Annotated in this window: 50 protein-coding genes and 2 pseudogenes (1 of these 52 running past the window's edge); 33 read left to right on the top strand and 19 right to left on the bottom strand. The window is 65.0% G+C overall.

All coding sequences use genetic code 11. The features are described from left to right. The 3 genes from nuoN to U0R18_RS19150 all read left to right on the top strand — a co-directional run. Positions 1 to 1,175, top strand: partial view of an NADH-quinone oxidoreductase subunit NuoN gene (gene nuoN / locus U0R18_RS19160; protein ID WP_526371380.1) — the 3' portion only. It extends 451 nt beyond the left edge of the window; 1,175 of the gene's 1,626 nt are visible here — the last part of the coding sequence; its start codon lies off the left edge, out of view; its stop codon occupies positions 1,173 to 1,175. Positions 1,176 to 1,349: 174 nt separating this feature from the next. Continuing rightward, positions 1,350 to 2,117, top strand: coding sequence for an enoyl-CoA hydratase (locus U0R18_RS19155; RefSeq protein WP_526371378.1), 768 nt, complete (start codon positions 1,350 to 1,352; stop codon positions 2,115 to 2,117). A gap of 28 nt (positions 2,118 to 2,145) precedes the next feature. Next, positions 2,146 to 2,949, top strand: coding sequence for an acyl-CoA thioesterase domain-containing protein (locus U0R18_RS19150; RefSeq protein WP_526371376.1), 804 nt, complete (start codon positions 2,146 to 2,148; stop codon positions 2,947 to 2,949). Here the strand turns inward: U0R18_RS19150 and U0R18_RS19145 are convergent. The 4 genes from U0R18_RS19145 to U0R18_RS19130 form a co-directional block, all read right to left on the bottom strand. Beyond that, positions 2,927 to 3,403 carry an MBOE_33420 family protein gene (locus U0R18_RS19145; RefSeq protein ID WP_526371374.1) on the bottom strand — a complete coding sequence of 159 codons (477 nt, stop codon included), beginning with the start codon at positions 3,401 to 3,403 and terminating at the stop codon, positions 2,927 to 2,929. The two genes, U0R18_RS19150 and U0R18_RS19145, sit on opposite strands and share 23 nt — an antisense overlap. 94 nt (positions 3,404 to 3,497) lie before the next feature. Further along, positions 3,498 to 4,652, bottom strand: coding sequence for a zinc-binding dehydrogenase (locus U0R18_RS19140; protein ID WP_526371372.1), 1,155 nt, complete (start codon positions 4,650 to 4,652; stop codon positions 3,498 to 3,500). Continuing rightward, entirely contained in the window at positions 4,649 to 5,524 is an 876-nt protein-coding gene (locus U0R18_RS19135; protein WP_526371370.1) for an SDR family NAD(P)-dependent oxidoreductase, read from the bottom strand. Before U0R18_RS19135 ends, U0R18_RS19140 begins: the two co-directional genes overlap by 4 nt. Then, entirely contained in the window at positions 5,521 to 6,129 is a 609-nt protein-coding gene (locus tag U0R18_RS19130; protein ID WP_526371368.1) for a TetR/AcrR family transcriptional regulator C-terminal ligand-binding domain-containing protein, read from the bottom strand. The genes U0R18_RS19135 and U0R18_RS19130 overlap by 4 nt, the downstream gene beginning before the upstream one ends. A 46-nt stretch (positions 6,130 to 6,175) precedes the next feature. Between U0R18_RS19130 and U0R18_RS19125 the strand changes: the two genes are divergently transcribed. Further along, positions 6,176 to 7,336 carry a phosphotransferase family protein gene (locus tag U0R18_RS19125; RefSeq protein ID WP_526371366.1) on the top strand — a complete coding sequence of 387 codons (1,161 nt, stop codon included), beginning with the start codon at positions 6,176 to 6,178 and terminating at the stop codon, positions 7,334 to 7,336. Continuing rightward, complete coding sequence (locus tag U0R18_RS19120) at positions 7,336 to 8,448, top strand: Rv3169 family protein (protein WP_526371364.1); 1,113 nt, start codon at positions 7,336 to 7,338, stop codon at positions 8,446 to 8,448. Before U0R18_RS19125 ends, U0R18_RS19120 begins: the two co-directional genes overlap by 1 nt. A 22-nt stretch (positions 8,449 to 8,470) precedes the next feature. On the opposite strand, the gene U0R18_RS19115 is transcribed toward U0R18_RS19120, so the two are convergent. Both U0R18_RS19115 and U0R18_RS19110 read right to left on the bottom strand, forming a co-directional pair. Further along, on the bottom strand, positions 8,471 to 8,773 hold the full coding sequence (locus U0R18_RS19115) for a hypothetical protein (protein WP_526371362.1): 303 nt from the start codon (positions 8,771 to 8,773) through the stop codon (positions 8,471 to 8,473). Next, the gene (locus U0R18_RS19110) at positions 8,770 to 10,014 is read right to left on the bottom strand and encodes a hypothetical protein (protein WP_526371360.1); all 1,245 of its coding nucleotides are present in this window, start codon (positions 10,012 to 10,014) and stop codon (positions 8,770 to 8,772) included. Before U0R18_RS19110 ends, U0R18_RS19115 begins: the two co-directional genes overlap by 4 nt. A 144-nt stretch (positions 10,015 to 10,158) precedes the next feature. Between U0R18_RS19110 and U0R18_RS19105 the strand changes: the two genes are divergently transcribed. Together U0R18_RS19105 and U0R18_RS19100 are read left to right on the top strand one after the other, a co-directional pair. Beyond that, on the top strand, positions 10,159 to 11,142 hold the full coding sequence (locus U0R18_RS19105; RefSeq protein ID WP_526371358.1) for an NADPH:quinone oxidoreductase family protein: 984 nt from the start codon (positions 10,159 to 10,161) through the stop codon (positions 11,140 to 11,142). Between the two features lie 41 nt (positions 11,143 to 11,183). Further along, positions 11,184 to 12,518 (top strand): flavin monoamine oxidase family protein, encoded by a 1,335-nt coding sequence (locus U0R18_RS19100; RefSeq protein WP_526371356.1) that lies wholly within the window; start codon positions 11,184 to 11,186, stop codon positions 12,516 to 12,518. Here U0R18_RS19100 and U0R18_RS19095 read toward each other — a convergent pair. Next, entirely contained in the window at positions 12,508 to 13,431 is a 924-nt protein-coding gene (locus tag U0R18_RS19095) for an alpha/beta fold hydrolase (RefSeq protein WP_526371354.1), read from the bottom strand. The two genes, U0R18_RS19100 and U0R18_RS19095, sit on opposite strands and share 11 nt — an antisense overlap. A 98-nt stretch (positions 13,432 to 13,529) precedes the next feature. Here U0R18_RS19095 and U0R18_RS19090 point away from each other — a divergent pair, with 98 nt between their 5' ends. Beyond that, entirely contained in the window at positions 13,530 to 13,919 is a 390-nt protein-coding gene (locus tag U0R18_RS19090) for a DUF2237 family protein (RefSeq protein ID WP_526371352.1), read from the top strand. Here U0R18_RS19090 and U0R18_RS19085 read toward each other — a convergent pair. Beyond that, complete coding sequence (locus tag U0R18_RS19085; RefSeq protein ID WP_526371350.1) at positions 13,912 to 14,454, bottom strand: YdcF family protein; 543 nt, start codon at positions 14,452 to 14,454, stop codon at positions 13,912 to 13,914. The genes U0R18_RS19090 and U0R18_RS19085 overlap by 8 nt on opposite strands. Before the next feature lie 228 nt (positions 14,455 to 14,682). Here U0R18_RS19085 and U0R18_RS19080 point away from each other — a divergent pair, with 228 nt between their 5' ends. After that, positions 14,683 to 14,829, top strand: a complete 147-nt coding sequence (locus tag U0R18_RS19080; RefSeq protein ID WP_526371348.1) for a hypothetical protein — start codon at positions 14,683 to 14,685, stop codon at positions 14,827 to 14,829. Between the two features lie 141 nt (positions 14,830 to 14,970). Here U0R18_RS19080 and ppdK read toward each other — a convergent pair whose 3' ends face one another. Continuing rightward, positions 14,971 to 17,664, bottom strand: coding sequence for a pyruvate, phosphate dikinase (ppdK, locus tag U0R18_RS19075; RefSeq protein ID WP_526371346.1), 2,694 nt, complete (start codon positions 17,662 to 17,664; stop codon positions 14,971 to 14,973). A gap of 164 nt (positions 17,665 to 17,828) precedes the next feature. Between ppdK and U0R18_RS19070 the strand changes: the two genes are divergently transcribed. Then, a complete protein-coding gene (locus tag U0R18_RS19070) occupies positions 17,829 to 19,691 on the top strand; it encodes a M23 family metallopeptidase domain-containing PLL-type lectin (protein ID WP_526371344.1) in 1,863 nt (620 codons plus the stop codon). Position 19,692: 1 nt separating this feature from the next. Here U0R18_RS19070 and U0R18_RS19065 read toward each other — a convergent pair whose 3' ends face one another. Both U0R18_RS19065 and U0R18_RS19060 read right to left on the bottom strand, forming a co-directional pair. After that, the gene (locus U0R18_RS19065; RefSeq protein ID WP_526371342.1) at positions 19,693 to 20,820 is read right to left on the bottom strand and encodes a hypothetical protein; all 1,128 of its coding nucleotides are present in this window, start codon (positions 20,818 to 20,820) and stop codon (positions 19,693 to 19,695) included. A gap of 23 nt (positions 20,821 to 20,843) precedes the next feature. Further along, complete coding sequence (locus U0R18_RS19060) at positions 20,844 to 22,763, bottom strand: flavin-containing monooxygenase (protein ID WP_526371340.1); 1,920 nt, start codon at positions 22,761 to 22,763, stop codon at positions 20,844 to 20,846. A gap of 74 nt (positions 22,764 to 22,837) precedes the next feature. Between U0R18_RS19060 and U0R18_RS19055 the strand changes: the two genes are divergently transcribed. From U0R18_RS19055 to U0R18_RS19045, 3 genes are all read left to right on the top strand, one after another. After that, entirely contained in the window at positions 22,838 to 23,446 is a 609-nt protein-coding gene (locus U0R18_RS19055) for a TetR/AcrR family transcriptional regulator (RefSeq protein WP_526371338.1), read from the top strand. A 4-nt stretch (positions 23,447 to 23,450) separates the two neighbouring features. Beyond that, positions 23,451 to 24,857, top strand: coding sequence for a TIGR00366 family protein (locus U0R18_RS19050; RefSeq protein WP_526371336.1), 1,407 nt, complete (start codon positions 23,451 to 23,453; stop codon positions 24,855 to 24,857). Between the two features lie 302 nt (positions 24,858 to 25,159). After that, positions 25,160 to 25,804, top strand: a complete 645-nt coding sequence (locus tag U0R18_RS19045; protein WP_526371334.1) for a winged helix-turn-helix transcriptional regulator — start codon at positions 25,160 to 25,162, stop codon at positions 25,802 to 25,804. 1 nt (position 25,805) lies between these two features. On the opposite strand, the gene U0R18_RS19040 is transcribed toward U0R18_RS19045, so the two are convergent. The 5 genes from U0R18_RS19040 to U0R18_RS19020 form a co-directional block, all read right to left on the bottom strand. Further along, entirely contained in the window at positions 25,806 to 26,738 is a 933-nt protein-coding gene (locus U0R18_RS19040; RefSeq protein WP_526371332.1) for an alpha/beta fold hydrolase, read from the bottom strand. 65 nt (positions 26,739 to 26,803) lie between these two features. Beyond that, complete coding sequence (locus U0R18_RS19035) at positions 26,804 to 28,222, bottom strand: MDR family MFS transporter (RefSeq protein ID WP_526371330.1); 1,419 nt, start codon at positions 28,220 to 28,222, stop codon at positions 26,804 to 26,806. 11 nt (positions 28,223 to 28,233) lie between these two features. Further along, positions 28,234 to 28,662: an RDD family protein gene (locus U0R18_RS19030; protein ID WP_526371328.1), complete on the bottom strand. Its 429-nt coding sequence runs from the start codon at positions 28,660 to 28,662 to the stop codon at positions 28,234 to 28,236. Positions 28,663 to 28,664: 2 nt separating this feature from the next. After that, positions 28,665 to 29,156, bottom strand: a complete 492-nt coding sequence (locus U0R18_RS19025; protein ID WP_526371567.1) for a hypothetical protein — start codon at positions 29,154 to 29,156, stop codon at positions 28,665 to 28,667. Between the two features lie 45 nt (positions 29,157 to 29,201). Then, positions 29,202 to 30,005, bottom strand: coding sequence for a crotonase/enoyl-CoA hydratase family protein (locus U0R18_RS19020; protein ID WP_526371326.1), 804 nt, complete (start codon positions 30,003 to 30,005; stop codon positions 29,202 to 29,204). Between the two features lie 73 nt (positions 30,006 to 30,078). On the opposite strand from U0R18_RS19020, the gene U0R18_RS19015 reads away from it, so the two are divergent. Continuing rightward, positions 30,079 to 31,065, top strand: a complete 987-nt coding sequence (locus U0R18_RS19015) for a tocopherol cyclase family protein (RefSeq protein WP_526371324.1) — start codon at positions 30,079 to 30,081, stop codon at positions 31,063 to 31,065. Positions 31,066 to 31,074: 9 nt separating this feature from the next. Here the strand turns inward: U0R18_RS19015 and U0R18_RS19010 are convergent, their stop codons facing one another. Further along, positions 31,075 to 31,938 (bottom strand): cutinase family protein, encoded by an 864-nt coding sequence (locus U0R18_RS19010; protein ID WP_526371322.1) that lies wholly within the window; start codon positions 31,936 to 31,938, stop codon positions 31,075 to 31,077. Between the two features lie 227 nt (positions 31,939 to 32,165). On the opposite strand from U0R18_RS19010, the gene U0R18_RS19005 reads away from it, so the two are divergent. After that, the gene (locus tag U0R18_RS19005) at positions 32,166 to 33,152 is read left to right on the top strand and encodes an NAD-dependent epimerase/dehydratase family protein (RefSeq protein ID WP_526371320.1); all 987 of its coding nucleotides are present in this window, start codon (positions 32,166 to 32,168) and stop codon (positions 33,150 to 33,152) included. Positions 33,153 to 33,237: 85 nt separating this feature from the next. Here the strand turns inward: U0R18_RS19005 and U0R18_RS19000 are convergent, their stop codons facing one another. Then, a complete protein-coding gene (locus tag U0R18_RS19000; RefSeq protein WP_526371318.1) occupies positions 33,238 to 34,218 on the bottom strand; it encodes an alpha/beta fold hydrolase in 981 nt (326 codons plus the stop codon). Between the two features lie 380 nt (positions 34,219 to 34,598). On the opposite strand from U0R18_RS19000, the gene U0R18_RS18995 reads away from it, so the two are divergent. The 8 genes and pseudogenes from U0R18_RS18995 (at position 34,599) to U0R18_RS18960 (ending at position 43,235) form a co-directional block, all read left to right on the top strand. Next, the gene (locus tag U0R18_RS18995; RefSeq protein WP_526371316.1) at positions 34,599 to 36,050 is read left to right on the top strand and encodes a DUF3375 family protein; all 1,452 of its coding nucleotides are present in this window, start codon (positions 34,599 to 34,601) and stop codon (positions 36,048 to 36,050) included. Beyond that, entirely contained in the window at positions 36,047 to 36,625 is a 579-nt protein-coding gene (locus U0R18_RS18990; RefSeq protein ID WP_526371314.1) for a DUF4194 domain-containing protein, read from the top strand. The genes U0R18_RS18995 and U0R18_RS18990 overlap by 4 nt, the downstream gene beginning before the upstream one ends. Next, the gene (locus U0R18_RS18985) at positions 36,618 to 40,004 is read left to right on the top strand and encodes an ATP-binding protein (protein WP_526371312.1); all 3,387 of its coding nucleotides are present in this window, start codon (positions 36,618 to 36,620) and stop codon (positions 40,002 to 40,004) included. Before U0R18_RS18990 ends, U0R18_RS18985 begins: the two co-directional genes overlap by 8 nt. Further along, positions 40,001 to 41,146 carry a Wadjet anti-phage system protein JetD domain-containing protein gene (locus tag U0R18_RS18980; RefSeq protein WP_526371310.1) on the top strand — a complete coding sequence of 382 codons (1,146 nt, stop codon included), beginning with the start codon at positions 40,001 to 40,003 and terminating at the stop codon, positions 41,144 to 41,146. The genes U0R18_RS18985 and U0R18_RS18980 overlap by 4 nt, the downstream gene beginning before the upstream one ends. Positions 41,147 to 41,500: 354 nt before the next feature. Beyond that, positions 41,501 to 42,037, top strand: a complete 537-nt coding sequence (locus U0R18_RS18975; RefSeq protein WP_526371308.1) for an excisionase family DNA-binding protein — start codon at positions 41,501 to 41,503, stop codon at positions 42,035 to 42,037. A gap of 13 nt (positions 42,038 to 42,050) precedes the next feature. Then, positions 42,051 to 42,623: a PIN domain-containing protein gene (locus tag U0R18_RS18970; protein WP_526371306.1), complete on the top strand. Its 573-nt coding sequence runs from the start codon at positions 42,051 to 42,053 to the stop codon at positions 42,621 to 42,623. 175 nt (positions 42,624 to 42,798) lie between these two features. Beyond that, positions 42,799 to 42,939: pseudogene (locus tag U0R18_RS18965) on the top strand (TOTE conflict system archaeo-eukaryotic primase domain-containing protein); the annotation flags it as partial. Between the two features lie 59 nt (positions 42,940 to 42,998). Continuing rightward, positions 42,999 to 43,235 (top strand): TOTE conflict system archaeo-eukaryotic primase domain-containing protein, encoded by a 237-nt coding sequence (locus U0R18_RS18960; protein ID WP_526371565.1) that lies wholly within the window; start codon positions 42,999 to 43,001, stop codon positions 43,233 to 43,235. On the opposite strand, the gene U0R18_RS18955 is transcribed toward U0R18_RS18960, so the two are convergent. Then, positions 43,189 to 44,826 (bottom strand): IS1634 family transposase, encoded by a 1,638-nt coding sequence (locus tag U0R18_RS18955; RefSeq protein WP_526371304.1) that lies wholly within the window; start codon positions 44,824 to 44,826, stop codon positions 43,189 to 43,191. The two genes, U0R18_RS18960 and U0R18_RS18955, sit on opposite strands and share 47 nt — an antisense overlap. A gap of 255 nt (positions 44,827 to 45,081) precedes the next feature. On the opposite strand from U0R18_RS18955, the gene U0R18_RS18950 reads away from it, so the two are divergent. The 10 genes and pseudogenes from U0R18_RS18950 to U0R18_RS18905 all read left to right on the top strand — a co-directional run bounded on the left by U0R18_RS18950 (position 45,082) and on the right by U0R18_RS18905 (position 57,241). Next, a protein-coding gene (locus U0R18_RS18950; protein WP_526371302.1) for an IS3 family transposase occupies positions 45,082 to 46,376 on the top strand; the annotation gives its coding sequence in 2 pieces (ribosomal slippage) (positions 45,082 to 45,355 and positions 45,355 to 46,376; 1,296 coding nt in all). 152 nt (positions 46,377 to 46,528) lie between these two features. Then, entirely contained in the window at positions 46,529 to 49,234 is a 2,706-nt protein-coding gene (locus U0R18_RS18945; RefSeq protein WP_526371300.1) for a tetratricopeptide repeat protein, read from the top strand. A gap of 210 nt (positions 49,235 to 49,444) precedes the next feature. After that, positions 49,445 to 50,524 (top strand): annotated as a pseudogene (locus U0R18_RS18940) (AAA family ATPase); the annotation flags it as partial. Positions 50,525 to 50,608: 84 nt separating this feature from the next. Further along, positions 50,609 to 52,057: a hypothetical protein gene (locus tag U0R18_RS18935; RefSeq protein ID WP_526371581.1), complete on the top strand. Its 1,449-nt coding sequence runs from the start codon at positions 50,609 to 50,611 to the stop codon at positions 52,055 to 52,057. After that, a complete protein-coding gene (locus U0R18_RS18930; RefSeq protein ID WP_526371298.1) occupies positions 52,054 to 52,854 on the top strand; it encodes an inositol monophosphatase family protein in 801 nt (266 codons plus the stop codon). The genes U0R18_RS18935 and U0R18_RS18930 overlap by 4 nt, the downstream gene beginning before the upstream one ends. A 71-nt stretch (positions 52,855 to 52,925) precedes the next feature. Continuing rightward, positions 52,926 to 54,941, top strand: coding sequence for a B12-binding domain-containing radical SAM protein (locus U0R18_RS18925; protein WP_526371296.1), 2,016 nt, complete (start codon positions 52,926 to 52,928; stop codon positions 54,939 to 54,941). Between the two features lie 170 nt (positions 54,942 to 55,111). Then, a complete protein-coding gene (locus U0R18_RS18920; RefSeq protein WP_526371294.1) occupies positions 55,112 to 55,543 on the top strand; it encodes an HIT family protein in 432 nt (143 codons plus the stop codon). Continuing rightward, positions 55,540 to 56,145, top strand: a complete 606-nt coding sequence (locus tag U0R18_RS18915; protein ID WP_526371292.1) for a hypothetical protein — start codon at positions 55,540 to 55,542, stop codon at positions 56,143 to 56,145. Before U0R18_RS18920 ends, U0R18_RS18915 begins: the two co-directional genes overlap by 4 nt. Positions 56,146 to 56,180: 35 nt before the next feature. Continuing rightward, positions 56,181 to 56,624 (top strand): TIR domain-containing protein, encoded by a 444-nt coding sequence (locus U0R18_RS18910; protein ID WP_526371290.1) that lies wholly within the window; start codon positions 56,181 to 56,183, stop codon positions 56,622 to 56,624. 92 nt (positions 56,625 to 56,716) lie between these two features. Then, on the top strand, positions 56,717 to 57,241 hold the full coding sequence (locus tag U0R18_RS18905) for a hypothetical protein (protein WP_526371288.1): 525 nt from the start codon (positions 56,717 to 56,719) through the stop codon (positions 57,239 to 57,241). Positions 57,242 to 57,671 lie beyond the last annotated feature (430 nt).

The following is a 57,671-nucleotide window of genomic DNA, read 5'->3' as shown; positions in this document are numbered from 1 at the left end:
AGAAGATCGCCACCCGCGCCGGCATGGTGCAGACCGAGGTGTTCCCGCTGACGATGTTCGCCATCGGCGGCATGTTGCTGTTCCCCGCCGCCGACGATCTGCTGACCATGTTCGTGGCCCTCGAGGTGCTGTCGCTGCCGCTGTACCTGCTGTGCGGACTGGCCCGCCGGCGCCGGTTGCTGTCCCAGGAAGCCGCGCTGAAATACTTTCTGCTGGGCACCTTTTCGTCCGCGTTCTTCCTCTATGGTGTTGCGCTGCTCTACGGGTACTCCGGCACCTTCTCGCTGAGCGGCATCGGGGATGCGGTGGCCGCGCGCTCCGATGACAACCGGCTGGCCCTGGTCGGGATCGGCCTGGTGGCCGTCGGCGTGCTGTTCAAGGTCGGTGCGGTGCCGTTCCATTCGTGGGTGCCCGACGTCTACCAGGGCGCGCCCACCCCGGTCACCGCGTTCATGGCCGCGGCCACCAAGATCGCGGCGTTCGGCGCGATGCTGCGCATCTTCTACGTCGCGGTCCCCGAACTGCGGGCCGACTGGCGGCCGATGATGTGGGTGATCGCGGTGGCGACCATGGTGGTGGGCACCATCACCGCGGTCACACAGACCGACGTCAAGCGGATGCTGGCGTATTCGGCTGTGGCGCATGCCGGTTTCATCCTGACCGGTGTCGTCGCGCTCAACGACAGCGGGCTGTCGGGCACGTTGTTCTATCTGGTCGCCTACGGGTTCTCCACGCTGGGCGCCTTCGCGGTCATCAGCGTCGTCCGCGACGCCGACGGCGAGGAGGCCACCACACTGGCGCACTGGGCCGGGCTGGGGCGCACCCATCCGGTGGTCTGCGCGGTGTTCTCGCTGTTCCTGCTGGCGTTCGCGGGGATCCCGCTGACCAGTGGCTTCGTGTCGAAGTTCGCGGTGTTCAAGGCCGCGGCCGAGGGCGGGGCGCCGATGTTGGTGGTCATCGGTGTGATCGCCAGCGCCATCGCCGCCTACTTCTACGTGCGGGTGATCGTGCTGATGTTCTTCACCGACCCGCCCACCGACGGGCCCGGGGTGATCACGCCGAGCTGGACGTCGAAGGCCACGGTGGCGCTGACGGCGGCCATCACGTTGCTACTGGGCGCGCTGCCCCAACCGTTGCTCGACCTGGTGAACAATTCCGCCCACTTCGCCCGGTAGCCCCCACTACGCCGAAACGTACGTTTCGGCGAGAAAGTGTGAGAGCGAGCCACCATTTCGTCGATCTCGGGCTGGCAGCGCGTCGTCGGCCTCGTGCCGAGATCGACGTTCTGGCGCCGCCCACTCGAACGTTTGCGCCGAAACGTACGTTTCGGCGTGGTGTAGCGTGCGCGCATGGCGACCGTGAATGTGATCGACCCCGTGCCCGGTGTCCGGGTGCTCACGATGAACCGGCCCGAAGCGCGAAATGCGTTGGGCCGCGAGCTGATCGAGACACTGTTCGCCGCGATGGTCGACGCCGACACCGACCCCGATGTCCGGGCGATCGTGCTGACCGGCGCCGATCCGGCGTTCTGTGCGGGCGTCGACCTGAAGGAGGCCCAGCAGCTGGGCACCACGTACTTCGCACGCTTCCAGACACACAACTGCATCACCAAGCCGGCCGAGATGGCCACGCCGATCCTGGCGGCCGTCAACGGGGCGACGTTCACCGGCGGCCTCGAGATGGCGCTGGCGTGCGACTTCATGATCGCCTCGGAGCGCGCCGTGTTCGCCGACACGCACGCCCGGGTCGGCATCCTGCCCGGTGGCGGAATGACGGTCCGGCTGCCGCAGCGCGTCGGCGCCGCGATGGCGCGCCGGCTGTCGATGACGGGCGAGGTGGTCGACGCCGCGCGGGCCGAACGGATCGGGCTGGTCACCGAGGTGGTGCTCCATGACGAGCTGCTGTCCCGCGCGATCCAACTCGCCGAGCAGATCGCGGAGGTCCCGGCGGCCACCATGGCCGGGCTCAAGCAGATGTACGTCCGCGGCACCGCCGGCGTCACCGATACCGCGCTGGCCGTCGAGCTCGAGATCGCCCGCGCGCACCGGCCGGACACCGACGCCCTGGCAGCTCGCAAGGCCGAGGTGACCGCCCGTAACAAGAGTCAGTTACAGTAAGTGTTTCCGTAACTCTCCGGGAGGTGCCGTGCCGACGCCGTTCTTCGTGCCCGACAAGGACACCTTCGTCCCCAATGAGATCGCCCAGGGCGGCTGGGGCCCCACGCTGGGCGGCCAGGTGGTCGGGGGCCTGCTGGCCCGCGCCGTCGAGGAGAAGGTCTCCGATGACGAGCTGGTGCCGGCCCGCCTGACCGTCGACATCCTGCGCCGCGTCGCCACCGCGCCGGTGCGCGTGCACGCCGACGTGGTGCGGGTGGGCCGGCGGATGCAGGCCCTCGACGCGGTCATGACCCAGGACGACGAGCTCGTCGCGCGCGCGTCCACGCTGTATCTACGGCGCAGCGAACAGCCCTTCACCGACGGCGGCCCGTGGACCACGTCGGTCTCGATGCCACCGATTCCCGAGGAGCCCGAGCAGTTCGACGAGTCGGTGCCGATGTTCATCACTCCCTATGGCCGCCCCGCCGAGGAGGAGGGGTACGGCTTCGTCTGGCAGTACGACGGGCCGCGGTACGCCTGGGTGCGCGAGATCCGCGACCTGGTGGACGGCGAGACCATCTCGCCGTTCGTCCGCGCCGCGATGGCCGTCGATGTCAGCGCGTCGATGACGAACTTCACCACCGGCGGCCTGGCCTTCATCAACGCCGACTACACGATGACGCTGTGCCGGCTGCCCGAGGGCGAGTACATCGGGCTGGCCGCGCTGAGTCACGCCAGTGCGGCCGGAATCGCCACGGGCACAGCGACTCTCTACGACGCGCGCGGACCCATCGGCGCCGGCGTCACGACGTCGGCGGCCAACCTCCACTTCAAGGGGTCGGGGTTAGCGTGAACGGCAACCAATAGGTGCCGGGCCCGTCGCCCGGGCAGGCGGCGCCGCTGACGGTGAACGTGCGCTCGCCGCTGAAGCTGCCGTCCCCGTTGGGCCGCAGGAAATCCGAGCGGAACGCCGTCACCGGGCTGGCGTCGTCGCAGTGGAACGGATAGTCGCCGGAGGATTCCCAGCGATCGCCGTTCCAGGTGTAGTCGAACAGTGCCGGCGCGTTCGGATTCTCCTGCAGCTCGGTCAGTCTCAGCCAGTGCGCGGTGCAACCCGTGACGTCGCACACCGTGGTGAAGCGGGCGGCCTGGGTGGACGGGTCGGAGGTGTCCGGACGCCCGTTGAAGGTCTGGCGGGAGTGATCCAGGAAGGTGTCGTAATTGCCGTACACGGGAACGGGTTCGGCGCGGTCGGCGTGGGCGAGCGGGGCCGCCATCAACGAGATCGGGACGGCAACGACCGCCATCATCCAATCTGTTCTGCGTCCACTGCGAAGAAGTCCGAGTGGAGATCGCAGGGGACGCTGAACAGATCCGGGGACGGTCATTCCTGGATGGTACTCAGATGTCGACGGCCGCACTGCGCGGATCGATGAGGATCTTGGCGTGGCGCTCCGGATCCCCCAGCGCGGTGAAGGCGGCGGCCACGCCGTCGAGGCCCACCGTCCCGGTCACCATCGGTGCGGCGTCGATCTTGCCGTCGGCCAGCAGGTGCAGGGTGTCCCGGAATTCCAGTGGGGTGTAACCGAACACGAACCGCAGGTCGATCTCCTTGATGCCGGCCAACGCCGGCCGGAACCGGTCGGGTTCCATGCAGACCCCGGCCACCACGACGCGTGAGGCCAGCGGCGCGTTGGCGGCGATATTCTCGATCATGCCCGGCACGCCGACGCATTCGAAGATCACCGGGCGCTTGGGTCCGGCGGCGCCGAGCTTGTCGGCCACCCGGTAGAGGTGGTTCCAGCCGGGCAGCTTGCGGATCTTCTCCATCGATCCGACGGCCAGTTCATAGAGGTCCTGCGCACCGGTGATGACGCCCTTGCCGAGGTGGTCGTACGGCGAGCCGTTCGACGGGTCGACCACCACCTGCGCGCCGCAACGGGCCGCCAGCGCGCGCCGGCCCGGCGAGAAGTCACTGGCCACGATCTTGTCCACGCCCATGGCCTTCAGGTGACAGATGATGGCCAAACCGACCGGCCCGCAACCGATCACGATCGCGGTGTCGCGGCGGCCGATCTCGCTGCGGCGCACCGCGTGCAGGGCCACCGCCATCGGTTCGGTCAGTGCGGCGGTGCCGACGTCCAGCCCGTTGGGCACGGCGAAGCTCAGGGATGCCTCCGCGATCACCCGTTCGGCATACGCGCCGGGTGCGTGCGGCGACAGCCCGGTCAGGTGGATCGATCCCCCGGCGCGCATCAGCGGGAAGGACACCACCGTGGTGCCCGGCCGGAATTCCTTTCCGGTCTTCGGCCCCGTTTCGATGACCTCGCCGCAGAATTCGTGACCGAGCACCACCGGGGTGTCGCTGCGCATCGAGTCGTTGTAGCCGATGCTCTTGGCCACCCCGTCGAGTTCGTCGGCGTGCAGGCGGGCGTGCAGGTCGGATCCGCAGATGCCGCACCGGGATACGGACAGCAGCAGCTGCCCGGCGGCCGGCCGCGGATCCGGCAGATCGACCACCGACAGCTCACCCTGTAGACAACTGACCGCCCTCATGCGCGTCCTCCCCGGAACTGGGTGTAGGTGCCGTCGAGCACCTGATGGTGCCCGATGGTGCGGCCGGTGACCGCGTTCGGATCAACCAGGGCCAGGCGCACCACGGCTTCGGCGAAGTCGGCTTCGGAGCCGACGTCGTCGAAATCGGTTCGGTAGTAGGACAATCCGGGCGTCATCATGGCCTGCGACGGGGACAGCGCGTTGACGGAGATGTTGCGGCGCTGCAAGTCGTAGGCCGCCGATTCGGTCAGGTGTTCCAGCGCGGCCTTGGATCCGCCGTAGCCGGGCAGGATGCCGCCGGCGAAGTCACTGAACGGTCCGGCGCCCGGGATCCGGGACGCGATCGAGCTGATATTGACGATCGCACCGCCGCCGGCGTCGAGCATGTCGGGCACGACGAGTTGCATCAGTTCGTAGGCCGCGAACACCGCGATCTCGAAGTGCCGCCGGAACGCGTGCACCGGGGTGCCGACGAACGGCGGCCAGTCCGCCTGCGGCACCTGGGCCTTGGCGGCCGTGCGCTCCGGCGCGGGCGCTCCGGGCACCGGCGGGCGCCCCGGCGCGGTGAAGGCCGCGTTGTTCACCAGCAGCGTGATCGGCCCCAGGGCCGCCCGGGCCTCATTCACCAGGCGGGCCACGTCGTCGCGGTCGGTCAGGTCGGCGCGGATGGCCGCGCCGTGGCCGCCGGCGGCTTCGATCTCGGCGACCGTCTCGCCGATGGTGCCGGGCAGTTTGTCGTTCCACACCTGCTCGGTGCGGGCGGCCACGGCAACCTTGGCGCCCTCGGCGGCCAGGGCCACGGCGATCGCGCGGCCGAGCCCGCGGCTGGCGCCCGTGACGATCGCGGTTCTGCCTGCCAGACGTCCCGTCATACCGCTCTTCTTACGCCATGCACGACGATGGCCGACGTCTGGTCCACCCAGTCGTCGTCGAGGTCCACGTCCGGCGCCAGCAGCAGGCGCAGCAGCGTGGCGCCGCCGATCAGTTCGACCAGGCGGTCCGGGTCGACGTCGTCGTGCACCTCGCCGCGATCGACGGCGTCGATCAGGCGGGTCCGCACCGCGCCGAACAGGTCGGCGAATCGGTTCATCACGCGCGTGTTCAGGGCGGCGTCGGCGGCCATGTCGGCGATCAGGCCGGGCAGGGCGGCCCGCACCACCGGCGAGGTGAACACGTCCCGGGCGGCGCCGATCATGGCGCGGACGTCGGCGGCGATGTCGCCGGCCGGCACGGTCAATGCCGTCGGTGCCACCGGGAACGCGGCCTCGTGCGCCAGCTCGGCCTTGCTGGACCAGCGCCGGTAGAGGGCGGTCTTGGTGGTGCCGGCCCGTTCGGCGATGGCGGCCATGGTCAGGCTGGCGTAGCCGATGTCGACGAGCAGCTCCGCGGTGGCGGTCAGGATGGCAGCATCGATCCGGGGATCGCGCGGCCTCCCCGCCGCCGGGCCCTTGTCAATCGATGCCGGCTCTGCTTTCATAACGCTACCCACCGTATCGTAATTGCCTCGCGAAGGAACCAGTTCAGTGCCGAACGAACCCGCGGTCGACCCCGTCGTTTCCGAAGTCGACCACCTCCAGCGCTCCAGTCGCGACACCAGCACGGTGCCCGCGCTGCTCTCCGAGTGGCTGTCCACCGTGCTGCCCGGCGGGACGAAGCCCGAGATCACCGTGGAGAGCGGGATCGACTCCAACGGAATGAGCTCGGAGACGATCATCCTGACCGGCCGCTGGCCGGAGTCGGGTGGTTCCGGCGGAGAGGTAGTGCAGAAGTGGGTGGCCCGAGTGGCGCCCACCGAGCAGGACGTCCCCGTCTTCGCGTCCTACCGGCTGGACCACCAGTTCGAGGTGATGCGCCTGGCCGGCGAACTCACCGACGTGCCGGTGCCGCCGGTGCGCTGGCTCGAGAACACCGGCGACGTGCTCGGTGCGCCGTTCTTCCTGATGGACTGCATCGACGGGGTGGTGCCCCCGGACGTCATGCCGTACACCTTCGGCAACAACTGGTTCGCCGACGCCACGCCCGAACAGCAGCGCGAACTACAGGACGCCACCGTCGAGGTCATCGCGAAACTGCATTCGATCCCCAACGCGGACAAGACATTCGACTTCCTGGCCGACGCCGACCCGCCTGGTGACACGGCATTGCGCCGGCACCTCGGCTGGCTGAAGGACTGGTACGAGTTCTGCGTGCCCGGTATCGGGCGTTCGGAATTGGTGGAACGGGCCCTGACCTGGCTCGAGGAGAACTTCCCCACCGACGTGGCCGCCACCGAATCCGTTCTGGTATGGGGTGATTCGCGGATCGGCAACGTCCTGTACCAGGACTTCCGGCCCGTCGCCGTCCTGGACTGGGAGATGGCCACCGTCGGCCCGCGCGAGTTCGACGTCGCTTGGATCATCTTCGCGCACAATGTCTTCCAGGAGTTGTGCGGACTGGCCGGGATGCCCGGCCTGCCGGACGTGCTGCGCGAGGACGACGTGCGCGCCACCTACACGAAGCACACCGGGGTCGAAGTCGGCGACCTGCGCTGGTTCTACATCTATTCCGGTGTCGTGTGGTGCTGCGTGTTCATGCGCACGGGCTTCCGGCGCGTGCACTTCGGCGAGATGGAGCAGCCCGACGATATCGAGACGCTGTTCTACCACAAGTCCCTGTTGGAGAAGCTTCTGGAAGGAAACCTGTAATGCTCGGCCCCATGGACGAATTCCCGGTCCACCAGATCCCGCAGCCCATCGCCTGGCCGGGCTCGAGCGACCGGAACTTCTACGATCGCTCGTACTTCAACGCCCACGACCGCAGCGGCGACATCTTCGTCATCTCCGGCATCGGCTACTACCCCAATCTCGGTGTGAAGGATGCGTTCCTGCTCGTCCGCCGCGGCGACGAGCAGACCGCGGTGCACCTGTCCGATGCGATCGACCAGGACCGGCTCAACCAGAACGTCGGCAACTACCGCATAAACGTCAGTGAGCCGCTGCACTCGCTGCGCATCCGGCTCGACAAGACCGAAGGCATCGCCGCGGACCTCACCTGGAACGGCCTGTTCGACGTCGTACAGGAACAGCGCCACATCCTGCGCACCGGCAATCGGATCACGCTCGACGCGCAGCGCTTTGCCCAATTGGGTTCCTGGAGTGGACATCTGGAGATGGACGGCGAGTTGATCACAGTCGACCCGAAGGTCTGGATCGGCAGCCGGGACCGGTCCTGGGGCATCCGCCCGATCGGCGAGGCCGAGCCCGCCGGGCGCCCGGCCGACCCGCCGTTCGAGGGCATGTGGTGGCTCTACGTGCCGATCGCCTTCAAGAAGTTCTCGATCGTCATCATCATCCAGGAGGAGCCCAACGGGTTCCGTTCGCTCAACGATTGCACCCGGATCTGGAAGGACGGCCGCGTCGAGCAGCTCGGCTGGCCGCGGGTGAAGATCCACTACACCTCGGGCACCCGGATCCCGACCGGCGCCACCATCGAGGCCACCGCCGGCGACGGCTCGGCGGTGCGCTTCGACGTGGAGTCCAAGCTGCCGTGCCCGATCCACGTCGGCGGCGGCTACGGCGGGGACAGCGACTGGATCCACGGCATGTGGAAGGGCGAGAAGTTCACCGAGCGGCTCACCTACGACATGACCGATCCGGCGATCATCGGCCGGGCCGGATTCGGGGTGATCGACCATGTCGGCCGGGCGGTGTGCCACGACGGTTCTGGTGAGCACGAGGGCTGGGGGCTGTTCGAGCACGGCGCGCTGGGCCGGCACGACCCATCGGGATTCAAGGACTGGCTCACCGTCGCCGACTGAATCGCGTTCTCGCTCAATATTTCTAGGAGTCGCCGGACTCGGTGTCCGAGTGGTTGTCCGTGTTGTGGTCGGGGGCATCGCCGGCGTTGTCCGCAGGCGCGCTCGTGTTCGCTGCATCGCCAGCGTCGGCCGCGGCGGTGGCGTCCGTCGTGTCGGTGGCATCCGTCGCATCGGTGGCGTCCGTCGCGTCCGTCGCGTCCGTCGCGTCCGTCGCGTCGGTGACGTCGGTTTCGTCCACCGTCGTGGCGTCCTCGGTCGAATCCTCTGACGCGTCGGTCGTCACGTCATCGGCCACGTCGTCCGTCGTCGCGTCGTCCGTCGTCACGGCACCGTCGTCACGTCATCCGTCGTGACATCGGCCGCGTCCGGCGTCGGGACCACCGACGACGTGACCGAAGCCCCGTCCGCGGCCTTCGCGTCGGCGACGTCGCTCTGAATTGGCGCAACCACGGCGTCGTCATCCGCGACCAGCGCGTGGGCGTCACCGCTGCGCGCCGTCACGGTCACTGCGTCGACGTTGGCAGCGACCGTGGACCCCGGCGTGAACAGGCCCACCAGATAGTCGATCTGCGCGCTGCCCCAGTCGATCCACGCCTGGATGGCCTCGCCGCCGCGGGTCCCGATCGATGCGAGGGTGTTGTTGAACGCGTTGACCGTTGCGGCGATCAGCCCGCCGCCGTCGATGGCGTCGGAAACGAACTGATTTCCCGCGTTGATCATGTCGTGGGCGAACCCGACGACGGCGTCGACCCCCTTGGCGATCAGCTCCCAGCTCTGATTCAGCTGGAAGTTGATCAGCGGGACGAAGGGCACCCACGAGATGGCGTCGAGGATATTGCTGGAGAAGCCGACCAGGCCGTCGACGCCGCCCTTGATCGGCTCCCAGATGTCCCAGATCCCGTTGGACACGTCGGCCAGGATGTCGGACGCGCCGACCACCAGGTCTCCGAAAATTCCCTCCTGGACATCGGCGACCGGCGGATCCGGCGGGTACAACCCCGGCGGAAGTGGGATCCAGTTATTGATCTCGTCGAGGCCCAGCGTCCACAGCGCCAGGCCGAAGTCCACGACCCAGTCAGCGATGTTCTTCAGCGCACTGCCCTGCCCGCGCAGCCAGTCCGTGGTGTTGAAAACGGCGCTGTTGACCAGGTTTTCGCCGAAGTTGTACAGCACCGTGATCTGATCGTCGACGATCCACCCGACCCACGGGATGAACCACGCGGCAACGGCGACCCAGTCGAACACATAGCGGACCCAGGGTTCGACCGCGCTGTAGATGGCGTCCACGGCGTCCGCGATGGCGATCAGCGGCGGCGAGGGCGCAATCGTCGGTGTGTCGACGACTTCCAGCAGCTGCTCCGGCGACAGGGCCGACAACACCGACGGCGGCGGCAACAGCCGCTGTGAGGCGGCCAGCAGGTCGACGGGCGTGTGCGTCACGGACGCCGAAAGCGAGTGAGCCGCCGAGCTGTGGGGTATCGGGGTAACCGTCGAGGTGAAGGTGATGGCACTGGCGCTGGCAAGGACGACGCCCGTGGTCAGCGCCGAACGGAGCGAGATCGGCATGTCAGACCCTCCTGTTGACACACAGCGGGCCGGAAGTGAATTCACAGCCCTCCCCGGCAGTCTCTCACGGCACCCCGGTCGATTTCGGTGCAATTTCCGTCGGTGAGCGACGGCTGACGCACCGAAATCGCTAGAGTGCCGGGAATGCGTGCGGTTCAGATCACCAGGCTCGACGGCCCGGAGGCCGTCACCGTCGACGACGTCGCCGAACCCAGCGGCGACGGCATCACCATCGACGTGCACGCGGCGGGCGTCGCGTTCCCCGACGCCCTGCTGTCCCGCGGCCTCTACCAGTACAAGCCGGACCTGCCGTTCTCCCCGGGCGGCGAGGTCGCCGGGGTGGTCCGCAGCGCTCCCGACGGAGCCCATGTGCGCCCCGGCGACCGGGTGCTGGGCCTGACGATGATCACCGGCGGCATGGCCGAGGTAGTGGTCCTGCCCCCCGACCGCGTCTTCCCGTTGCCGAACAACGTGTCGTTCGAAGCGGGTGCCGGAGTGCTGTTCAACGACCTGACGGTGCTGTTCGCCCTGCGCACCCGCGGCCGGCTGATGCCGGGCGAGACGGTGCTGGTGCACGGCGCCGCCGGCGGCATCGGCACCTCCACACTGCGAATGGCCGGCCCGCTGGGCGCCGCCCGCACCATCGCGGTGGTCTCCACCGAGGACAAGGTGGACATCGCCAAGGCCGCCGGCGCCGACGACGTGGTGCTGGCCGACGGCTTCAAGGACGCGGTGATGGAACTGACCGGCGGCCGCGGCGTGGACATCGTGCTGGACCCGGTGGGCGGCGACCGGGTGACCGATTCGCTGCGCAGCCTGGCCCCGGCCGGCCGGCTGCTGGTGGTCGGTTTCACCGGTGGGGACATTCCGACCATCAAGACGAATCGGCTGCTGCTCAACAACGTTGACGTCGTCGGGGTGGGCTGGGGCGCCTGGACCATGAAACATCCGGGTTATCTGGCCGAGCAGTGGGATGAGTTGTCGGCATTGCTGGAGGCCGGAACGGTGCCGCCCCCGCAGCCGCACGTGTTCCCGCTGGAGCGGGCCGCCGAGGCCATCGCGTCCCTGGAGAACCGCAGCGCCAAGGGCAAAGTGGTGCTGAAGGTCGTCGAGTCGACGAACCACTGAGGTACGAAGAGGTGAGGAGCGAGACGTATGGTCCAGGGCGGATGACCGCCGCCGACGTCGTCGTCGTGGGCGCCGGCTTCGCCGGGCTGGCGGCCGCGCGCGAGCTGACCGGGCGCGGGTACGACGTCGTCGTGCTCGAGGGACGCGATCGGGTGGGTGGACGGTCCTATACCGGCACGGCGGCGGGTCTGCCGCTGGACCTCGGCGGCACCTTCGTCGGCCCCACCCAGGACGCGGTGCTGGCGCTGGCCGCCGAACTCGGTTGTCCCACAACGCCGACGTTCCACCACGGCCGGAACCTGATCAACTGGCGCGGCAAGGTGCGCTCCTACTCCGGCACCATCCCGTCGCTGTCGCTGCCCAGCCTGCTCAACATCGGCCGGATCCGCTGGCAGTTCGCCCGGGTGGCCCGCGGCATCTCGGTCGCCGAGCCGTGGACCTCAACGCGCGCAACGGAATTGGATGCGATGACGCTGGAGGACTGGCTGCGCTCCAAGCGCGCGTCGTCGTCCACCCTGGATCTGATGGCGATCATGGCGCGGGTCACCTGGGGGGCCGAGCCCAGCCAGGTGTCGATGCTGCACGCGCTGCGTTACGTCAAGGCGGCCGGCGGGCTGGACCGGATGCTGGACGTCACCGGCGGCGCGCAACAGGACCGGTTCGCCGCGGGCACCCAGCAGATCGCCGTGAAGATGGCCGAGCAGCTGAAAGTTGTTCTGGGAGCGACGGTCAGCGCCATCGACCACGACGACACCGGAGTGCGGGTCACCAGCACGGCGGGCACCGTTGCGGCGCATGCGGTGATTGTCGCCATCCCGCCCCAGCACCGGGCCGGCATCACGTTCGGGCCCGGTCTGCCGGCCGAGCACCAGCAGCTGATCAAGCAGTGGCCGCAGGGCTCGCTCAGCAAGGCCTACGCCGTGTACGACACGCCGTTCTGGCGCGCGTCCGGCTGCTCCGGTGAGGCGCTGTCGGACACCGGGCCGGTGTTCATCACGTTCGACGTCAGCCCGGACGACGGCCGCGGTGTGCTGCTGGGGTTCGTCGACGCCCGCGAGTTCGACGGCCTGCCCGACGCCGAGCGCCGCCAGCGAGCCCTGGCCGGGTTCGCCGCCCTGTTCGGCGACGCCGCCCTGAACCCCGTCGACTATCTGGATTTCCGTTGGGGCACAGAGCCATTCGCACCGGGCGGTCCGACCGCCGCTGTGCCACCGGGATCCTGGACCGCCCTCGGCGCCTGGGTGCGGCGACCGGTCGGCCGAATCTTCTGGGCCGGTACCGAGACCGCCGACGAGTGGACCGGGTTCCTCGACGGCGCGGTGCGCTCGGGCCTGCGGGCCGCCGGTGAGGCGGCGGAACAACTCGTTACGAGCTGAGGCTGGCGCGATCCACGGCCGCCTGGGCGAGCCGCCGCAGCTGGGCGTTGACCTCGGCCGGGCGTTCCAGGATGGCGCAGTGCCCACCGGGCACCTCGACCAGATCCAGCAGATTCGGCACCATTGCGGCGATCCGGCGGGACGCGGCGATCGGCAAGAGCCGGTCGTGCGAGCTACCGATCACCACGGTCGGCGCCGTCAGGCCGTCCAGGCTCAGATGTCGGCGATCCAGCGCGTCCATCAGCATCTTGGCCGCCCCGCCCCGGCCGACGCGGGGCGTGTGGTGGAACAGGTCGTAGACGAAGTCCGCCACCTCCGGATCGGCGTCCCGGCCGACCGCCAGCGCGGCGACGAAGCGCTTGCTGGGGCCCGCGGCCGCCGACACCGTCGGGATTCCGCCGAACCGGCGCACGATGCGGCTGCCGACGGCGTTGCGTCCGATGCTCAGCGGGCCCGGCATGGTCAGGAACTTGACCTGGCGGATGATGTCTCCGGTGGTCGTGTTGATCATCGCGACCCCGTCGACGCGCTGATCGACCTTGTCACGGAAGCGGTCCGACCACGCCCCGATGGCGATGCCGCCCATTGAGTGCCCGGCGATCACCGCACGTTCCCCCGGGGCCACCGTGGCATCCAGCACGGCGTCGACGTCGGCGGCCAGTAGGTCGAGGGTGTACCGGCCGCGCGGCGGGACGCTGCTGCGGCCGTGACCCCGGTGGTCGAAGGCGATCACCCGGTACTCGCGGGACAGGTCGGCGATCTGTTCGCGCCACACCTGGAGGGCGCAGGTGATGCCGTGTGCCAGGACGATGGGATATCCGTCGGCCGGTCCGAACACCTCGGTGTGCAGCCGGGTTCCGTCGGCGCCGCGGACATTCACCACGCGGCCCTGCGGAAGCGGTGTGGGAACCATGATCAGCAACCTCCTCGGCGGCGGCCACGTCGCCGCCCAGTCGAGAATAGCGTCGATTGGCGGTATCCCAGCAACGCCCCGGAGGCGATACTGAAATCGTGACCGAACGCAACGTGCTGGGCGGACCGCTGCAACCGTGCGGAACCGAGCCGCTCACCGGCTTCTACCGCGACGGATGCTGCTCGACCGGGCCGGAGGACGCCGGCCGGCACACCATCTGCGCCGTCGTGACCGCGGAGTTCCTCGAACATCAGCGCTCGATCGGCAACGACCTGTCGACGCCGATGCCGATGTACCGGTTTCCCGGCCTGCAACCCGGCGACCGGTGGTGTGTGACGGCGGTCAACTGGCTGCGCGCACATGGCGACGGTCACGCGGCGCCCGTCGTGCTGGCTTGCACACACGAGCGGACCCTGGACGTGGTGCCGTTGGAGGTTCTGACCGGCTACGCGGTCGATGTGCCCGACGACCCGGGCGGGCTCAGCTGACGGCGACGAACGGGCTGATCGCGTCGCGGGCGAACTGCGCGAAGTTGACCTCCGGGCTGCCGTCGGGGTAGCTGACGGTCGCCAGGACGTTGGCGCCGGCGTCGGCGAAATTGCCGTCGGCGCGGTCCTGGTGGGTGGTTGAGGTCACCAGGATGATGCCCGACGTCCCGGCCTGCTGGGCCAGCGGCACCGCGAACCGCGCATTCTGCACGGTGCTGTTCGCCCTGTCCTCGACGAGGATCCGGTTGTCCGGAAAGCCAAGCAGCACAAGCATATTGCGCATCTGCCCGGCTTCGGTCCGACCGTTGCGAGGGTTGCCGCCGGTGACGATGACGGGCGATTGCGGGAAGAACTGCGCGACGGCCAGGCCGGTCAGCACCCGTCGGCGCAGGATCGTGCGCATGGTGCCGTTGTCGTTGAGGCCGTAGCCCAGGATGACGATGGCGGGCTTGGAGAAGTCCTTGGCCGCGGCAGGCGGTTCGGCGTGGGCACTCGGCGCGGCGGGGGTCAGGACGACGGCGGCGATCAGTGCCATGACCACTGACGAAACTCTCCCGCGACCCGACATGCCTGCTTATCGGCAGGCCGTGGGACCTCGTTACCACCGTGGCCGGTGTCGGCAAACTCACACGTCACGGCTTTGATTTACGTGCCGGTAACAATGCACCATCGAAGGTGGCCCGGCGCTGGGTGATCCCCGACGCGCCGGGCCGTCAAATTGAGAGAAGGGTCCCGAAATCCGGGACCGGAGGAGTTGAGAAGAATGTCCATCGCGCAGTTTCGCGAAGACCTGAAGCGCGCCCGCAATCGGCGGCGCCTCTACGCGCGGATCAACGCCATGCCCAGCGATTCGACGGTTCGCAACGAACTGTTGGCGATCGCCCGGCGCAGCGAGGAAGTAGCTCGCTGACGCGGCGATCCAGCCGTCCGGAGCCGGTACCCCTGGTGGGTGCCGGCTCTTTCGTGTCAACTCGGGGCCGCGAGCGTGCACCCATATGCAGAATCCGACCGCGCAAACACATATGGCTGCACCGTCACGCCGGTCGAAGCCTCAGCTGACCGCGGCGCGACCGGCTTCCAGCCGGGCGACCGGCAGCCGGAACGGTGAACAGGACACATAGTCCAGCCCGGTGTTGTGGAAGAAGTGGATGGATTCGGGATCACCGCCGTGCTCACCGCAGACACCCAGCTTCAGGCCGGGCTTGGCCCGGCGGCCCTCCTCGGCGCCGATCTGCACCAGCCGGCCCACCCCGTCGGCGTCGATGGTCTCGAACGGCGAGATGGTGAACACGCCCTTCTCCAGATAAGCGGCGAACAACGACGATTCGACGTCGTCGCGGGAGAAGCCCCACGTCGTCTGAGTCAGGTCGTTGGTGCCGAACGAGAAGAAGTCCGCGGCCTCGGCGATACGGTGCGCGGTGAGTGCCGCGCGCGGCAGCTCGATCATGGTGCCGATCGGAATCTGCAGCGTCACGCCCTTCTCGGCGGCGACCTCGGCCAGGATCCGCTCGGCCTCGTCGCGGACCAGATGCAGTTCCATCACCGAACCCACCAGGGGAACCATGATCTCGACCCGCGGATCCTTGCCCGCGAGGATCTGATCGCTGGCGGCCTCACCGATGGCGCGGACCTGCAGCGCGAACAGGCCGGGCGTCACCAGGCCGAGGCGCACTCCGCGCAGCCCCAGCATCGGATTCGACTCGTGCAGGTTCTCCACTGCGGCAAGCACTTTGCGGTTGGCGTCGAGCTCCGGGCCCGAATCGCCCCGGGCCTCGGCCACCGCCACCCGCACGGCCAGCTCGGTGCGGTCCGGCAGGAACTCGTGCAGCGGCGGATCCAGCAGCCGGATGTTCACCGGCAGCCCGTCCATCACCTCGAGCAGTTCGCTGAAGTCCTTGCGCTGCAATTCCAATAGCGCGTCGAGCGCGTCGTCGCGCACCTCGGGCGTGCCGGCCAGGATCACCCGCTCGATCAGCACCCGGCGATCACCGAGGAACATGTGCTCGGTACGGCACAGGCCGATTCCCTGTGCGCCGAACACCCGCGCCCGCGCCGCATCCTCGGCAGTGTCCGCGTTCGCGCGGATCAGCAGATGGCGGCGGGCATCGGCATGCGTCAACAGCCGGTTGACGGCGTCGACCAGGGCCGCCGTCTCCTCGTCGGCGCCGTCGAGCGCGGCCGACGGACCGGACTCGATGTAGGCCTGCACCGGGGAGGGCACGACGGGCATCGCACCCAGGAAGATCTCGCCGGTGGACCCGTCGATGCTGATCTCGTCGCCCTCGGAGATCACCACGGTGCCCACCCGGACGGTGCGGCCAACCGCGTCCACGTCCAGCGCTTCGGCCCCGCAGACGCAGGTGGTGCCCATTCCGCGGGCCACCACGGCGGCGTGGGACGTCTTGCCGCCGCGCGCGGTCAGGATTCCGGCGGCGGCGATCATGCCCTCGAGGTCATCGGGGTTGGTCTCCCTGCGCACCAGCACAACCTGTTCGCCGCGGTCGGCCCACGCCTTGGCGGTGGCCGAGTCGAACACCGCGCGTCCTACCGCCGCTCCCGGCGAGGCGGCCATGCCCTTGGTGAGGATCTCGCGGGGCGCGGACCGGTCGAACTGCGGGAACATCAGCAGCGCCAGCTGCGAGCCGGAGACCCGGGCCAGCGCCTCGTCCATGGTGATCATGCCCTCGTCGACCAGCTGGGCCGCGATCCGGAACGCCGCCGCGGCGGTCCGCTTGCCGACCCGGGTCTGCAGCATCCACAGCTTGCCGCGCTCGATGGTGAACTCGATGTCGCACAGATCGCGGTAGTGCGTCTCGAGTCGGCGCATGACTTTCATCAGCTGGTCGTGCGACTTGGGATCCAGCTCGCCCAGATCGTCGAGCGACAGGGTGTTGCGGATGCCGGCGACGACGTCCTCGCCCTGGGCGTTCGAGAGATAGTCGCCGTAGGCACCGGTCCGGCCGGTCGCGGGGTCGCGGGTGAATGCGACGCCGGTGCCGCTGGTTTCGCCGAGGTTCCCGAACACCATGGTGCAGACGTTCACCGCGGTGCCCAGATCCTGCGGGATGCGCTCGCGGCGCCGGTAGAGCCGGGCCCGCTCGGTGTTCCAGGAGTTGAACACCGCGTTGATCGACATGTCGAGCTGTTCGCGGGGATGCTGCGGGAACTCGTCGCCGGAGTGCTCGCGCACCGCGTCCTTGAAGGTGACGACCAGGGCCTTGAGGTCGTCGACGTCCAGGTCGACGTCACTGGACACGCCCTTGGTGGACTTCGCCTTGTCCAGGGCGTCGGAGAACACCTCGCCCGGCATCTCGAGGACGGTCTTGCCGAACATCTGGATCAGCCGGCGATAGGAGTCCCAGGCGAACCGCTCGTCGCCGGATTCCTCGGCCAGCCCTTTGACGCTGGCGTCGTTGAGCCCGATGTTGAGGACGGTCTCCATCATCCCCGGCATCGAGAACTTGGCCCCGGAGCGGACGCTGACCAGAAGCGGGTCGTGCCGGTCCCCCAGCCGGCGTCCGACGGTGTCCTCGAGGTGGCGCAGTGCCATGGTGACCTGCACGCGCAGCTCGCCGGGTTCGCTGCCGTGGGCCAGGTATTCGCGGCAGGCCGTGGTCGAGATGGTGAACCCGGGCGGCACCGGCAGGCCGAGCTTGGTCATCTCGGCCAGGTTGGCGCCCTTGCCACCCAGCAGATCCTTCTGATCCTTGTTGCCCTCGGTGAAGTCGAACACGTACTTGGTCATCGGTTCCCCTCTGGTCTGGGTGCCGACACTACGCCCGGCCACGTCGCCATCCGGTCGATCGGGAAGATGGGCCGATGCGTCGGGTAGCCGGATACCCGTGCGGCCGGTCGCCGGGGCTCCTAGCCTCGCATTCGACCGACATTCTTCGCGGAGGGGACCGCCAGATGGCCGCACCAGCACTGACCGTCAACGTAGCGCCGTTCGTTTCCGGCGCGGTGCGTTACCAGCCGCTAACGCCCACGGACAACGGGCAGAGCGAGCGGTACGCGCTGTGCCTGGACGTGCGAATCACCAACGACGGCACCACGCCCGTCACGCTGCGCACGCTGAAAGTCAGCTTCCCCATCGCGGTGGGGGTGCCGGGCAAGACCATCGAGCTGTGGACGCCGGCCACCGCGTCGATGCCCGCGCAGTCCGGGTTGACCGTCCCGGCGGGCCAGACGGGCGCTCCCAAGGACTTCACCCAGGCCGACACGTTGGTGCTGAATTCGACTCCGCCCGACCGCATCACGTTCTCGGTCACCGCCGACGGCTTCTCGGAGCCGGCCACGTTCAGCCGCCGGTTCGCCCGGGCGAAACAGAGCTTCCGCTGGTTCGGCCGGCCGCACGAACTGGCGCGCGGAGAGTACTGGCTCGGTGAGGGTGGCACGCACTGCTGTGGGCCGCAGTTGTTCGCCTACGACCTGGGCTGCATCGGCTACGACAGGGAGGCCGAATCGTGGAGCGAGCTCAAACCCGGTGCCCCCGAGGGACAGAACGAGTCCTACCGCATCTGGGGCAAGTCCGTCTGCGCCGCGGCGGACGGGGTGGTCCAGGAGAGGGTCGACGGGATCGTCACCAACACGGTGGGTAAGACGAACCCGAACGCCGACTCCAGCGGCAACCACTTCCTGATCCAGCACGGCGACGCGCTGGTCTTCTACTCCCACATGCAGAGCAATTCGCTGGCCGGCTTCCGGGTGGGCGATACCGTCCACCAGGGGGATTTCCTTGGCCGGGTGGGCAACTCGGGTAACTCGTTCGCCCCACACCTGCATGTGCACACCATCGACCAGAGCACCGGGCTGCTGCGGCCGTTCACCTTCCACAACACGGTGATGGCGAAGTCGCACCCGAAACTCCCGGGCCAGGCGCACTGGCAGGCCGCCGACGACCGGGCCATCCCGTTCCAGCGCTCGCTGATCTATCCGAGCCCGGTGCCGCCCGCCGACGGCGCCGAATGGTCGGCGTGGCGGTCACTGGGCGGTACGGCGACGTCGGCGCCGGCGGTGGCCAGCTGGACCGACGACCGGCTCGACCTGTTCGTCCGCGGGACCGATAATGCGTTGTACCACAAGTGGTTCGACGGTGACTCCTGGCACGGCTGGCAGGGGCTCGGCGGCACCCTGATCTCGGCCCCGGCGGCCGTGTCGTGGGACGACGACCGCATCGACGTGTTCGTGGTGGGTACCGACAACGGGCTCTACCACAAATGGTGGAACGGCAGCTCCTGGCACGACTGGGAGGGCCTGGGCGGGACGTTGAAATTCGCTCCGGCGGTCTGCTCGCGGCGGCCCCACCACCTCGACGTATTCGCTACGTGGTCGGACGGTTCACTGCGGCACCGGATCTGGACCGGCAGCAAGTGGACCCAGTGGGAGAACCTCGGCGGCGAACTCACCGACTCGCCGGCGGCGGTGTCGTGGGACGAGCACCGGATCGACGTCTTCGCCCGCGGCACCGACGGGATGCTCTACCAGAAGTGGTGGGACGGAGCGTCCTGGCAGGGCTGGACCGGCCACGGCGCCATCAGCCGATTCGCACCGGCGGTGAGCAGCCGCGAGCCCGACCACCTCGATGTGTACTGCGTGGCCGAGGACAACAGCCTGTGGCACCGCCTGTGGACCGGGTCCAAGTGGTCGAACTGGGAGACCCTGGGTGGTTTCCTGACCGAGGGACCCGCCGCGGTGTCCTGGGACGACGACCGCATCGACGTGTTCGGCCGCGGCACCGACAACGCGATCTATCACACGTTCTGGGAGGACTGAGTCAGTCGTCCTGGTCCGCCAGGACCGACTCCCGGTACCCGGGCTCGGCCGCGTCGATGGCGGCCAGCGCCTCGGCGGTCAGCTGATCGCGAATCCCGCTCTGCGCGTGGGCAAACGGAATGTAGGCGCGCAGCAGGTCGGGCACGGCGAGGGCCGCCTGCGTCGAGCCGTGATACTCGGTGAAGCCGAACGGCCAGTCGAGGTTCATGTGCAGACGTGCCTCGCTCCAGCGCATCGCATCGCCGTTGTTCTCGTCGATGCATGCGCTCAGCAGCGTGCGGTGATCGGGATCGGCGAACGGCTGGCCCATGAGTGAGGCGAAGAATTTGTCGAGCAGCGCCTGCGTCTCGGGCCAACTCGATTGCGCGGGTTCGTACTCCGCACCACCCTCGGGCATCAGACTGGCCAGCCAGAGCACCAGCGGGCGGCAGGCCGGCCAGGTGTCGGTGTCCTCGATGTGGAAGTGATCGTCGAAATCGATGCCATGCTCGATCCACGTCCGCGCATCGGCGAGGCTCATCTCGACGAACGTGGTGTCGGGGTCGTCGTTGCTCCGCGAGGCGAGATCGACGAGTTCGTCGACCGTGGTGGGCACGAAGAACGCATCGGTGATGAATGAGTAGTAATTGTGGTCGACGAACACCGCGCACGTCAGCGGCTGCCCGTCCGACAGCCGTGACCCGATGAGCAATTCGTCGCCGTCGCCGAGCACATGTGTCATCCGGACCACCCGCTCGATGGTCAGGTCCGACAGCCCGGTCAGCCAGGCCGGCAGGTCGTCGCCGCGGGCGGCCACCTCCCGGCGGCACTGGCCGCGCAGCGTGTCCTCGTAGATCAGAATTTCGGCCAGCACCGCGAGAAGCGCCGTGGTCTCCGGGATCGGCACTCCGATGAAGCTCTCGACGAGACCGTCGAGGGCCGGCCGCTCGTCATCGTCGCGGTCGTCGCGGTAGGCAACCTCGATCACCATCGCGGCCAGCCCGAGCAACTCCATGGGGTCTCCGCTGTCGATGGCGTCGCGCACCTCGCCGACCAGCGGCGTCTCCTCCGGCGACTCGTCGCGTTGCTTGCTGCGCCGCGCGTCGCGGCGGGCCTGCTTGGCCTTGCGGCGCTTGCGTGCGTCGGTCACGGTGGCGACCCTACCCCGGCGGATCAGCGCAGCAGGTGATCCTCGGCGACAACCTCGCGGGTGCGCCGCCAGTACTCGGTGTTGCCGAACGGGCACAACACATACACCCCGCCGTCGGCGGCCTTGTACCAGGAGTGCGCGATCGACGGATGCCCCCACATCAGCGTCGAGACCTCGTGCTGCAGTTCGTCGTTGTACCGCTCGTAGGCGGGGGTGGTCGGCTCGATCTCCCGGCAGCCGGTATTCGCCAGCGCCACCAGCGCTTCTCCGATGTAGCGCATCTGGCACTCCAGGGTGAAGATCACGCTGCCGGCGTGCGCCAGGCCCGTTCCGGGGCCCTGCATCATGAAGAAGTTGGGGAACCCGGGAACCGATACACCGTTGTAGGCCTTGGGCTTTCCATCCCACAGTTCGGATATCAACACGCCGCCCCGGCCGACGACCTCCATGGGGCAGAGCACCTCCGAGGCCCGGAATCCGGTGGCCAGCACGATGACGTCGACGTCGTATCGCCCTGCCGCCGTGATGATCCCGTGTTCATCGGCCGCGACGATGTGGTCGTTGACCAGTTCGACGTGATCGCGTTTGAGGCAGCGCAACCAGCTGCCGTTGTCCTGCAGCATCCGCTTGGCCATCGGTGGATACGTCGGGGTCACCTTGGCGGCCAGTTCGGGGTCGTCGCCGACCTGGTCCTGGATCCACTTGACGAAGATTTCGCGCCGCGCCGCGCTGGCGGCGTTGGCGGTGTGCGGAAAGTCCGGCCAATCCGGTTCGGCCCGAACCAGTTCCAGCAGCTTATCGCTAGACTGCCACATCAGCATGAACCGGTACCAGCGGGCGTACCCGGGTAGATGCCGCATCGCCCACTTCTCGCCGTTGGTCACGTCGTCGTGGTAGCGCGGATTGGGCGCCATCCACTGTGGGGTGCGCTGGAAGACGGTCAGGGCGGCGACGTCGTCGACGATAGCCGGCCCGATCTGGAAGCCACTGGCCCCGGCCCCGACGAGGGCGACCCGCTTGCCGCACAGATCCACCGAGTGATCCCACTGCGCGGCATGGAACACCGGCCCGGTGAACCGGTCCAGGCCCTCGATGTCGGGGATCAGGGGGCGGCTGAGCACGCCGACGCCCGAGATCACCGCCGCCGCCTCGCGGGTCTGCACCCCCTCGGGACCGTCGAGTGTGACGATCCAGCGGGCTGTGTCCTCGTCCCAGACGGCCCGGGTGACCTCGGTGTTCCACGTGACGTATTCACCGATTCCGCGTTCTGCCATGGTCTTTCGGAAGTACGCCTGCAGTTCGGGCTGGCGGGTGTAGTACTGGCTGAAGTCGTTGTTGCGCTCGAAGGAGTACGAGTAGAAATGGCTGGCGACGTCCACGCGGCAACCCGGGTAGGTGTTCTCGAACCAGGCACCGCCGACCCCGGCGTTCTTCTCCACGATCTCGAACGGGATACCGGCTTCCCGTAGCCGGATGCCGGCCAGCAGCCCCGAGGCGCCTAACCCGACGATCAGCACCGAAAAGCCCTCCGGCAGAGCGGCTCCGGCGGGTAGCTTGATGGCGCGCGGGTTCTCCCCCGCCAGGTCCATCTCCTCGGCGTACAGCGCTACCGTGTCGGCCGGCACGGGTTCGCAGGCGACCCAGTCCATCACCTCGCGGATCACGTCGGGCGGCAGTGCCGCCGGCGGCGGGCAGCCGGCGTCGCGCCACGCGCAGATCGCCTTGAGCGCGTCGCGGCGCAATTGGTCCTGTTCGTCGGCGTCGAGTGAGCCCTGGAACTCGTTCTGGACGAACTGCCGCGGGCGGATCGGGCCGCGGACGTACGCCGGGTCGCCGGTGATCTGCACGACCGAGGCCGTCAGCGCCGATACCGACAGCCGCGACAGTGCCGCCGCGATGAGGTCGTCATCGTCGACGATGGGCTCGGTGGCCAGCAGGTCCATGCGCACTCCATTCGGTTCGGCACTTTCTAGTGTCATACTTGGCACTCATGAGTGTCAAGAGCTAGGCTCACCGGGTGGCCGCCCCCAATCCCCTCGCGCAGGCCAAGCGCCAGGCCGTCATCGACCACATCCTCGCGGCCACCCGCACACTGGTGCTGCAGCACGGCCTCGACGCCACCATGGACCAGCTGGCCGAGGCCGGCGGGGTCAGCCGGCGCACCCTGTTCCGGCATTTCGAGACCCGGGAGAAGCTGCTGGCCGCCGCCTTCGAGGCTGGCATCACGGGTTATCGCAGCCAGCTGCCCGGCTACCCGTCCTTCGACGGTGACGTGCTCGCCTGGCTGCGCGCGACGTGCGAATCGGCGCACCGGATGAACTCGACCATCGGGCCGGGCTTCTTCGAATTGGCTTCGCGCACCGATCTACCCGCCGACCTCGAGGCGGCCGAGGCCCGTCGGCGCCAGGAGTTCCGGGGGGCGATGGCCGACATCACCGAGACCCTGTGGCACGCGCTGGACGGCGCGGGCGATCCACCGGAGTCGCTGCGGACGACGATCACCGCGCACCTGAGCCCGCACTTCACCGCCGCGCTGACCATCGATGCGGCCCAGGGTTGGGCGGCGGCCGCCGACCTGGCTCACCGGGCAATCACGGCCGAACTGCCACCCGGCATGGTGAGGTAGGCCCATGACGACCAGCGAGAAGCCCCGCGAGCGCCGCGGGGTCATGCAATCCCTGACCGGGCTGTCGGTCCGCTACGTCGAACGCCTGATGCCCGATCCGTACTTGTTCGCGGTGATCCTGACGCTGATCGTGGCCGCGCTGGTCGCGATGTTCGTCCAGGGCGCCGCGCCGGCCGGGATGCTGAAGGCCTGGTACGGCGGCGTGTGGGGCCAGCAGAACATCTTCACGTTCGCGTTCCAGATGGTGCTGATCCTGGTCACCGGTTACACGCTGGCCGAGGCGCCCGTCCTGAAGCGGGCCATTGTCGCCGTTGCCGGCAGGCCGAAGAACCAGGTGCAGGGTGCGTTGCTCTGCTTCGCCGTGAGTGCCGTTCTCTCCCTGCTGAACTGGGGACTCGGCCTGGTGGCCGGTGCCCTGGTGGCACGCCAAGTGGCCAGGCGGTTCAACGATGCGCACTTCGGCTACCTGATCGCGGCGGCGTTCATGGGTTTCATCGTCTGGACGCAGGGCCTGTCGTCGTCGATCGCGCTGGCCAACACCGACGAGAGCAGCCCCATCAACGTGATCCACAAGATCACCGGGATGACGGTTCCGTTGTCCCAGACCATCTTCCAGCCCTACAGCTGGCTCTCGGCGATCGTGGTGCTGGTGGTGCTGGCGCTGGCGATCTGGCGGATGGAGCCGGCCGACGCCCTGGCGCCCGATCCGGCGGTGTTCGAGGACGAGGACGTCGTTGCTCCAGAGGTGCAGGGCAGCAAGTCATTTGCCGAATGGCTGGAGAACCTGTGGATCCTCAACGTACTGGTGTTCGCCGCCGGCATGGCCTATTTCTGGATCAGCGGGTTCGCGCTGAACATCTCGTCGATGATCATGCTGTTCACCATCACGGCGGCCCTGCTGCACCGCACGCCGATCCGGTTCATCCGGGCGTTCACCGGCGCGGCGAAGGTGTCCGGCCCCCTGCTGCTGCAGTACCCGCTCTACGGCGGATTGGTCGGACTGCTGGGTTATGTGGCGGTCGAAGGGGGCAAGCCGCTGCAGACCTTGCTGGCACAGGCGGTGGTGAGCGGCGCGACGGAGTACACGCTGCCGTTCCTGACCTTCGTCGGCTCGCTGGTCATCAGCCTGTTCGTGCCGTCGGGCGGTGGGCACTGGGCGGTGCAGGGGCCGATCGCGGTCGACTCGGCGCTGGCCGTCGGTCAGCATTCACCGGCCTACCTCGGGCTGATCTCGATGGCGGTGGCCGTCGGCGAGGGCGTGGCGAACATGATCCAGCCGTTCTGGCTGCTGCCGCTGCTGGCGATCGCGAAACTCAATGTGCGCCAGGTGATGGGCTTCACGATCGTCGCGTTCTTCATCGGCTTCGTCGTCCTGGGGGCGATGACGCTGATCGCGCCGCACGTGATCTGACGGCCCGCAGCGTTCAACGAGCCGCGGTCTCAGAGCCGGTACATCTCCCGCGCCATCGTCGACCGCTCGACGACGGCGTTGCGCTGGTCCGGGTAGAACCGCCTGGTGCGGGCCGGGCGGGCGCCCTCCGCGGGGGCCTGCATGAACCACCCCCATACCCGTCGCCACCACTGGTTCTGCTCCCCAGTCGCGGGACGGCCAATCACTCCGGGATACGGGCCGAAAACGTGTGTACTCATAAACCTGAAGCTAGTACTTCCTATTTTTGAAGTAAAGACTACAGATTGTGTATGCTAGGTCACATGGTGAAGAGGTCCTACGACCAGTACTGTGGATTGGCGGCTGCGCTCGACCTGCTGGGTGAGCGCTGGACGGTCCTGATCATTCGAGATTTGCTGATGGGCCCCAAGCGGTTCACCGATCTGCAGGACCGCCTCTCCGGCATCGGCACCGGCCTGCTGAGCCAGCGGCTGCGCGAACTCGAGGACGCCGGCATCATCGAGAAAACCACCCTCCCTCCCCCGGCCGCGTCCACCGTCTATCAGCTCACCCCCGACGGCGACGCGTTGCGCCCGGCGCTACTGCACCTGGCCCGCTGGGGCATGCGGCGCCTCGGTGATCCGAAACCGGGCCAGCGCCTCGATGCCGAAACGCTCGCCCTGGGACTGTCGACGCGGTTCAACCGGAAGGCCGCCGCCGACGTCGAAGGGGTCTACACGCTCTTGCTCGACGGGCAGCCATTGGAGGTCCGAATCACCAACGGCCAAATCAAGATTCAGCCCGGCAACCCGGAGAAATCCCGCGCGGTCGTCAGCACCGACACGATGACCCTGCTGTCGCTCAACAGCGGCCGAACGTTGTTGGCCGACGCCATGGCCAGCAAGTCGATCACCGCCGAGGGTGACCGCGACACACTCAGGACGCTGGCGCGGGCATTCACGCTCTAGCTCAGAGGGTTTCGCGCACGTACTCGAGAACCTCATGGGTGGCGGCGAATCCGCCGAGATGGCTCTCCTCGGGCCGCAGGACGAGTTCGGCGTCGCGCAGGTGCGCGACCGCCGCGTGCGCATTGGACAGGGACACGATGTGGTCGGCATCGCCGTGCCACCACCGCACCGGGGCGGCGACATCCCCTAGCCGAAAACCCCAGTCGCGCCCGAACAGTCGCGCGTCGTCGACGATGCCCCGCAAGCCACCCTTCGCGGCCAGCACGAGGTCGTCGACGAACATGCCCTCCATCTCCGGATCGTGCAGGACCCGCCGGTCGCTCGCCGGCGAGATGCCGGCGTAGGCCCGACACGCGAAATGGGCGAACGGCAGCAGCGGTGTCACAGCACCCGAGAGCACGCCCGCCAACGGCTGACGCAGCGTCGCCAGGACCGGGCCGAATCGCCGGGCGAGGTCGACGACGCCGGAGGCGGTGGCGTCGGGTCCGACCGACGGGGTGACCCCACCGAGAACGGCGATGGTCGCGACGCGGTCCGCGAGCGGCGGCAGCGCCCCGCAGGCAAGCGCGTACGGGCCGCCGCCGGAGAGTCCGACGACAGCGAGCCGGTGTGCGCCGACCGCGTCGACGGCATGCGCCACGTCGGCGACCCAGTCGCCCACGGCGTGGTAGCGGTGCGCATCGGAGACCCCGACACCGGGGCGCTCCACGACAACCACCCGCAGGCCCAGCTTTTCGGCGGTGCGACGGCCGGTCAGCGGGAACTGCCGTCGGCCGCCCGGCGTGCCGTGGAACCACAGCACCACGTCGCCGGTGGGATCGCCGAACTCGGCAAAGCCCAGGTGACGGCCCCGCGGAAGGTGGAAGCGTCCCTCGGCACGGGGCTTCTCGGTGGGCGGCACCAGAAACGGGTGCCGCATCGGGTTGGGTGGCATTGTGCTGGGAATCGTAGGCCCGCGACGCCCCGCCCCGGGCGGCTTCCGGCGAGCTTCTGGTGCCTCTAGTGCGTCGGGTGACCGCCGGCAGGGGTCGGGCGCGAGCCGGTGAACAGCGCGCCGATCACGGTGACCACGCTGATCATCGCGGCGACCATGTAGGCCGCGTGCACGCCCGGTAGATCCGCCGCTCCGCCCGAGTGCGACGCCTTGGCCATCACCGTCACGAACAGTGCGGTGCCCGCGGCTCCCCCGACCTGTTGCAGCGTGGTCAGGATGGCACTGCCGTGCGAGTAGAGCCGGTCCGGCAGTACGCCCAGGGCATCGGTCATCAACGGGGTGAACATCATCGACAGGCCCACCATCATGATCGTCTGCAGCACAACGAGGTCGGCGATGGGTGAGGTTGCGGTCAGCCGGGTGAAACCCCACAGGGATGCGCACAGCAACACCGATCCCGGAACGACGAGGACGCGGGCGCCGCGCCGATCGTAGATTCGTCCCACCAGAGGGCCGGCCAATCCCATCAGCAGCCCACCCGGCAAGCTGGTGAGCCCCGCGGTCAGTGCGCTGCGGCCCAACACATCCTGCACGTACAGCGGGCCCATGATGATGGCGCCGAACAACCCCATGAAGCCGAGCACCACCAGCGCGAGCGAAATCGAGTAGCGCCGGTAGGTGAACGGCCGCAGGTCCAGAAACGCCCTGTCGTGTCGCTGCAAATGGATCTGCCGCGCCGCGAAGATCATCATTGCCACTGCGCCGACCACCATCGGCACCCACGCGGGCAGGCCCTGTCTTTTCGGTTCTCCGAGCAACGTCAGGCCGAATACCAAGCCGGCGAACGCAATCGCCGACAGGGGTACCGAGATGGGGTCGATCGGGTTCGGCTGCTCCTGCTCGTCCTCGACCCGCAGCCACCGCGCACCGGCCGCCAACGCGGCCAGTGCGATGGGCAACACGATGCCGAACATCCACCGCCAGTCCAGCGATCCCAGGATCAGCCCGGAAAGTGTGGGTCCGATGGCCGGGGCGACGGCGATGACGATCGTGATGGTGCCCATTGTCTGCCCGCGCCGATCGGGCGGGATCAACGACATCACCGTCGTCATCAACAACGGCATCATGATGGCGGTGCCGCCCGCCTGGATGATGCGGCCCGCCAACAGCACCGGGAATCCCGGGGCGAGCGCGGCCACCAGCGTGCCGGTGCAGAACAACGCCATCGACGCCAGGTAGCTGCCGCGAACCGAGAACCGTTGCAGCAGTGAGCCCGTCATCGGGATCACCACCGCCATGGTCAGCAGGAAGCCACTGGTGAGCCACTGCGCGGTGCGTGCGGTGACGTCCAGGTCGGTGATCAGGACCGGCAGCGCGACGCTCATGATCGTCTCGTTGAGGATCATCACGAAGGCCGAACACACCAACAGCGCGATGATCACGTTCGCGCTCTGCGTGGTTCGGGTGGTCGTCTGGGTGGTCACGGCTTCGCTTTCTAGCTCTCGAGCGCGCGGTCGTAGACGACGCGGGTACCCAGCAGAATGTCCTGCGCGGAGCGGCGCTGCCGGTCGATCGCCGCCCAGGCCAGCCCGATGGGAAAGACCACACACGCCAGCGCCCGCAGCACCGCGACAACGGATTTCAGCCGGCCCTCCCCGCGGTCGACCACCCGAATACCCATGATCACGGCGCCGACGGTGCGTCCCGACACCGCCCAGCAGCCCGCCAGATACACCGTCGCGGTCAGGAAGAACCCGATGGTGGAGAACACCACCGACGGTGCGGGAAAGCTGAACGCGCGTGGGGAGAATCCGAGCCTCACGAGGACCCACACGACGTAGATCGCGGCCAGTGCCACCGACACAACCAGGAGGTCGATCACGCCCGCGGAGCCACGACTGACGATTCCGGCGTTACGCGTCACCGCTAGCCCCGGTCGGGCGTGCGGCCCAGCATCCGGTCGACGAGCCCGGACACCATGTCGTCGGCGCGCTCACCCTGGGTGCGGACATCGGTCATCACCTCGGCGGTCACCGACGTCGTCGACTCCCGGATGATCTTCGGCAGATCGACCCCGTCGATGACCTGGTCGGCCAGCCCGATCAGGTCGATGCGCGCGATGATCGCGTCGATGTCGATGTCGCGGACGACGGCGTCGATGTCCACCCGCTCGCGGACCAGGGTGGTCAGGTCGAGTTGGGCCAGCACGTCGTCGACGATCTGCACGGCGACCGCGGCGATCAGGGCCCGCACAGGTGAAATCACGTCCTCGCCCCGGCGGGTCAGCGCCATCATTCCCTGGTCGATGCGGTCGCCGACCACCGGAATCCGAATGGCGGTCCGGTAGGCCGAGGCCGCGGTGTCGGCGACGATCTTGCCGGCGCCCGCGGCGGCCAGCAGCACCGGATTCTTCAGCAGAGTTGGCACCAGCGAATCGTAGGCCAGGTTCGGCGGGCGGAGCGATCAGGACGGGTCGACGAAAGCGGGCGGTTCGCCGGACATTCCGGCCACCACGGCGGCAATCTGATTGGGCTTACCGATCAGACCCTCCTGCAGTTCGGATTCGCGCTTCAGGGCGCCGGCGGCGTCGGCACTGACCCAGGTCTCGTCGTACAACCGCTTGGCGGCACGAACCGCATCCGGTGATTTCTGCACGATTTCCCCGGCCAGGGCCAGCGCGGCGGCCAGCGGGTCGTCGCTGGTGCGGGTCACCAGCCCGAGGTCCAAAGCGTCACTGCCCGAGACGATTCGGCCAGTGAACGTGAGCTCCTTGGCGACGTCGATGCGGACCAGCCGCGGCAGCGACTGCGTGATGCCCATGTCGGGAACCAGGCCCCACTTGACCTCCATGATGGACAGTTTCGCGTCGGGTGTGGCGATCCGGATGTCGGCGCCCAGCGCGATCTGCAGGCCGCCGCCGAAGCAGTTGCCGTGGATGGCGGCGATGACGGGCGCCGGCACCAGCGACCAGTCGAAGGCGACGCGTTGCGCGACGTTGGCCAGCCGGTCGGCGTCGCGCTGCAGCAGGGTTCCGGTTCCGCCCTGACCCGACATGAAGCTGGCGATGTCCAGGCCAGAGCAGAAACTCTTGCCGTCCCCGTGCAGGATGACGGCACGCACCTTGGGGTTGTCGGCGAGCTGGTCGGCGGCGTTGATCAGCCCGTCGAACATGCCTTGGTCGAGGGCATTGTGTTTGTCGGCCCGCACCATGGTCACCGTCGCGATGCCGTTGTCGCTGATCTGTACGCGGACCTTGTCTTCGCCCATGAGGGGAACCTACCCGGCCTCGGCGACCCGATTACGCCTGCCCCGAACGGGTATCAGGGGAATCATGCTTGCCATGGACTCCCTGAATCGGGCGCGCGACGAGCTGGTTGCGCTCTACCGGCGCACCGGCGCCGACGTGCCGTTCGGCGATCCGTTGCCGTCGCACGGAACCGAGATGGAAGGGTGGTTCTGGCGGCTGACCGATCCCGCCACCGGGCGCGTGGTGGTGGCGCTGTGCAGCTGTAACCAGCATGCCGGCGGCGACTGGTCCACGGTGGCCATCGCAGTGGAGCCCGGCGGAGTGGTGCGGTCGGCCGCTTTCGACACCGCTGTGGCGGACCGGCGCCAGTTCGCGATCCACGCCGAGGACGGCTCCGGCTTTCTCGACGCCGACCGGTCGCGGCTGCAGCTGACGATCGATGACTGCGCCGTCGATCTGCGCGTCGACAACACCGAGCCGTGGCCCAAAGTGTTCGGCGGTGGCGGGATGTTCTCCTCGGTGCCCTTCCTCAACCAGTACTGGCATCCCTATTGTCTGGGCGGTCGGGTGTCCGGATCGGTGCAGGGCGCCGGGGTGGACTGGCAGTTCGACGATGCGCGGCTGTACTGCGAACGCAATTGGGGCGCCGGATTTCCGCAACGGTGGTGGTGGGGCGAGGCCCATGACTTCGACCAGGGCGATGCGTGCGTGGCGTTCTCCGGGGGACTCCTGGAACTCGGGCCGATTCACCGCGAGGTGACCGGCGTGATCGTTCGCCTCGGGTCGCGGGTGCTGCGGATCACGCCGCCTGCCCCGGTGTCATCTCGTTTTGACCGGGACGACTGGCACTGGCAGATCAGTGCGCGCACAGCGCGATTCGTCGTCGAACTGGACGGAAGCGGAGCCGGCCGGGCACCACACGTCCTCCCGGTGCCGGTACCGGCCGAGCGCCGCAACATCGACACCGACTACGAGTTCCTGGCGGGAACGTTGCGCTGCACGGTGCGCGAATGGGGACGCGTCATCTTCGACGGCACCTCGCATCTGGCCGCGTTGGAGGTCGGTGACCGGCCGCAGTGAATTGTCTTCCTAAATGAGCGCGCCGCTCGGGGCCGGAGCTGGTCCAGGGAGCGTTGGACCGTAATCCGGGCTGTCCCAGCCATATCCAGGCTGCTGCGGGCCCGGCAATTGGCCATATCCAGTCTGCGGCCCATAGGACGGCAACTCGGCACCATACCGAGGCGTCGCAGGGGTCATCCCCGACCACAGCTTCGCCGCAACGAATGCCGCCGCCTGGTCGGTGTACACCGGGACGTAGCCCTCGGTGTGCCCGCTCCAGTCGTTGCCCGAGCCTGCGTGACAAATCGGATCGCTGGGATTGCACAGGTCGAGCGCTCTGGCGCTGAGCGGTGATTTCTGGGTCGGCGGCGCGCCTCCGGTGCGGTCTGCGACATTGCCGAAAGTTACAACTGCCGCAACGTTGTTCATGTACTGGGCCGGTAGTGGATCGCCCCAGTTGACACCGTTGAAACCAGCCACGATGTTGACGACGCTGGCACCTTGCGAGTAGCCGCCCAGCACGATCTTGGTGTCGGGGCACGAGCCCGCCATCGATTTGATGTGGGCGATCGCGTCCTTGGCGCCGTCGCCGCTGTGCCGTTGCGTAATGGTGGCCTTGTAGTTCACGGCGTACGCCCGGATGGTCATACCTGCGGTCTGCTGCCGGAGCGAGTCGACCAGGGCGTCACCAACGCGGCCCATGCCGGCCGGTTCGTCGGTGCCGCGAGCGAACACCACCTCGGCGTCCGGGCAGTCGTCGGCCGCCGCCGACGGGGCCAGGACAGGGGTCAGCGGGATCGCGGCGACGACCAACGCCCATGCGCCCAACCTGGCCAAACGGCTCAGAGGCCACCTGGCCGTGGCTACTTGGCTAACTCTGCGCGGGACAAGCATTCCAGCAGTGTACACAGATGCGGTAATTGACACATCCGTCACGACATGCTCATATGCTGTTGAGGGCCGCCCTGGGGGCAGCTTTTCGCAGTTCCTTCGGGCATCTGCTGGCAAATTTCGGACACAACCCGGATGCTTGCCGCGTTCACGGTAACGGGGCGCGCGGGCGAGCCCCGCGGTACTAGCGTCGTAGTAGCGGACCGTCCGCTCATCGAGGAGGTTTCGACATGCGGGTTCTGGTCACTGGCGGCACCGGGTTCGTCGGCGGGTGGAGCGCGAAAGCCATTGCCGATGCCGGACATTCGGTCCGATTCCTGGTGCGCAACCCGGCCCGGCTGGAGACCAGCGTCGCACAACTCGGCGTCGACACCTCCGACTACGCCGTCGGCGACATCACCGACCGCGATTCGACCATGCGGGCGCTCGAAGGCTGCGATGCCGTCGTGCACAGCGCCGCCCTGGTCGCCACCGACCCCAGCAAGACCGCGCAGATGCTGGCCACGAACATGGACGGTGCCCGCAACGTGCTCGGCGGGGCCGCCGAACTCGGGCTGGACCCCATCGTGCACGTCTCGAGCTTCACCGCACTGTTTCACCCCGGGCTGCAGACGCTGACCGCAGACCTGCCGGTGGTCGGCGGGACCGACGGCTATGGACAGTCCAAGGCGCAGGTCGAGATCTATGCCCGCGGGATGCAGGACGGCGGAGCGCCGGTGAACATCACCTATCCGGGCATGGTGCTCGGACCGCCGGTCGGCGACCAGTTCGGCGAGGCCGGCGAGGGCGTGGCCGCCGCGCTGCAACTCGGCGGCATCCCGGGCCGCAGCGCCGCGTGGCTGATCGTCGACGTTCGCGACCTGGCCGCCCTGCACGCCGCGCTGCTCGAACCCGGACGCGGGCCGCGCCGATACATGGCCGGCGGGCATCGGGTTCCCGTGGGCGAGTTGGCAAGTCTGCTCGGCGAAGTGGGTGACAAGCGGATAGTGACGGTGCCCGTGCCCGACACCGTCCTGCGGGTGGCCGGGCAGGTGCTCGATCGGCTCGGCCCGATCTTGCCGTTCCAGACCCCGTTCACCGAAGCGGGCATGCAGTACTACACCCAGATGCCGTCCTCCGACGATTCACCCAGCGAGGATGAACTCGGTATCACCTACCGCGATCCGCGGAACACGCTGGCCGACACCGTTGCCGGGTTCCGGGCGCTGAAAGGCTGAACGCGCACTGGAGGTCACGGGCCACGCTGAGGTCCTGGCCGCGTGCTGAAGCGCCGGCGAAGCGTGTCGCGTGCTCGACCGGTGCCTACGTGGCGCTGGGTTGCGCCGTGATGCTCGTGTCGGCCGCTTGGTGATCGCTGATGAACTCCAGCCCGGCACGAATAGCAGGGCGGTGGCGCAGTATTCGGTAATGCGCCAGTCGGCCGAGCCCCCGCGTGGTCTCCAATCGCGCGCCCTGCCATGCTGCGGACAACCGTTTGCTGGCGGCATAGGGGCTGTCCGGGTCGTCGGGGTCGTGGATCAGGAGCAAGGGCGGGTAGTTGGCTCGACGACCGACCCGCGTCATGTTCGTCTCTTGCAGCGGCATGGCGATTCGCTTCTCCAAACGACGGTGCAGGCCCGCGCGGATCCGGCGGCCGAACCCGTGTCGGGCGGCGAACAGGTCAAGATAGAGGGGGAAATCGCCCATGGGCGCCAAGAAGACCAAGCGCCCCACCTGTGCGCCGTCCGCTGCGGCCAATGCAGTCGCGTTCGCTCCGAGTGAGTGAGCCACCACCGCGTGGGCGGCCCCATGGGTCTCGATCATGGCTGCTATCGCGTTGGCGCACTCGATGGCGGTGGTACGCCCGGGCGCGAGCGCACCCGGATCAGATTCGTTGTGGCTGGGCAGGTCGAACGCGACGACCCGATACCCCGCCTCTACCAGTGGTTTGACGAACACTGCCAAGTGCGGGCGCTGGCCACCCCAGCCGTGTACCAGGTATATCGGCGGCCCCTCGCCCCATTCCTCACCCGCGACTCGGTGCCCGTCCCAATACGCTTCTATCTGCCTTCCCGAGGACACGCCCGGTGGCATTCGCAGACTCGACTCGAGAACCGGTGGGGTACACCACAACTCGACTGCCCACCGCGACCCCAGAGCAGGTGCGACCAGCTCGAGCAGCCGAAACAGTCGGCGCACCCGGGGAGCGACCGGAGGGAGGACGCCAGAGCCCGCAACGTCGAGCGGGGGAACCTGGCCAGCCTCTGATCGCGCCGATGCCGGCCCAGTTGCTCCGTGGGTCATGAACCACGATCGTACTGTCGGCCAGAGAGAGCCGGTCGCCACCTGTGGCAGACTCTGGACTCGTCCAACGGTTCGAACACTCCGGCGGATGCGCGTCATTGCCTGAAACGGGTCGGCTCCGTCGCGGCGCGGTGGTACCGGCGACACCTCGATGGCGACGGGATCACTGGCGTTTCGAACGTTCCCAAAGCGTCGCCAACCCCTCAAACACAGGTCCAGACCGCTCCCCCTGCCCACGACGTCGCACCCGTTGCACCCAGTCTCATGCGTTCCGCTGAGTTCCATACACAATCGCGTACACGAAATCCCGAGCCAGTCCTGATGCCGCTGCCACACGAGCACTCCTGAATCTGTCGGCCGTGTTCTCTAGGCTCTCCGTCATGGAGTATGCGGCGATCGACATGCTGCGGGAGCGCCATCCCGCCTGGCGGCTGCTCCGCGCCAGCAACGCCGTGCTGATCCTCTCGTTTCTCGGCGAGTTCTTTGTCGAGGGCAATCGCGGCGCGAGCCCGGTGAGCGAGGTGGCGGACGCGCTGGATGACCGTCTGTACGCACTCAATGCGCAGAACACCGCCGACGAGGCGCCCGCGCGCTATCCCAAGAATCCCCGGTCCTATCTGGAGGACTGGGCCGCCACCGACGCCGGTTTCCTGCGCCGGTTCTACCCTGCTGGCGACGACGAAATCCACTACGAGGTGACACCGGCATTCGAGAAGGCCTACACATGGGTCGCGAGCCTGCAAGGCAGATCGTTCGTGGGAACCGAGTCCAGGCTGCACACGGTGGTCGAGCTGCTACGGCAGATAGTGCACGGCACCGAAGCCCAGCCCGAGATCCGCCTCGCCGAGCTGCATCGCCGCCGCGACGAACTGAATGCCGAGATAGCCGCCGTCGAAGCCGGCAACGTCACAGTGCTGGACGAAACCGCAGTGCGTGATCGCTACCAGCAGCTCTCGTCCACTGCGCGCGAACTGTTATCGGACTTCCGCGAGGTCGAAGAGAACTTCCGGCACCTGGACCGCGCAGCCCGGGAGAAGATCGCTGCTTGGGAAGGATCCAAAGGCGACCTGCTCACCGAATTGGTCGGCAGCCGTTCCGAAATCACCGGGTCGGACCAAGGCCGCAGCTTCCAGTCGTTCTACGACTTCTTGCTCTCTGAATCGCGCCAAGCCGAACTCACGGAGTTGCTCGCCAAGGTGTCCGACCTGGCCGCGATCGAAGCCGACGACCGCATTCGCGGTATTCACCACGACTGGTCTGACGCAGCCGATCGAGCACAGCGCACCGTCCGTCAGATATCCGAACAATTGCGCCGTTTCCTCGATGATCAGGTCTGGCTGGAGAACCGTCGCGTCCTGGAATTGGTACGGGCGGTAGAGAGCGCCGCACTCGAGCTTCGCGACAACCCTCCGCTGTTTGGCCTCGACGTGGACGAACCTGGTATTGACATCGCACTTCCCTTCGAGCGGCCGCTGTATCAGGCGCCGGCGGAGGTCGCAGTGGACAGCCACGTCACACGGGCCGATGAGGAGGTCGATGCCGGCCTGCTATTCGCCCAGACGTTCATCGACCAGGCCAGGCTGGTCGAAACCATCCGATCAGTGCTACCGGAACATTCCTCGGCTCTGCTGTCAGATGTCATCGCGGTGCATCCCGTCGAGCAGGGAGCCGCCGAGATCGTCGGCTATCTGGCACTCAACGACGAGGACGTGACCGTCGACATCGACCACACCGGCGGAACGGAGGTAACGGTGCTGGAATACGCCGACCCGGAGCATCCGGTCATCACCAAACGAGCCCGGCTTCCCAAAGTGACGGTGCGGCGGCGATGAGCGACGACCACGCGACCGCCAGCGCGATAATCCGGCTGATGCAGGGGGTCGTCTACCGGGACTCTGACGAGGACACCTGGCTCGCGTTGGATCGGCTCGGCGCCGGTGTCAGAGACCATTTCGGCGCCATCGGCGTCGACGTGGTGATCGACGAGGCCGAGGGTTATGCCTATCTGCGGTCACGACCTGACGAGGAAGGCGAGGAAGCGCTCCCCCGCCTGGTGCGCCGCAGAGCACTCACCTACAACGTGAGCCTGCTCCTGGTGTTGCTGCGTAAGCGCCTCGTCGAGTTCGAAACAGCAGCCGGCGAGGGCCGGCTAGTGCTCACCACCGACCAGATCGTGGAAATGCTGCGGCTCTTCCATGCCGAATCCAGCAACGATGCCCGCGTCGTGGATCAGGCGGAGACCACCATCAAGAAGGCCGCGGAACTTGGGTTCCTACGCTCATTGCGCGGGCAGCGCGACCAATGGGAGGTGCGACGAATCCTGAAGGCGTACATCGACGCCCAGACCCTGTCGGATTTCGCGGGCAAGCTTCGCGAATACACCGCAACGGCGGCCGCAGATGAGTGACACCGTCCTACCCGAAGCCTCCCGGCGGGCGGGCTATCGGCTTCAGTACACCGAGGTCTACAACTGGGGAACGTTCGACCAAGACGTGTGGCGATTCACCCCCAATAACGACACGGCGCTACTCACCGGCGACATCGGTTCCGGGAAGTCGACGATCGTTGACGCGCTCACCACATTGTTGGTCCCATCCCACAAGGCCGCCTACAACAAGGCGGCCGGCGCCGATGCCAGGGAACGCACCCTGCGCTCGTACGTGGAGGGCCACTACAAGTCCGAGCGGAACGAGGCTACCGGGAAGTCTCGCGCCAAGGGCCTCCGTGAGAACCGGCGCACATACTCGGTGATCCTCGGCGTCTTCACGAACCACGGCTACGACGAGACCGTCAGCTTGGCCCAGGTGTTCCAGCAGCGCGAGAGCACCGGACAGCCTTACCGATTCTTCGTCACCGCGACCAAGGAACTGTCGATAGCGACAGACTTCGCAGATTTCGGCTCCGACCTGCGCGAGCTCCGCAAGAGACTGCGGTCGGCCGGCGCGGACGTCTTCGACGAATTCCCCAAGTACGCAACGTCATTGCGACGCCTCCTCGGCATCCGATCCGAGCAGGCGCTCGAACTCTTCCACCAGACCGTCTCTATGAAGTCCGTCGGTAATCTCAACGACTTCGTGCGTGACCATATGCTCGAGCCGAGCGATTCGACCGACCGGGTTCGCGACATCATCGGCCACTTCGACGATCTGACCAAGGCGCACGACGCCGTCAAGCGGGCGCGCGAGCAACTCGATGCGCTCGAACCCATCGTGCAGACAGCAGCGAAATACGATGCGGCGCTTGAGGAACGCGAGTCCCTGGAGCGCGAGCGTGCGGCCGTCCGGTTGTTCATCGCCGAGTTGCGTTCCGAGTTGTTGGGTGCCGAGCTCGCACGGTTGGAGGCGGAGGGATCGGCGCTGTGGACGCAGCAGGATGCGGCCGAAACACAGCAGCAGACACTCAACCGTCAACGGGACTCGCTGATCGAGGAGCGGGCCAAAGCCGGCGGAGATCGCATCGGCGAACTGGAGAGACTCGCCCAGGAGGCGCGAGCGCAGGCCGAGACCCGGCGACGTACCAAAGTTCTGTTCGAGGACGCCGTCCGGGATGCCGGACTGGACCCGGTCGCCGGCGTCGACCAATTCGCCGCCCTGTCCGATTTGGTAGCCGCCGAGCGCCCGAGGTTGGCAGCCGAGAAGCGGGACCTTGACGCCCAGACGGCCGAGGCCATCGGCGGCGAGAAGGACCTCGGACGCAAATGCGATGGCGTCACCGATGAACTCACCAGCTTGGCACAACGCACCAGCAACCTGCCCGTCGAGCAGGTCGATGTACGGGCTAGTTTGTGCGCAGAACTGGGGCTGACGCCGGAGGAACTTCCGTACGCGGGCGAACTCCTCGATGTGTCAGACGAACACTCCGAGTGGCGCGGATCGGCCGAACGGGTCCTGCGCGGGTTCGCTCTTTCGCTGCTGGTGCCGACGCAACACTACGACGCCGTCGCGGGATGGGTGAACAGTCGTCGGCTCACCTTCCATGGCCGTGGGGGCAAGCTCACCGGCGCCAAGCTGGTGTACGAACGGGTTCCCCGGCAGCAGGTTCGGCTGCAGTCGTCGGGCGCTGACGGAATGCAGCTCGCCGACTGCATCGACGTCAAGGACAGCTTGTTCAGCGAGTACCTGCGCAACGAACTCACCAAGCGGGCCGACTTCCGTTGCACGGCCACACTCGAGGAGTTTCGCAGCGAACGGCGGGCCGTGACCCGGGAGGGTCAAGTGCGATCCCACGAGCGCCACGAGAAGGACGACCGGCATCGCGTCGACGATCCCCGCCGCTGGGTACTCGGGTGGGCGAACGAACGCAAGATCGACGCGCTGCGAACCGAACTCGCGGAGCTTCACGCCCAGCGGGCGGAAGCCGTAGCCGAGGTGGAGCGGCTCAGCTCGCAACGTGAGGAGCTTCAGGACCGCCTCGATGCGCTCATCCGGGTCGAAGGCTTTCGCTCGTGGACCGATATCGACGTTGACGAAGCCGAAGCGCGAGCGAACGGCCATGACGCCGAGCGGCTTCGACTGCAGGCCGGTTCGTCGCGCTTGGAGGAGATCACCCGCGCGCTGGAGAGCAACGACAAGGAGATGGCCCTTGTAGCGGAGTTGATCAAGAAGCTCACGGGCGAGTTGGCAACCTCTGCGGCGGCAGCCAGGCAGGCGACACGGGAGAAGGAGCGCGATGACGCTTTTGTGGCAGCGCAGACTGATTCAGCGCTCGAAGACGTTCGGGCGTCCTACCCGGCACTGACTGTCCGCCTCGGAGACCACCGACCGACGCAAGCTGTCAAATGCGTAGAGACGGAGATGTGGTTGTCCGCCGACCTGCACAAGCGGATCGAAAAGCTGGGTGGCCAGCTCAACGGATACGGCCTGAATCTAAGCCAACATATGGTCGAGGTTTTGGCCCGGTGGCCCGAACTACGTGCCGACATGGACTCCAATGTTGATGCCCGCCACGAGTTTTTGGCGTTCCGTGAACGTGTGGCGACCGACGATCTGCCGCGTTTCGAGATTGAATTCAAAGAACAGCTCAACAAGAATGCCATCCAGGAGTTGGCTGGGTTCAACAACTGGCTCAACCGACAGGCATCCGTCATCGACGAGCGCATCGGCCGCATCAACACAGCACTGGGGGCCGTTCCCTACAATCCCGGTCATTTCATCCGCCTGGAGAAGGAACCCACCCCCAATCAGGATGTCGCGCAGTTCCGTTCGGAGTTGCGTAATCTGACCAACGATAGTCTCGCCATGGACGGCGACCAGTACTCCGAACAGCGGTTCCTGGACGTCAAGCGGATCATCGAACGGTTCCGCGGCCGTGAAGGCTACGCCGAATCGGACAAGAACTGGACCCGGCGGGTGACCGACGTGCGCAACTGGTTCGTCTTCTCGGCCTCCGAGCGCGACGCCGAAACAGACGTCGAATGTGAGCATTACAGCGATTCCGACGGAAAGTCCGGAGGCCAGAAGGAAAAGCTTGCCTACACGATCCTGGCGGCGTCCCTGGCCTACCAGTTCGGCTTGGAATGGGGCGCCGAGCAGTCCAAGGACTTCCGGTTCGCAGTCATCGACGAGGCTTTCGGGCGCGGATCGGACGTATCGACACGGTACGCGCTGGATCTCTTCGCGACCCTCGGCCTGCAGCTTCTCATCGTCACACCGTTGCAGAAGGTGCACGTCATCGAGCCGTACGTGAAATCGATTGGATTCGTGGACAATCCGACCGGAACATTCTCGCGTCTGCAGACCATGACGATCGAGGAGTACCGGACCCGACGGCATGTGCCCCAGACGTGACCTCGCGCTGGACGACGCCGGAGGACATCGCTGCCAAAGTGCGTCGGCGCTGGGACAACGGCTCACTGCTGCGTGCGCGCGCTGCCGGCGAACCGTTCGACCCGATCGAAGTATCACTGCGCGGACCCAAACCATCGGAGATCGGTGACGATCTCGCCGCCGCAGGCAACTGGGTGGCAATGTTGGACATTGGCCGCTGGGACGACCATCGGTACACCCTGGAATGGCAGACCGTCGGAGGACGAAGTATCGGTCGCAACCAATTGCCCAACCGGGCGGTGGTTTCCTCGTTCGAACAAGCCTTGGCTCTGCTGAACGAAACGACCGCGGCTGGCCGGTTTGACGAAATGCTCCTTCTCGCACAGCAACATCCACGGGTTCGCCAATGGATTCTCGCCAACCCGCACCGCGCATTGGCATTGGCCGTCGAGATGCCGCGACTGATCGCGGCGTTCGTCTGGCTCGATGAGCACCGTGGATCTGGCAGGTACCTGCGCGAAATCAGCGCCCAGGGCGTCGACACCAAATTCGCCGAACGGCACCGTTCCGACCTGGCCGCCATGCTTGGTGTCCCCACGACTGCAGCGGGGTTCCTTGCCGGACTTGGCCTTCGGTCCAAACCAGGGTTACTGCGACTACGTCCCGCCGCATCGCTGGGTCTGCCGACGCCACTGACGGAGCTGGGGGTGCGTCCCGAAGAGTTGGCGAAGCTTTCCGTCAAACCGCGGATCGCGATCATCGTCGAGAACGAAATCTCTTATCTATCTGTCGACGTCCCTGCTGACGGGATCGTGTTCTGGGGCAAGGGATTCGATGTCGATCAGGTTGGCCGGCTGGGATGGCTGGCCGACGCCGAGATCCTGTACTGGGGAGACATCGACACCCACGGGTTCGCGATCCTCGACCGGCTGCGCGCGTGGCTGCCGCAGACGCGTTCGGTGCTGATGGACCGCGACACGCTGCTCGCCCACCGCGACCGGTGGGTCACCGAAGACCGCCCGGCGAAATCCGCGCTGCCTCGGCTCACTTCCGACGAGCAGGCACTCTATTCAGAGTTGGTGGAGGACGGCCATGACGTACGAGTGCGCCTGGAACAGGAGCGGATCGACTGGCAGTGGGTCGAGAGCAGGTTATCGCTCTGACTCCCTGTACGGGGCCGGCCTCCAAGGCTGGCGTCACCGCCTGGCTACCACGCTGCTTGCGTGCTAACAGCCTGGGCCGATGAGAGCGGGTCGCGCCCCGAGCTGGATCCGGGCGCCTAGGGATGCGAGCCACCAAGGTGTCGGCCAAGCTGGAAGGCCGGGTGGTGCCCGTCGGCCACCGCCGCTCCGCCGCCGTTAAGGCCTACCTCGCCAACCAGCGGCCGCAGCGCTGATTGCCCGAATAGAAGGCGACGAATCTACGGGGTCTGATCGTGGAGGTACCGCACGTCTTCCGCATCGGATAGTATTCGAACGTTCCGAAAGCTATTTCGGATAGTGTGGATAGGATCTGACATGAATGCCGAGGCTGTCGAGGCAGTCACCTTCATCCCTGAGGACCCCGATCAATTGGCGACGGTCGTCGGGTTCCTGGCCAGCCATGAACGCGTCCGGGGGAAGGTGGCATCACCCAGTTACGCACTCGTGGGGGTCGATGAGCACGACCGCATCGAGCTGCCGCGTTCAGTCCACCAAGCCTTGACCAAGGTGGTCGCGGCGTTGCATGCCGGCAAGGCGGTCACCATCGCCCCGCAGACGATGAAGTTGACGACCCAGCAGGCCGCCGATCTGCTAGGGGTCAGCCGCCCCACGGTGGTCCGCCTGATCACCGACGGTACGTTGCCTGCCGAGCGGATCGGGAATCGTCATCGACTGCTGCTCGATAACGTTCTCGCCTATCGCGAGCATCGGCGCAATCACCAGTACGAAGCGCTAGCGGCCACAACGGTCGACATCGACGCTGGCGACGATCCCGATGTCGTTCGCCAGCGGTTGCGTGGAGCGCGCCGAGTCGTCGCGGAGCGGCGCCGCGCTCAGGCCGGCGCGCGCTGACACAAATTCGAGAATGTTTGCCGCGCTGTTGGACACCTCGGTGCTGTGGCCCAGCCTGCAGCGGGACTTCCTTCCTTCGTTGGCGATCGAGGGCTTGTATCGTCCGCTATGGTCAACGGCGATTCTCTACGAATTGTGTTACCACGAAGCGCAAAAACTCGTCCGTCGTGGCAACGACCTAGTGATGGCAGAGCAGAACGCCCACCGTCTCATCGATCAGATGAGTTTGGCGTTCGACGATGCCGTCGTGGCGAACTGGGAAAGCCTGGAAGGCACGTTCGGACTGCCCGACGTCGACGACGAACATGTGGTCGCGGCGGCACTCGTTGGAGGGGCGGACGTGATCGTGACGAGCAATGCGCGAGACTTTCCACCGCAACAGATCCCCACGTCGCTCAGCGTGATATCGCCCACACAATTCGCTGCCGACACAGTCTCGGTGTCTCCCGACGTCGCCCATCAGGCAGTGATTGCCATGTCCTCCAGATTCGTTCGGCCGCCGGCCACGGTGGACGAGATATTGGACCAACTCGTTGCGCGTTACGCCATGGCAGAAGCCGTCGAACTCATCCGCGGCGCCAGATAACGGATCTCGAGGAGTACTGATCGTTAGCGGTATCGAGAAGTTCCCGGGCGAGTTGCATACGCTGCGTGCCGACAATGCGCGTCTGCGTCGGCTCCTCCGATTGAGCGAGGAGCAGGCCCGGGCGGCGACCAGTGATCAGGCGGCTCTGACTGGGGCGCCGGCCTCGCCGGTGACCATGGGCTCGACCTCAGCCGATAAGGTGCGGTTCTTCTTCGATCTATTCCGTTGTCGCACCGATGTTTACGCGGTTCGCTGGGCGAACCGGCGAGACGGCCGATCGGGCTGGATGCCGGCAATGAAAGGCTACTGGCGCAAGGGGATGAATCGGGCCGACGCCCCCTACCTGCCACTGACGCATGAGGTCATCGATGCCCCCTGCGTGGCGAGGCGCACATCGGCCTCTACCCACTCGGCGACGACGACACCTCCTGGTGGGTCGCAGCGGACTTCGACAAGGAAGCCGCAATGCTCGATGCGCTCGAGAAAATTCGGTACACGAATCCGTACACAAAGCCCAAAAAAACGGCCCCCGGACCGAAGTCCGACCCGAGTTGGGTCATTTGCCTTAGTGCCTTGAGTTTTCGGTTTTCAGCGCATCAAGATAGGTCTTGACCTCGGCGTTCAGGGCGGGTGGGTAGGTGGCGATGACGCCGTTGAGGTCGATGGTGGCCGAGCGCAGTGGTTTGAGGGTGCGCAGGAACCGTCGTAGTGACAGCCCGGTTCGGCTCTGGACTTCGCGGCTGAGGGCCAGTGCGGTGAACACGATCGTCAGATGCGCTTCGATGGCGTCGCGGGTGCGGGCGAACATGGGTCTGGCGGCGAGGTCGGATTTGGACATCCGGAAGGACGCTTCGACGTGCCAGAGGTCGTGGTAGCTGGCGATGATTTCGGTTGCGGGCATGAGGGTGGCGTCGATGTTGGTGACGTAGCCCTTGAGCCCGACCAGGCGCCGCGCCCGCTGCAACGAGGCCTCGTCGAGTTCTCGGGCGCCGTCGCGGACGGTCACGAATCGTGGTGTGCGGGCGGCCTTGTCCCCGGCGACGACCGCGCGAGCCTTGTTCTCCTGCAGGTTGAGTGTCTTGGTGTCGCGCACCGCGCGTTTGGTCGAGTACGCCCACACCGCCCGCCACGACTTGGGATAGGTGGTGGGATCCCAGACGGGTTCGGCTCTGAGCTTCGGGTCGCTGCTCTTGGCGGCGGTGCCGCGTTGATCGCGGGGGGTGATGGTGTCGATGATCTGGCCGTCGGTGAAAAGCTCACCGTGCCAATGGAAATGGGACGCCAGATCATTGGGCGCCTTGGTGACCCGCGAGCCGACGATGAACCGCAACCCGGCCTCGTCGAGCTCGCGTAGGTTGCCGCTGGCGAGCATCCCGGCATCAGCGACGACGACCATGTCAGTGATCTCATGACGGGCTTGGAACGCTTTCACGATCGGCACGATCGTCAGGGTTTCGGCCTTGTTGCCTTCGAAACAGCCGATCTCCAACGGGAACCCGTGGCGGTCGACCAGCAGTCCGACCACGATCTGCGGATCGACGCGGCGTTCCTTCGAATAGCCGACACGGCGCAGGTCGTCTTCTTTGTCGGCCTCGAAATACAAGGTGGTGACGTCGTAGAGCACCAGGCTGACATCACCGGCGGTGCGGGCGTGGGCGAAACAGGCCGCAGCGATCTGCTCGCGGTAGCCGCCGGCACGGGCGCGGCGCAGGGTGCGTTTCCGGGTCGACAGCGACGCCGAGGTGCGGCCCAGCTCGGCCAGGACCCGGTCGACGTCGAGCAGGCTGGTCGGCTCGACCACGCGGGCGATCACCAGGTCGCGGAAGACCTCGTCGCCGACCGCGTCGTCGAACCCCAGGTCGGCATACACCCCGGCCAGGGCCTCGTAGAGCAGACCGCTGCTGCTCTTGAGCACTTGCGGACGCACCACCAGCTGCCGCGGCATCGGTTCGTCGGTGAACAATGCATGGTCTGGTGGTGGAACCATATGGGCCCGAACGGCTTTCGGGGTGATGCCCAGGTCCAGCTCGCCTTGGCTGTCATCGGCCAACAGCCGCTGAGCCGCCTCGAGGAGCAGACCCAGTTCGGCGTCATCACGCGCGGAACCCACGTGACGGACGATCCGTCGGCGGCCGTCGACGGATTCAGCGATCTGCACCGCCGTCGCGCCCGAGGCGGTGCGCACCCGCCGAATCCAGACCATCCAGGCAGCCTACTGACCCAAATTAGTGCCTAGCAGGCGCACTAAACCGAAACATCACCGCAGGTCAACGCCCTGCGACTATCGGAAACTGACCAAAGTGACCCAACTCAGGAGGAAGCCGCAATGCTCGATGCGCTCGAGAAAATTCGGTACACGAATCCGTACACAAAGCCCAAAAAAACGGCCCCCGGACCGAAGTCCGAGTGAACCATCCCGCGTTTGATGCGCACCTCCTTCCTTGGGAAGGTGCATGTCATGCCGAGCAAGTACGACCCGGAGACCCGAGCGAAGGCGGTCCGTCTGGTGCGCGAGCACCGGGAGGACTATCCGAGCGAGTGGGCGGCGATTACCGCGGTGTCCAAAAGGTTGGGGATGAACGCCGAGACGCTGCGTAATTGGATTCGCCAGCAACAGGTCGATGACGGTGATCGAGACGGGGTCTCTTCGGAGGCGGCTGCGGAGATCCGGGCGTTGAAACGGCGTAACGCCGAGCTGGAGCAGACTATCGAAATCCTTAAGGCGGCAACGTCTTTCTTCGTGCGGGAGAGCGACCCGCGCAACCGCCGCTGACCGCTACGGTCTGCGAGTTCATCGCCGCCCACCGGGACCGTTTCGGGGTCGCTCCGATCTGCCGCGTGCTGTCCGAGCACGCCGTGCCGATCGCCCCGCGGACATTTCATGCCTGGGCGGTGCGGGCGCCCTCGAGACGGGCCCTGTGGGACGCCACGATCACCGAGATCCTAGCCGGCTACTACGAGCCTGATGAGCACGGACGCCGCAGGCCCGAGTCGCTGTACGGGTCGCTGAAGATGTGGGCCCATCTGCAGCGTGAGGGCATCCCGGTGGCCAAGTCCACCGTGGAACGACTGATGCGCAAGAACGGCTGGCAAGGCGTGCGCCGCCAGAAGAGGGTCCGCACCACGATCCCCGACCCGGAGGCGGTGCGACCGCCGGACCTGGTGGACCGCCAGTTCGGGGTGGCTGCCCCCAACGTGCTGCTGGTGGCCGACTTCACCTACGTGAAGTTGGTGACCGGGATCTTCGTCTACGTGGCGTTCGTCATCGACGCCTACGCCGGGTCGATCGTGGGCTGGGAGGCCTCGGCCTCCAAGCACACCCGCTTCGTCGAATCCGCGATCCGCCAGGCCGCCGCGCTCCGCCGGCGCCAAGGCCATCCGATCGAGGACGGCATCCACCACAGCGACGCAGGAAGTCAGTACACGAGTGTGAGATTCGGTGAGACACTGAGTCTTTCAGGATTGCGTCCATCGGTCGGCAGTGTCGGAGATGCCTACGATAACGCGTTGGCCGAGACCACCATCGGGCTGTACAAGAACGAATGCATCCGGGCGGACTCCCCGTTCCGCCGTGGGCCGCTGCACACGCTGGGCGACGTCGAGTACATCACCGCCGACTACGTCGCCTGGTTCAACCAGCAGCGGCTCATGCACCGACTCGGACGCATTCCACCCGCCGAAGCCGAGGCCCGCTACTATTCCCAACTCGTGACCGGTAGACCGGCCGGATCACAGAAACCTGAGGGTGCATGAAACCCGGGACGGTTCAATGATCACCTTCGTGCCTCCATACCGTTAATCAATGTTGTCCTACAGCTCTCAGCTCTCAGCGTTGGTCGTTGCCGTCGACGTTTCTGGTTCCGGTTGACGCGTCCGGCCGTAGGTGCGTGCCAGGCATTCGCTGAGTGCCCGCTTCGGTTTTGTGTTTATGTGCCGTGCGCGCGGTACAGCAAGCAAACGAAGAAAAGATCGGTAAGTTCTCCGCTGTGCCGCGAAGCAACGCATCTAGGAACAAGGTAAGCGCCCCCAAGGCAGGCGAACTCTTCACCGATCGCACTTCTCAAAGCTCCGCTTTCGCCGCCGCTCTCGCGGCCCACCGCGCGTACATGGACTCAGATGAAGACAGCCCCTCCGCAAGGAACCTCATGGTCTTCTACGGGGTCGGCGGGATCGGCAAAACAACATTGTCGGAACGACTTGAGCAGTGGGTCGGCGGAAAGCTGTCCACCACCGACCTTTGGGGACCCCCGCCTGCTACCGGCGTCGCTGCGACCTGCCGTATTGATCTACACCGCTCACAGGGGCGGGTTGACATGGTATCCAATCTGGTCTCCATCCGACGAGCCTTCGGGCGAGTTGAGGTCGGCGGCAAACGGGTAAAGCGTTGGCCGGCATTCGACCTGGCATTCACCGCTTACTGGTCTGCAATTCACCCTGGGGAAGACTTGCCCGGTGGAGGAACGCAAGATTCGGCGTTCGCAGACAGCGTCACCGACACGATAAGTGAAGTGCTTTCCGAACTTGGTGTCCCAGGTTCAGGCATAGCGACCAAATCCATCCGCACCGTCGTGCGCCGATTCCGTGAGTGGCATTCCAAACAAACAGCATTCGACAAGTACGACGGATTCGAAGACCTTCTTACTCGTTGTGCAGAGGTACCGACCCCCGATGATCCCCACCCCGAGTTATTGGCCGAGGTTGCGAGTTTACTCAACGACGATCTGTGCACCTGGGAAGGGCCTGCGCCACTGATTGTCACGTTCGTTGACACGTTCGAACGCCTCACCTCAGACTCCCGACGAACAGACGAATCCACGCTTAACCAGCTCGTATGGCGTCTTCCCAACGTGCTGTTCATAGCGACAGGGCGCAATCTCATCGATTGGTACGACGACAGCAGAACAAACCTTCATGTAGTCGGTCGGGCTCTGTGGCCCGGACTGGTCCCAGGTGCCAATCAGGAGCCTCGCCAACATCTGGTGGGCGTACTTGCACCCGAGGATCGGATCAGTATCATCCGACTCGGCCGCGAGTTATACGGAATCCCGATAACAGACGACGTTGTCGAGCGCCTCGCAACAGCGTCGGGCGGACTGCCTCAGTATCTCGATCTTGCATTGGCCCTTTCGCTCACGCGGATGCGGAATGATGGCCCTCCAATAACTGTAGAGGATGTCACCGGATCGCTCAGCGAACTAGTGTTGCGAGTACTTGAGGATGTACCTGAGGACGAGCAACGCGCACTACGCGCCGCGGCACTGTTCCCATTCTTCGATGCCGAGTTGGTAGCTACCGCAGCAAAAGTCGATCACGGTTGCGCACTCCGCGCAATGGATCGCCCCATGATTGACCGCCGTGGGACCACCAGCCTTCCGTATACGATGCACGATGCGATACGGGAAGCAATTCGTCGATCGCCACACAATATTAAGAATGGGTGGTCCGATAAAGACTGGCGCCACGCGGGTGAACGCGCTCTCGACGCCGTCCACGCTCGCCATCAGCACGCAAAGGAGGCCAAGGACACGACCGAGATACTGCAAACGCTTGCTTTGGCCATCGTCTTGGTCTGCGATCAAGACCTGACAATCGGTCCATCCACGTCACCGACGTATCGGGACTGGCTTGCGCAAGCAATCGTGTTCGGGCCATCGATAGCTGGACTCCGACCGTTACTCCCCACTAACTCGCGCACTGAAATCGGAAAGGGAATACTTGACTTCGTCATAGCGAAGACAACCGAAGTAACTGCCGATGAAGCGGCGGAGTTGCTCACAGGCGTCTTCGAGTCAGACCACCCACTCCGACTGGCGGCCGGACGACACCGAGGTTACGTGCTGCGGAACAGTGCGCAGTGGGATGAAGCTCTTGCAGCATTCGACGAGCTCGTCGCGGCTTCCCCGACCGACCTGAACCGATATCAAAGGGCTTTCACATTCGCTTCAGCAAGACGCTTTCGACAAGCAGTTGACGAGTCTTTCGGGTTATCTGAGGACCGTATCGAAGCGATTAAACGCTCTTGTCGCCTTGCTCACGGTCGGTTTGACGGCTACTTCGAAGCGAGGCATGCGGCCCTGCAGAAGCTGCGGCAGCAATCACGTATTAGGGAAGCGATTGAAAACGAAGGAAATAGCATCCGTTGGCGCGCGTTTCTGCACGGCGACGTCGACTTTGGATACCTGGATGTCCTGCAAGCCGAAGCCGAAGCAGCGTCCCACCTGACTGGGATGCGGGACGCTTACCTGGCGAAATTATTCCTTGATCCGCGACTCGCCATTGCCGAACCTGACACAAGAACTTGGTTCGAAAATGTCGATAGATCCAAGAACGCTGGCGAGATCGGCTGGCGGACGGCGCTCGCTCAAATCGTACTGGCGTTGTCTACCGATAATCTAGGCGAATTGGAAAAATTGGCGAATACACTTAACCGCCGTCAAAAGCCTCGAGGACGCATGTGGATCTCCACAGAGTGTCTCTTGGATTCCTACGGTTGGACGGTGCCACCAGAGCCGAGTCAGTGGCTTGAACCATACGAAACCGTCCGAGATCGCTGGCGCGGTCATTTTGATCATTGGAAAGCACGGATCGAGGGCAGTAACCACCTTGGCTGACAATCACCTACAGTTCACCGAGGATCATCGCGGTACGCCTCTAGCGAAATGGAATCTGGAAGTTTATCAAGAGAATACCGAACCACCCTCCATTGAGACTACTTTCGCAGTGAGCAAGTCAATCGCGCATAATAGTTTTCGACGCTGCATAACATCTCCGTCAAGCTTGAATTCTACGGCAATCAGCACTCGCGGCGTTCGGAGGAGCGAATGAGGTTCGAGGTCGCGTTCACTTTTACTCGCTCGACACGAGAGTTGGTGCGTGCCGTCGCGTATGAACTTTCACGTCTCCACGGTCAGGCTGCGATACTCTTTGATGAGTTCCACCAGGAAGAATTGAGCACGCCCAGGGGTGGGTTGACGCTGCTCGACTGGTACCAGAACGAGAGCCGCTTGATAGTAGTTGTCCTCTCCGACGACTACGACGATCTCGGAAGTTGGACCCATTTTGAATGGCCACAGGTTATCGGCCTTATCCGCACGTTAACGCACCACAGGGTGATGCTCCTAAGGGCAGGTGACCGCCTACCGCACGATTTCGCCGGGCTAGGCAACATGGCGTTTGCTCTTGATATCCGCCGGCGTAGCGCTGAGGAAGTGGCCGCGACAATACAGCATCGAATGGATACATTAAGTAACGTCGATATCCCCCAGGAGCGAGATCTTGACAGCAATGGCAGCGGCCACTCCAAGCGCGAACCACCGTCGGAATCTAGATCACTCACACCTCCTGTACGTCACGCCAGAAACGCAGTTCCTCGTCCCGCCGAAGTGCCGGCTCCCCCTAGTTCATTCGCTGGTCGGACGACTCAACTAGAAGAAGTTTGCGACCTAGTGAGTAACAACGCAAAGGTCATCGCTATCAGCGGGCCTCCGGGTGTCGGAAAGTCTGCATTCGCAGCTCGACTTTCCCGCGACCTCGCGTCAGAGTTTCAGGATGGAAGCCTCTACATCGATCTTCTAGGCGGTACTCCCGGAGTCCAACCAGTAACCACTGAGGAAGCGCTTGGTCGATTGCTTCGTTCTCTTGGAACTGCGGGCAATGATGTGCCCGCCAGCCTCCATGAAGCTGCGGCCCGACTTCGGACTCTGCTATCAGACCGCCGAGTCCTAGTCGTCCTCGACAATGCGGCCGATTCAGATCAGGTTCGTCACCTTATGCCTGGCGCTGGAGCATCCCTAACCTTGATAACCAGTCGATCACACCTCTACGACCTAGACAACGCACGCCACGTCGTCTTGCGTCATTTGACGGCAACTGAATCAATTGAGCTACTGACCGCCTGGGTCGGGCACGATCGGGTTCATGCAGAACAAGATGCCGCATGGAGACTCGTAGATCTATGTGATCGACTACCCCTAGCAATCAGAATCGTGGGTGCACGCGCCGCCGGCCGAGCGCAATGGCAACTATCGACCATAGTCGCATTGCTTGAGGACGAACAAGCACGCCTCGGCGAACTCGAGGTTGGTGATCTCGCTATCCGCTCGTGTTTTCGTATCAGTTATGACGGCCTACGTGGAGCACATGGCAAACCCCACACTCAGGAGGCTCTCCGCGGTATCGGCGCGCTTGGCGCGCGTCTTGTGAGCGTGGACATGATCGCGCGACTACTCGATATCCCTCGACAGTCGGCCCGCGTTGCTCTTGAATGCCTCGTTGATGCCCAACTAATCGACAGTGTCGATGCAGTCCGGTATCGGATACACGACCTTGTGCGTCTGTTCGCGTCTGAAATGGCAAAAGAGCATCCCCGCCTTGACGATCAAGGTGCCGGCGCGGACGCCGAAGACATTGTTGCAGGTGTCGGGCGAGTAGTTAGCAATCTCGTAACCTCCGCTGCTACCGCGGTCCGCGACCTCCAACGGGTCGATCCCCGGAGAAACGCACAATCGACTGGATTCGACGACCAAGAGCCCACAACCCCTTTCGATGAACTCGCGCTCCACAATCTAATCGCCGTGCTGTCACGTGCCACGTCGGACAGCACTGTTCACGACAACGATGCCGCGCGGGCCGCTGACGCTGTCTTCTGGTTCTGCCACCGACGCGGGTACCACAACGAGCTTCGCCAGATAGCGTTGATCAGCCTCGCTGCGGCTAAGCGCCTCGGCGATAAGGCAGCCGAAAGCGCCGCGCTTCACAATCTGTGTTTAGCGCACCTACGCCTCCTTCAGCCTGACCGCGCCCGTGACGCTGCTGAGGCTGCGCTCGAATTGCGCATCGCGCTTCACGACAAGTACGGCGAAGGACGCACGCGGGACGCCCTCGGCAGGGCCCTGCATCTGTCCGGGCTCAGTGACGAAGCATTAGCCGAAGAGGCACGCGCACTTGCCATCGCGCGCGAACTCAAAGATGCCTACAGCGAGAGCAATGTGTTATGCAACATGGTGCCAATCTACCTTGCGTTGCACCGCGCGACGGAGGCCGTCGACTCGGCCAAACGCTCCGTACAGCTTCGACAAACACTGGGCGATCCCTACGGTTTGGCTCGCATGGGCATGAGCCTCGCAGCTGCACACGCCGCGGTTGGGGAACACAACTCGGCCGTACGCGAGTATCTGGTGAGCGCCACTGCGTTTGAAACACACTCCGACATGTACGATTTGGCTAGGTGCCTCATCCGACTCGCGGACGAATATGTAGCCTCGAACGAGTTCGATAAGGCACAAGAGTGTCTGCACCGTGTCACCGCGATTCGTGAATCTACCGGCGACACAATCGGCAAGGCGGAGGCCATGCAGAGACTTGAGTTTCTACGGTCCTCAAACCTGCCGTCGCCCTCTCCCCAGTCCAATGCTGTTCGCCCAGAGGCACCATGAGCAATCAGCACGATGCCGATATCGACGATGCTACGGAACTGCTTGACGGTGTGGAGAACATCTTGGACCACGCACGACGGCTGATCGGGTCCTCGCCGAGTTCAAGTTGGTTCAAAGAAACAGCGTCTGGCACCGAGCAAGTCACCGACATAGATATGTCGATCGAAGACCTACTAGTCAGCAGAGTCGAAGTCCTTCGCCCAGATTCCAACATCATCAGCGAGGAGACCTACCATGATCGAAGCCTTACCAGTGGCATGAATGTCGTGATAGACCCGATCGACGGAACAGCGCAAATGCTGAGGGGTTCAAGCGATTTCGCGATCTGTATCGCAGTCGTCATCAGTGGCCGCTGCCGTGGCGCAATCGTGGATCTCCCCGCCAAACAATTGCGACTGCGGAGTTCGGTCGACGGGACCGTCTCAATCAATGGCCATCCAAGAGTAGGGCATGTGGCAAGAAGCCAGGTCGCCACGGCGGTGAGTCAGGCCCAGATCGCAAAACTACAGAATATTGCAATGCTCGGACGCCTCCGGGTCGTCGGGGCGTGCACACCCAAAATCGTATCCGTGATAACAGGGGAAAATACACGTGCCGTACGCCTACCCCCGGGTCCGGTGCACCTGTGGGACTATGTTGCAGCAGGGCACCTTCTCGAACTCGTGGGTTCAACGCTAGTCACGTTCGACGGACAGTCTTTGATGGACCGCCTGCCGATGACACACCAAGAAGGATGGATCGCCGGACCAGTCGGAGACTTCCGACAATTAGTCCGCGCTCTTCATCACTTGCGCTAGCCAGACTACTCCAGAGGGGACGCAACTTAATGGCATCTGATGCTCAGAAATTATCAGTCTACATGTTTCAAGTGAACTATTCATTCGCTGATGGTCATTTTCTGCCCTACTCTGTCGGGTCGCTAATTGCGTATTGCCTTTCGCAACCCGACCTTTTCGCGGCATATGAGTTCCAATCACCTGGCCACCGCCGCGAGCCCGTGTCGTCGGTGGTTGACAAAATGATCGAACCTGCGGTACTAGGCTTGTCTTGCTACGTGTGGAACTGGCAATGGAATTTGTCGCTAGCCCGCGAGGTCCGCAAACGCTTTGACGAATGTCTCATTGTTCTTGGTGGACCACAAGTTCCTGACAATTCATCCGATTTCTTTCGTCAGCACCCATACATCGACGTACTCGTACACGGTGAAGGCGAAGCTACCTTTGCGGATATACTGAGAGCTAATATTACAGCTGAATTCGAAACATCAAGACCATCAATTCTAGAGTCCATCGCGGGTATCAGTTTTCCAGGAGTCGAGCTCGACACTCATACAACCGCAACCAGAACCAGAATTGACTTTCTCACCGAGTTACCATCACCGTACACATCAGGCGTATTTGACTCAATCCTGCAGGAATCTGGACATTGGAGTGCCAGCCAGGAGACGACACGCGGATGTCCCTACTCGTGCACTTTCTGCGACTGGGGTTCGGCGGTTCTAACGCGTGTCCGGCATTTCTCTCCTGAACGCATTGAGGACGAGATTGAGTGGTTCGGCAAGGCCGGGATCGACATTGTGTACAACTGTGACGCCAACTTCGGCATGTTTCCTGCAGATCTTAGATGGGCTCATGCGCTTGCGAATTGCCGAAATCGCACCGGATACCCGAATCAGTTCAGGACATCCTTTGCCAAAAAGTCCGACGACTTGGTATTCGAGATCGCGCAAGATCTCCTCGCCGTTGGCCTGCTACGGGGCGTCGGGATCAGCCTTCAGAGCATTGATCAGGAAGTGCTTAACTCAATCAAGCGCAGGAACCTCCAACCTCGGAGGTTCTCAGACCTCATGGCTAGGTATCGGCGAGCCGGTATTCCTACCTACACCGAACTCATAGTTGGCTTGCCGCGGGAAACGCTGGACTCATTCAAGGATGGAATAGCGGCGGTTCTTGATGGTGGTCAACATGAAGGCTTACTGGTGTATCCATGCCAGGTACTGCCAAACGCAGAACTAGCACAACCGAAGTACATCGCCGCGCATCAAATAGAAACGATATCGACGCCCCTTCGACTGGGATACTCCAGTTTGCTACCCAACGATGTAGAAGAGTACATAGACATCGTCATAAGCACATCGACGATGTCTCCCGATGATTGGCAAACAGCATACCTGTTCGGCCTCTGCGTTCAGGCTTTTCACTGTCTGAATTTGACTCAGGTCATCGCCGTTGTCATGAGGCGCTGTCTAGATGTTTCGTATCGTGTCTTTTATGAAAAGCTGATCCATTACAGTTCTACACGCTCCAACCGATTGTTAGGGCAGCTGATACGGGAGGCATCCGCGGCAGCTACACGCGTGCGCAACGGACAACCGCCAGGTGTGAAAGTTGGGATAACCGGCGACTCAGTGTGGAATCCTGAAGAGGCAATGTTTCTCCGAGCCGTTACCCGAAAGCCGGAACTCCAGACTGATTTGACCGACTTCCTCACGACGATGTTTGCCTCCGAACCTTTGGATAATAATCGACAAATGCCAGTCGATCGGAGCCAAGAAGTCGCTGACGTTAGCCCAGTCTTATCCGATTCCTGGATACAAGATCTCGTCAACCTCCAGACCGCGTCCTTGGTGGCTCCCGACGAAGCGCAAACAATTGAATTAGAGCTCACCTATGATTTCATAACAGCTGTTAGTGCAGCGTATGATGGTCGGAACGCTGCGCCAACCGGTACGAATCCTGTGAAGGCATTGCTGGTGAGCGACCGGCCAACCGGCATGAACATTCACACATACGCACTCGAAATGCTCCGATACGGCCGCAAAGACAACCATCTCCGTCGTGAAATCAGAGATAGTGCTAGACAGTTGCCGACTAGGGAGAGTTGAATATAAGCGCAACGCCTCCGAATGCCTCCTCTCGCAAGTCCCACAAACGGACTTGCCATAGCCGGTTCCTGCCGAGGTTGTGAGATTTGTCGGTGCCAGGCGGCATAGTAGGTGAGACACGACGAGCGCGAGACCACGCGCTGGAGAAGTGCCGTTGCGAAAGGAGTCGGATGGAAGCGCATGCCTGTCCGTTTTGCGCCATTGTCATGGGACGCGCAGATGCGAATATCGTCGCGAGGTTCGACTCGGTCATCGCATTCTTCCCGCAACACCCCGCGTCTCTCGGTCACACGCTGGTTGTTCCAGCCGATCATGTCGAGGACATCTGGTCCCTGGACGTGGCAACCGCTTCGAAGCTGAGCGAGGCCACGTTGAACGTCGCCCGCGCCGTCAAGGATGCGGTGGAGCCTGAGGGGCTGAACATTATCCAGTCCAACGGAGAAGCGGCGACGCAGACGATTCCGCATCTACATATACACGTGCTGCCCCGCTGGAACGGCGATGGTATCGGCCCAATCTGGCCGGAAGACTCCGCCGAAGTCCCTGGATCGCTTGAACGCGTGTTGGAAAGACTCCGGTCGTCACTGGGTGGACGCGCGTGACCGGCTACGACTTGAGCAGTCCGCTAGATCGAGACGATCGTCGCAAGCACCTCGATCTCATCGCATCAGTCGTTGGGCGCATGGGAACCTCGTCGGCGCAAGCGAAGGGTTGGTCAATAACTCTTGCAGGCGCGGCATTTGGTGTTGCAGTGCTCCGCGACAACAACTGGCCTCTGATCGTGCTCGGCATCGTCAGCCTCCTGGCCTTCGCCAAGATCGACGCCCACTATCTTCATATTGAGAAGGCTTACCGAGACCTGCACGACGCAGTCGTCGTTGGGAACAATGTGGTTCCCTTATCGATGGATACCGCGAATCTTCCTGCACGATCGAGGAACGAATCGTACGCCTCGTGGTCGATCAAGTGGTTCTACGCCCCGCTGATACTTGCCGGCGTCCTGCTGCTCATCTATTCGTTTGTTCACCCGCGCGGTCCTGAACCGCAGACCAACATTACCGTGAACGTCCCGAGCCAGGCACCTAGCACTACGTCGGTTGCTCCTTTGCCTCCGCCGCCTCCTCCCAGCCCGCGAGCCGTCACCCCATCCATGTCCTCGCCGAACGCGCCTGCCTCTCCGATCGTTCCGAACCCGCACGGTTGACGCGGGACGAGTAACCGTCCCTGAAAGGAAATCCGTTGGCCCATAGAACCTTTTTCAGCTTCCACTACGAACGCGACGTCCAACGGGCCAGTGTGGTGCGTAAGAGTTCGCAGTTCAAGGACAACATCACTCCCGAGTGGATTGACGCCTCACTCTGGGAAGCGACAAAGCCGAGCGACTCTGCCATCAGAACCCTCATCGGCAATGCGTTGGACAGAACCACCGTTACTGCCGTTCTGATCGGGAGCAACACAGCCAACCGGCGATGGGTCCAGTACGAAATCGAACAGAGTATAAACAGGGGAAACGGACTGTTCGGCATATACATTCACAACATTCGTGGTTTCAACGGGACGACCGACGCGAGGGGAGTGAACCCTCTCCCCGGGTGGGCCGCGACCTACGACTGGGTGTATGACAACGGCCACGGCAATCTCGGTCGCTGGGTTGATCTTGCATATGCTCGGCGTTCTGCGTAATTGGCTGAGACAGGAAGGGGCGCTTCTGAATGGCCTTTTATCGGGCCTCGGAACTCCGCAATGACGGAATGAGGGTTGCGACAAAGAATTTCATGACAGCAGAGAGGGTTTTGGACCACCGAACCGCCATCATCTCGGAACGAGAAGTCTTCGATGTCTTTCTGAGTCATAGCTTTCGAGACGCACAGATCATTCTGGGAATCGCCGAACTCCTAGAATCTCAGGGGGTCAGCGTCTATGTAGATTGGTTGGTCGATAGCCAACTCAATCGCTCCAAAGTGAATGTGGCGACCGCTCGACTGCTGCGTAAACGTATGGGGCAGTGCAGGTCTCTCATCTTCGCTACATCTACGGCTTCCCCTTCATCCAAGTGGATGCCATGGGAACTTGGCTATTTCGACGGACGGAACGGTTCAAACATCTCGATCATGCCTATCGAAGAGCACGAGGCACCCGGTAACTACGGCCAGGAGTACCTTGAGCTCTATCCTGCGATCCAGAAACTCCGCGTCGCAGGTGGAGGAAGTATCGCCGGTGCAGTCAGCATCGACGGCAAAGCATACATGGGTCTTCGAGACTTCGCTGCAGGGTCAACCAGGTACACCGTTTTCTCGTGACGAACGAGAACACAACGTCGAGGACTTCGAAACCCTTCCCAGGGCTCGCCGCTGCTATCGCCCCTCAAGAAAGCACCGCGAGCGTATAAATCAGCGCACTGGAGCCGGTTCGGGGTGCGTACAGGCCCGAGTGGTCTCGCCGGAATCACATGAGCAGGGGTCGTTTCGACCCGTTCGTGTTGGTAGGCCCAGTGGTTCAGTCTTACTGCTTGCAGTTATGTCGCACGCATTGGTGATGTCGGCTGCGATCCACCAGAGATCCCGCGTAAAAGGCATAATGAGCATGAGGCTGAGACGGATTGACTCGACAATATACAGCTTGACGAGGGAGTTAGATCTGCCGGGGGCGAACCGGATCGCCCTGTCCTTACCAATTGTTATGTAGTCAGTCCGCCATAGGAGTGCTTGCGCCTCTAGATTGGGATGCGTT

It is taken from the genome of Mycobacterium sp., assembly GCF_046330795.1.
Taxonomy (GTDB): Bacteria; Actinomycetota; Actinomycetes; order Mycobacteriales; family Mycobacteriaceae; genus Mycobacterium.
The sequence above is the reverse complement of the archived record's forward strand: the minus strand, read 5'-3'. Positions and strand labels throughout refer to the sequence as shown.

Excerpts from the sequence above, each read along its gene's own strand:
- U0R18_RS19155 (WP_526371378.1), top strand. The coding sequence starts at position 1,350 with ATGGCGACCGTGAATGTGATCGACCCCGTGCCCGGTGTCCGGGTGCTC.
- U0R18_RS19145 (WP_526371374.1), bottom strand. The coding sequence starts at position 3,403 with ATGGCGGTCGTTGCCGTCCCGATCTCGTTGATGGCGGCCCCGCTCGCC.
- U0R18_RS19140 (WP_526371372.1), bottom strand. The coding sequence starts at position 4,652 with ATGAGGGCGGTCAGTTGTCTACAGGGTGAGCTGTCGGTGGTCGATCTG.
- U0R18_RS19135 (WP_526371370.1), bottom strand. The coding sequence starts at position 5,524 with ATGACGGGACGTCTGGCAGGCAGAACCGCGATCGTCACGGGCGCCAGC.
- U0R18_RS19130 (WP_526371368.1), bottom strand. The coding sequence starts at position 6,129 with ATGAAAGCAGAGCCGGCATCGATTGACAAGGGCCCGGCGGCGGGGAGG.
- U0R18_RS19120 (WP_526371364.1), top strand. The coding sequence starts at position 7,336 with ATGCTCGGCCCCATGGACGAATTCCCGGTCCACCAGATCCCGCAGCCC.
- U0R18_RS19110 (WP_526371360.1), bottom strand. The coding sequence starts at position 10,014 with ATGCCGATCTCGCTCCGTTCGGCGCTGACCACGGGCGTCGTCCTTGCC.
- U0R18_RS19105 (WP_526371358.1), top strand. The coding sequence starts at position 10,159 with ATGCGTGCGGTTCAGATCACCAGGCTCGACGGCCCGGAGGCCGTCACC.
- U0R18_RS19100 (WP_526371356.1), top strand. The coding sequence starts at position 11,184 with ATGACCGCCGCCGACGTCGTCGTCGTGGGCGCCGGCTTCGCCGGGCTG.
- U0R18_RS19095 (WP_526371354.1), bottom strand. The coding sequence starts at position 13,431 with ATGGTTCCCACACCGCTTCCGCAGGGCCGCGTGGTGAATGTCCGCGGC.
- U0R18_RS19085 (WP_526371350.1), bottom strand. The coding sequence starts at position 14,454 with ATGGCACTGATCGCCGCCGTCGTCCTGACCCCCGCCGCGCCGAGTGCC.
- U0R18_RS19080 (WP_526371348.1), top strand. The coding sequence starts at position 14,683 with ATGTCCATCGCGCAGTTTCGCGAAGACCTGAAGCGCGCCCGCAATCGG.
- ppdK (WP_526371346.1), bottom strand. The coding sequence starts at position 17,664 with ATGACCAAGTACGTGTTCGACTTCACCGAGGGCAACAAGGATCAGAAG.
- U0R18_RS19070 (WP_526371344.1), top strand. The coding sequence starts at position 17,829 with ATGGCCGCACCAGCACTGACCGTCAACGTAGCGCCGTTCGTTTCCGGC.
- U0R18_RS19060 (WP_526371340.1), bottom strand. The coding sequence starts at position 22,763 with ATGGACCTGCTGGCCACCGAGCCCATCGTCGACGATGACGACCTCATC.
- U0R18_RS19050 (WP_526371336.1), top strand. The coding sequence starts at position 23,451 with ATGACGACCAGCGAGAAGCCCCGCGAGCGCCGCGGGGTCATGCAATCC.
- U0R18_RS19045 (WP_526371334.1), top strand. The coding sequence starts at position 25,160 with ATGGTGAAGAGGTCCTACGACCAGTACTGTGGATTGGCGGCTGCGCTC.
- U0R18_RS19040 (WP_526371332.1), bottom strand. The coding sequence starts at position 26,738 with ATGCCACCCAACCCGATGCGGCACCCGTTTCTGGTGCCGCCCACCGAG.
- U0R18_RS19020 (WP_526371326.1), bottom strand. The coding sequence starts at position 30,005 with ATGGGCGAAGACAAGGTCCGCGTACAGATCAGCGACAACGGCATCGCG.
- U0R18_RS19015 (WP_526371324.1), top strand. The coding sequence starts at position 30,079 with ATGGACTCCCTGAATCGGGCGCGCGACGAGCTGGTTGCGCTCTACCGG.
- U0R18_RS19010 (WP_526371322.1), bottom strand. The coding sequence starts at position 31,938 with ATGCTTGTCCCGCGCAGAGTTAGCCAAGTAGCCACGGCCAGGTGGCCT.
- U0R18_RS19005 (WP_526371320.1), top strand. The coding sequence starts at position 32,166 with ATGCGGGTTCTGGTCACTGGCGGCACCGGGTTCGTCGGCGGGTGGAGC.
- U0R18_RS19000 (WP_526371318.1), bottom strand. The coding sequence starts at position 34,218 with ATGACCCACGGAGCAACTGGGCCGGCATCGGCGCGATCAGAGGCTGGC.
- U0R18_RS18995 (WP_526371316.1), top strand. The coding sequence starts at position 34,599 with ATGGAGTATGCGGCGATCGACATGCTGCGGGAGCGCCATCCCGCCTGG.
- U0R18_RS18990 (WP_526371314.1), top strand. The coding sequence starts at position 36,047 with ATGAGCGACGACCACGCGACCGCCAGCGCGATAATCCGGCTGATGCAG.
- U0R18_RS18985 (WP_526371312.1), top strand. The coding sequence starts at position 36,618 with ATGAGTGACACCGTCCTACCCGAAGCCTCCCGGCGGGCGGGCTATCGG.
- U0R18_RS18975 (WP_526371308.1), top strand. The coding sequence starts at position 41,501 with ATGAATGCCGAGGCTGTCGAGGCAGTCACCTTCATCCCTGAGGACCCC.
- U0R18_RS18970 (WP_526371306.1), top strand. The coding sequence starts at position 42,051 with ATGTTTGCCGCGCTGTTGGACACCTCGGTGCTGTGGCCCAGCCTGCAG.
- U0R18_RS18955 (WP_526371304.1), bottom strand. The coding sequence starts at position 44,826 with ATGGTCTGGATTCGGCGGGTGCGCACCGCCTCGGGCGCGACGGCGGTG.
- U0R18_RS18930 (WP_526371298.1), top strand. The coding sequence starts at position 52,054 with ATGAGCAATCAGCACGATGCCGATATCGACGATGCTACGGAACTGCTT.
- U0R18_RS18920 (WP_526371294.1), top strand. The coding sequence starts at position 55,112 with ATGGAAGCGCATGCCTGTCCGTTTTGCGCCATTGTCATGGGACGCGCA.
- U0R18_RS18905 (WP_526371288.1), top strand. The coding sequence starts at position 56,717 with ATGACAGCAGAGAGGGTTTTGGACCACCGAACCGCCATCATCTCGGAA.